The organism is Pseudomonas argentinensis, from assembly GCF_001839655.2.
Lineage (GTDB): Bacteria > Pseudomonadota > Gammaproteobacteria > Pseudomonadales > Pseudomonadaceae > Aquipseudomonas > Aquipseudomonas argentinensis_B.
On the sequence record NZ_CP056087.1, the window covers coordinates 4,015,298 to 4,070,457 of the forward strand.

Genomic DNA, 55,160 nt, shown 5'->3' on the forward strand with positions numbered 1-55,160 from the left:
CGACCCAGGCGGCGGCCATTCAGGAACAGCGGCGCTTCTCCCGGCAGAACGAGCAGGAGGCCGACCGTATCGGCCTGGTCAACCTGGAGAAAGCCGGCTACGACCCGCGCTCGATGCCGAGCATGTTCGAGCGCCTGATGCGCCAGTACCGCTACGACCGTATGCCGCCGGAATTCCTGCTCACCCACCCGGTGTCCGAATCGCGGATCGCCGATACCCGCAACCGCGCCGAGCAGTTTCCTGGCGGCGGCACCGAAGATAGCCTGCGTTACCAGCTGATGCGCGCTCGCGTGCAGCTGACCTACGAGGAAACGCCCGGCATCGCCGCCAAGCGCTTCCGTGCCCAGCTCGATGAAAACCCGAACATGGACACGGCGCGCTATGGTCTGGCCATCGCCCTGACCAAGGGCGGCCAGTTCGACGAGGCACGCGACGTGCTCGCGCCGCTGCTACAGAAGGCGCCCAACGACATCACCTACAACCTGGCGCAGATCAGCCTGGACTCGGCGGCCAATCGCCTGCCGGCCACCGAGCAACGCGTCACCCGCCTGCTCGAGCTGTACCCCAACAACTACCCGGTGAACCAGGCGCGCATCGACCTGCTGCTCAAGCAGCGCAAGATCCCCGCCGCCGAACAGGCACTCAACGACCTGCTCAAGCGGCGCATGAAGGATCCGGATGTCTGGTATCAGGTGGCGGAAGTGCGCGGGCTGAGCGGCAATACCATTGGCTTGCACCAGGCCCGTGCCGAATACTTCGCCCTGGTCGGCGACTTCAACCAGGCCATCGAGCAGCTCGATTTCGCCAAGCGTCGCGCGGCCAACAACTTCCAGATGGCCTCGCGCATCGACGCGCGGCAGAAGGAGTTGATCGAAGAAAAACGCATGACCGAGGAAATGCTGCGCGGCTGATGGCGCCGCAATGAGCGGCACGAGCGATAGCCCGTGCCGCTGATGATCAGGCGTTGCCGGCCAGCTTCAGGCGGGCGGCCTGGGTGAAGTCCAGCATGCGCTTGAGCGGCTTGATGGCCCGCGGAATCAGGGCCGGATCCACGAACACTTCGTTGCTGCCCTCGCGCAGGCACTGCAGGGTGCGTTGCAGGGTGTTCATGGCCATCCACGGGCAGTTGGCGCAACTGCGGCACGCCGCGCCGTTGCCGGCGGTCGGTGCGGCGACGAACGCCTTGTCCGGGCACAGCTGCTGCATCTTGTAGAAGATGCCGCGGTCGGTGGCGACGATAAAGGTCTTGTTGGGCATGCGCTGGGCGGCGGCGATCAACTGGCTGGTCGAGCCGACCGCGTCGGCCAGTTCGATCACCGCGGTTGGCGACTCGGGGTGCACCAGCACGGCGGCGTCGGGGTACAGCGCCTTCATCTGCTCGAGCTGGCGGGCCTTGAATTCCTCGTGAACGATGCAGGCACCGTCCCAGAGCAGCATGTCGGCGCCGGTCCTGTTCTGGATGTAGCGGCCCAGGTGCTGGTCCGGTGCCCAGATGATGCTTTCGCCGTTGTCCATCAGGTGCTCGACGATCTCCACCGCGCAGCTGGAGGTCACCACCCAGTCGGCGCGGGCCTTCACGGCAGCCGAGGTGTTTGCATAAACAACCACGGTGCGCTGCGGATGCTGGTCGCAGAAGGCGGCGAACTCGTCGACCGGGCAACCCAGATCCAGCGAACAGGTGGCCTCCAGCGTCGGCATCAGCACGCGTTTTTCCGGGTTGAGGATCTTCGCCGTCTCGCCCATGAACTTGACGCCGGCGACCAGCACGGTCTGCGCTCCATGCTGGTTGCCGAAACGCGCCATTTCCAGGGAGTCGGACACGCAGCCGCCGGTCTCTTCGGCCAACGCCTGAAGCACCGGGTCGCAGTAATAATGGGCGACCAGAACGGCATTCTGGCGCTTCAGCTCTTTGCCAATTTCATCACGGTAGAACGCTTCCTGCTCCGCCGTCAGCGTCTCTGGCTGCTTGGCATCGAGGTGAGCCTGGACAAGAAGTCGTTCGGCAATCTGCGTCATGTCGTCAGGGCCTATCGAGGTCTATCTGCACGGGGCGTGGAGTATACCGCCAGACGCGCTGCGCCGGTCGGCCCCCTGCACGGCCGAGGTACCCGACAATGGGCGACGCAGGCCTTGCGCGGGCGCGCATGGTAAGGGCATTGACCCGTTTTTTTCAATCTCGCCCCACCTGCTGGCGCGACACCGGTTGATCGCCGCGATAATCCGCCGCATCATCACCCCTACGGCCATCAATCCGTCAGGCAAGCCTGCATCAGGCCTGACCGACCATGCAGCCCACCCTTTTACCTGACCGCACAGGCCCGCGCCTGCGTGATCACCCTGGAAATCAACGGACATACGCACGCCGCAGTGGCCGTTCAGCGATTGAGGATGTCATGGCTTACGAAAACATCGAATGGGACAAGCTGGGTTTCGACTACATCAAGACCGACCAGCGCTACCTGTCGCACTGGCGCGACGGTGACTGGGATCAGGGCACGCTGACCGAAGACAACGTGCTGCACATCAGCGAGGGCTCGACCGCCCTGCACTATGGCCAGCAGTGCTTCGAGGGCCTCAAGGCCTACCGCTGCAAGGACGGTTCGATCAACCTGTTCCGCCCCGATCAGAACGCCCTGCGCATGCAGCGCAGCTGTGCGCGCCTGCTGATGCCGGCGCCGTCGACCGAGCAATTCATCGAAGCCTGCAAACAGGTGGTCAAGGCCAACGAGCGTTTCATCCCGCCCTATGGCTCGGGTGGCGCACTGTACCTGCGCCCCTTCGTGATCGGCGTGGGTGACAACATCGGCGTGCGCACCGCACCCGAGTTCATCTTCTCGGTGTTCTGCATCCCGGTCGGCCCGTACTTCAAGGGCGGCATGAAGCCGAACAATTTCGTGATCTCCAGCTACGACCGCGCCGCGCCCCAGGGCACCGGCGCCGCCAAGGTCGGCGGCAACTATGCCGCCAGCCTGATGCCGGGATCGCAGGCCAAGAAGAACAACTTCGCCGACTGCATCTACCTCGATCCGCAGACCCACACCAAGATCGAGGAAGTCGGTTCGGCCAACTTCTTCGCCATCACCCATAACGACGAATTCATCACCCCGAAATCGCCGTCGGTGCTGCCAGGCATCACTCGCCTGTCGCTGATCGAGCTGGCGCAGAGCCGCCTGGGCCTGAAGGTCATCGAGGGCGACGTGTTCATCGACAAGCTGGGTGACTTCAAGGAAGCCGGCGCCTGCGGCACCGCCGCGGTGATCACGCCGATCGGTGGCATCGAGTACAACGGCAAACTGCACGTGTTCTACAGCGAGAAGGAAGTGGGCCCGGTGGTCAGCCGCCTGTACGCCGAGCTCACTGGCGTGCAGTCCGGTGACGTCGAGGCGCCGCAAGGCTGGATCGTCAAGGTGTAAACCGCGCAGCTGGCAGCTCCCTGAGCTGCCAGCCCGACCCAGCGAAGCGGAAACTGAAAAGCCCGAACCTCTGTCGAGATTCGGGCTTTTCAGTGCGCCTCCGCTTGGAAGGCTTGAAATGGTGGGTCGTGTAGGATTCGAACCTACGACCAATTGGTTAAAAGCCAACTGCTCTACCAACTGAGCTAACGACCCGTGGTGCGAGCGGTATAATACTGATTTAATTCAGGAATTCAACACCCACCGAAAATTTTTTACTGATAGCGCGTGGGGTCGGGCATACCGGCCGCGGCAAAGCCTGCGGCGCGCAGTCTGCAGCTGTCGCACTTGCCGCAGGCGCGGCCGTCGGCATCCGCCAGGTAGCAGGAAACCGTCAGGCCGTAATCCACGCCCAGGCGCGAGCCGGCCTGCACGATCTCGGCCTTGCTGAGCATCTGCAACGGCGCCTGGATACGAATGCGCTGCCCTTCCACACCCATCTTGGTCGCCAGGTTGGCCATGTGCTCGAAGGCGTTGACGAATTCCGGCCGGCAGTCCGGGTAGCCCGAATAGTCCACCGCATTGACACCGATAAAGATGTCCTGGGCCTCCAGCACCTCGGCCCAACCCAGCGCCAGGGACAGAAACACGGTATTGCGAGCGGGCACGTAGGTGACCGGGATGCCGGTGGTCGGACTCTGCGGCACCTCGATGCTGGCATCGGTCAGCGCCGAGCCACCAATGCCGTCGAGGTTGATGCCAATGACCTTGTGCTCGATCACGCCGAGCTGACGCGCCACCCGCTCGGCTGCCTGCAGTTCGGAGCGATGACGCTGCCCATAGTCGAAACTCATGCTGTAGCAGCTATACCCCTGCTCTCTGGCCATCGCCACGACGGTGGCGGAATCAAGACCGCCCGATAGCAGGATGACCGCTTTCTTTGCGCTCATATCAGTGCCCCGGCTCGTCGTTCCAAAGAATCTTGTGCAGCTGCAGCTGCATGCGTACCGGCAGGTTGTCGGCAATCACCCACTCGGCCAGCTGACGCCCACTGACCTGCCCGTGGCTGGGCGAAAACAGCACTTCACCGACTCGCTCGGAAAGGTCGTACTGGATGACCTTGCTGACCGACCAGTCGTAATCCTCCCGCGAACAGATCACGAACTTGACCTGGTCGCGCGGCTGCAGGTGCACGATGTTCTCGTAGCGGTTGCGGCCCATCTCGGCCGAGCCGGGGGTTTTCAGGTCCACGACCTTGCTGACCCGCGAGTCGACGGCCGATACGTCCAGCGCGCCACTGGTCTCCAGGGACACGTCGTAGCCGGCGTCGCACAGCTTCTCGAGCAGGGGGATGCAGTTCGGTTGCGCCAGCGGTTCACCGCCGGTCACGCAGACGTAGCGGGGGCGATAGCTCGCCACCTGCTCGAGGATGGCATCCAGGGTAAGCAGCTCGCCGCCGCTGAACGCGTAGGCGGTGTCGCAGTATTGACAGCGCAGGGGGCAGCCGGTCAGGCGCACGAATACCGTCGGCAAGCCGGCGGTACGCGCTTCCCCCTGCAGCGAGAAAAAGATCTCGGTGATGCGCAGGGTATCTTTCATTGGGGCACCGGGCGTGACGGCGAAACAGGCCATCCGCCTCCGTTGCGAAAAAGGGCGGCAATTCTAAACGAAATAAACCGCGACAAGCCATTTTTCAGGTAACGCGCGACGCTGCGCTTTCAACGGGCAGAAAAAACCCGCGACAGGCGCGGGTTTTCATAAGGTTTCAGCTTAGCGGATTCGCTGCAGATCGCGCTGTGCCAACTGGGCGGCAGAGGTACCGGGGTACTGGGCGATGACCTGCTGGAGAATGCCCTTGGCCTTGTCGTTGTTGCCCAGGCGAATCTCCACATCGGCCAGCTTGTACAGGGAGTCCGGCACCTTGGAATGCTGCGGGTAGGCCTGGCTGACCTTGGCAAACGCCTGACCGGCACCTTGCAGGTCGCCCTTGGCCAGGTTCACTTCACCCAACCAGTACTGCGCATTGCCGGCGTACTGGCTGCTGGGATAGCGGCGCAGGAAAGCGGCGAAGGCCTGGCTGGCCTTGTCGAAATCCTTGGCTTTGATCAGGTCGAAAGCTGCATCGTAGAACAGCTTTTCCTTCGCTGGATCGGCCGGCTCGCCGGAGGCTTGCGCCCCTGCGTCACCGGCACCCGCGGAAGCACCACCGGCACCATTGCTGGCACCCGCGGCTGGAGAATTCTGGGTGGCGGCTGCACCAGCGGCGGCCCCACTGCTCAGTCGTTTGTCGAGGTCCTGATAACGCTCCAGGCCTTCCTGCTTCAAACGCTGAATATCGTTCTGCTGCTCTTCGAGCATGCCACGCAGTTGCGCAATTTCCTGCTGCATCTGCTGGAGCTGACTGAACAGCATGCCCTGCGCTGTAGATGGAGTTTGCACTCCACCTCCAGCGTAGGCGCCGGACGTGCCGCCACCGCCTGCCGGATAACCGCTACCGTTGCCGGTACCGCCATCCTGAACGGGAACCTGAGCCCAGGCCGCAAGCGGCAGGCTCAGAGCCAAAACGGTTACTACACGTCGGCACGTTCGCATATCGAATTACTTACGCAGTTCGACGCGACGGTTCTGAGCCCAGGATTGCTCGTCGTTGCCAGTGGCAACAGGACGCTCTTCACCGTAGGAAACAACTTCCAGCTGAGCTGGGGAAACGCCCTGCAGAACCAGGTAACGTTGAACGGCCTTGGCACGACGCTCGCCCAGAGCCATGTTGTACTCGCGGGTACCGCGCTCGTCAGCGTGGCCTTCCAGAACGACGCGAGCGCCGTTGCCTTTCAGGTCCTTGGCATGAACGTCCAGAGCGCGCATGGCTTCCGGCTTCAGGTCGGAGCTGTCGTATTCGAAGTAGAAAGTGGTGATAGCGCGCAGAGCGGCTTCTTCACTCAGGCTACCGTCAACGGCACCGGTGTTAGCACCGTAGCCAGCGTTAGGATCTACAGCGCCTTCGCCAGCGGTGTCACCGCCTTTGGAGGAACAACCAACAGCCACGGCGAGAGCCAGGCTCAGTGCAGCAAACTTGCCAAATTTCAGCATTTCCATGTGTAACTCCTAATGAACCCCAGTGTGTTAAGCATCAAACAGGTAAAGCACCGCGCATCAGTTCAGGAAGGGGGACCAGGATGGCTCTCGAACTTCGCCTTGAGCGGTAGGAAGAGGGAGCCTAACGCGACCATTGGTGGACGCTAACATCAGGACTCCCCGCCCCTGCTGGCGGGTAGCGTAGATTAGCATGGTGCCATTGGGCGCAACAGTAGGCGACTCATCCAAACTTGTGTCGGAAAGAATACGCAGATTGCCACGCTCGAGGTCCTGAGCCGCTACCTTGAACACGGTGTAACCATCCTGGCGATGAATCATCACCAGGGTCTTTTCGTCGGCAGACAATTTAGGGTTGGCATTGTAGTTGCCGACGAAGGTCACTCGTTCGACCGCACCAGAGTTGATGTTGGTCTTATAGATTTGTGGCTTACCGGAACGGTCGGAGGTGAAGTAGATGGTCTGGCCATCCTTGCCCCAGAACGGTTCGGTATCGATGGCCGAATGATTGGTGACGCGGCGCAGGTTACGCGAACCCATGTCCATCACGTAGATTTCCGGGTTGCCGTCGCGCGACAGGGTGAACGCCAGCCTGGTACCGTCCGGCGACCAGGCCGGTGCGCCATTGAGGCCTTCGAAGTTGGTGACCTGCTCGCGACGACCGGTGTCGATGTGCTGCACGAAGATACGTGGGCGCTTCTGCTCGAACGACACGTAGGCAATACGCTTGCCGTCGGAGGCGAACGAAGGCGACAGGATCGGCTCACGAGACTGCAGCAGGGTCACCGCACGGGCGCCGTCATAGTCGGAACGCTGCAGGGTGTAACGGGTGTTGTTGACACCGAAGCGTTCTGCGGTGACGTACAGCATGCGAGTAGAGAACGCACCTTTGACGCCGGTGAGCTTCTCGAACGACTGGTCGGCGATATGGTGAGCCATGTCGCGCAGCTGATCGACACCGCCGCCCACGGTACCGGTGAGCACCTGCTGCTCGGTCGCCACGTTGAACAAGGCGAACTGTACCTGCAGGCGCGCGCCATTGGGCACGATGTTACCGACCAGTACGTACTGGGCGCCGAGGGCTTTCCAGTCACGGTAGATGACTTCGCTGCCTTGGGTCGGCAGGCTGATCATGTTCTGCCGCGGAATCGGCTCGAACACGCCGGAGTTGCGCAGGTCGTTACCGACGATGGTGGCGATGTCTTCCGGCAGCACGTTGCCGCCCTGCCAGCCGAACGGCACCACGGCGATGGGAGTGGCTCGATCAGTACCGGTACTGATGACCAAAGGGTCAGCCGCTTGCACGCTACCGACCAGCATGGCCAGACCCAGTACAACGATTCGCATCAGGGTATTCACAGACCTAAATCCTCCGGTTTGAAGACGGCACGACGCTGCCGGTAAAGCCGATCGAACGTGGCACGATCAAGTTGCTGCATTTCCGCAATACGCCCCACGTTGCGTACTGCCTGTACCGCCGAACTGTCGAAAGGCGAGTCGCCACTGGAGCGACTGACGCTGGCATTGACGATGGTGCCGTCCGGCAGCATTTCGATCAGCACTTCAACGCTCATACCATTACGTGCCGATGGCGGGCGTCGCCACTGCTCGCTCACCAGCTTGACGATCAGATCGTCGAGGCTGCCAGCTACCTGGTCACCCTGGGTTTCGGCCAGCGCCTGCTGCCGCTCGGTATCCTCGGACAACAACTCGGCCAGCGCCGCTGCTTTCTTGTCCTCGACCGCCTTGCGCTCGGCAGCCTGCGCATTGGCCTTTTTCTTGGCGTCTTCAGCAGCTTTCTTCTTCGCTGCATCTGCCGCTGCTTTCTTCTTCGCCTCTTCGGCTGCCTTTTTCTTGGCATCCTCGGCAGCTTTCTTCTTCGCTTCGGCTTCAGCGGCCTTCTTCTTGTCGGCCTCCAACGCGGCCTTCGCCTTGGCGACGTCAGCCAGCTTTTTCTGCTCGGCGGCTTTCGCCGCGGCGGCATCGGCCTCTGCCTTTTTCGCCGCATCCGCCTTTCGAGCTTCCTCGACTTTCTTTTGTTCCGCTGCTTTCGCTGCCTGCTGCTTTTGCGCTTCGGCCTGCGCCTGCTTTTCCTGCTCGGCCTTTTTCTGCTCGAGTTGTTCAGTTTCGAATTGCGGCGCAGCGGTCTTCTTGGCCTCACCCGCAATCTTCTGGTTGGTCTGGGTGGTGGCCTGGCTCTGCGACTTCAATTGGTACAGGGTAGCCTGCACGATCGGTTTTGCAGGCGGCAGCTCGGGCGCGAAGGCAAAACTGACGAACAGCATGCCGAACATCAGCAGGTGCAGCCCTACGGCCCAGACCACCGGCCAGAACAGGCTTTCCGAAGGTGAGCGTTCACGCTGCTGCATCAGGGCGCCTCGGTGATCAGGCCGACGTTACCCACGCCCGCCTGCTGCAGGCCGCCCATGGCGGACATCACGGTACCGTAGTCGACGGCCTTGTCGCCGCGCACGAACACCTGCACCTGCTTACCCTGGCTGCGGGTCTGGTTGATGATGGCGGTCACCGCGCGGGTCATCTCGTCGAGGGTCAGTGCACGATCCTGAACGGTATCGGTGTCCACCTCGGTGCCCATGTTCCAGTAGTACGACTTGTCGGACTTGATGGAGATGGTCAGCACCTGGGAGTCGTTGTCCTGGGGCAGCACTTCGCTGCTGACCTGCGGCAGGTCGACCTTGACCCCCTGGTTGAGCATCGGCGCCGTGACCATGAAGATGACCAGCAGCACCAACATCACGTCGATGTAGGGCACCACGTTCATCTCGGCGACGGGCTTGCGTCTGTTGCGAATTCTGGCTCTGGCCATGGTCTTGAAACCTGTATTGAGTGCGCCGGAAGCTTATTCTTCGCTGCTGTGTACTTTGCGGTGCAGGATCGCCTGGAACTCGTCGGCGAAGGTGTAATAACGACCGATCAGCATCTCGCCGCGCGCGGCGAAGCGGTTGTAGGCGATAACCGCCGGGATGGCCGCGAACAGGCCGATGGCCGTGGCGATCAGCGCCTCGGCGATGCCCGGCGCAACGGTGGCCAGGGTGGCCTGCTGCACCTGCGCCAAGCCGCGGAAGGAGTTCATGATCCCCCACACGGTACCGAACAGACCGATATACGGGCTGGTGGAACCGACGGTGGCGAGGAACGGCAGGCTCTGCTCGAGCTTCTCTTCCTCACGGGAAATGGCGACGCGCATGGCACGCGCCACGCCATCCATCACCGCATCCGGGTCCATGCCAGGCTGCTGACGCAGGCGGGAGAACTCCTTGAAACCGGCACGGAAGATCTGTTCCAGGCCCGAGTCCGGATCCGGGTTGCTGCCGGCCTGGCGATAGAGCTTGGACAGGTCGATACCCGACCAGAAGCGCTCCTCGAAGCTGTCGAGCGAACGTTTGGCCGAGCGCAGGAAATTGCTGCGCTGGAAAATCATCACCCACGAGATGACCGATGCGGCCACCAGGGTCAGCATCACCAACTGCACCACCAGGCTGGCGTTGCTGATCAGACTCCACATCGACATGTGGTCAACGGCATTTGCGTTGGCTTCCACGCTTACTCTCCTGCAGTAGATGTACCGGCACCGCCACCCTGCTCAGCGAACGCCGTTCGCAGAGACGGGGGCATGGCCCGGGGTTTGAAATTATCGGCGCGCACACAGGCCACCAGAAACTGCCCTTCGCAAAGCAGCACGTCATCCGCGGCCCGCCTGACCTGTTGACGAAAGCGCAGGCTGGCGCGGTTCAACTCATACACTTCAGCACTGACCAGCAACTCGTCGTCCAGTCGGGCCGGCGCGTGGTAGCGCGCTTCGCTGGAGTGCACGACGAACAGCAGCCCCTCACCGGCCAACGTCGACTGGGAAAAACCCAGTTCACGCAGTCGCTCGGTACGGGCCCGCTCCATGAATTTGAGGTAGTTGACGTAATAGACGACTCCGCCCGCATCGGTGTCCTCGTAATAGACACGACAGCGATGGGCGAACGGCTGACCGGCATCTTGCGCGCGCATACTCTAGTGCCAGCCCCGTGTCTTGCCAATCGGGCGCGCAAGTATTTTTTTCATGGCGCGCCTCCATCACTGAACAGGTCGAGCGTCGGCCGCTCGTCCATGCGCTTGGGCGCATTGAGGCCGAAGTGCAGGTAAGCGTGACGGGTCACCACGCGCCCTCTCGGCGTACGCATGATGTAACCCTGCTGGATCAAGTACGGCTCGAGCACGTCCTCGATGGTGTGCCGCTCTTCGCTGATCGCCGCAGCCAGGCTGTCGACCCCTACCGGGCCGCCGTCGAACTTCTCGATCATGGTCAGCAGCAGGCGTCGGTCCTGGTGATCGAAACCGCGCTCATCGACGTCCAGCAGGTTCAGCGCCAGGTCGGCGACCTGCTGAGTGATCGCGCCCTGGCCACGCACCTCGGCAAAATCGCGCACGCGGCGCAACAGCCGGTTGGCGATCCGCGGCGTGCCGCGGGCGCGACGGGCGATCTCCACGGCGCCGCGCGCCTCGATGGGCAGGCCGAGGATGCCGGCGGCACGGCTGACGATGGTGGCCAGATCCTCGGTGTTGTAGAACTCAAGGCGCTGGACGATGCCGAAGCGGTCGCGCAGCGGATTGGTGAGCATGCCGGCCCGCGTGGTGGCGCCGACCAGGGTGAACGGCGGCAGGTCGAGCTTGATCGAGCGGGCTGCCGGCCCTTCGCCGATCATGATGTCGAGCTGGAAATCCTCCATCGCCGGGTACAGCACTTCCTCGACGATCGGCGAGAGGCGATGGATCTCGTCGATGAACAGCACATCGCCCGGCTCGAGATTGGTCAGCAGCGCCGCCAGGTCGCCCGGGCGTTCGAGTACCGGGCCCGAGGTGCTCTTGATGGAAACCTGCATTTCCTGGGCGATGATGTTGGCCAGGGTGGTCTTGCCGAGGCCGGGTGGGCCGAAGATCAGGGTGTGATCCAGGGACTCCTTGCGCCCGCGCGCCGCCTGGATGAACAGCTCCATCTGCTCGCGCACCACCGGCTGGCCGATGTACTCGGCCAGCTTGAGCGGGCGAATGGCGCGGTCGACCTGCTCGTCGCGGTCGCGAGTGCCCGCCGTCACCAACCTATCGGCGTCGAGCATCTAGAGCATTCCTTTCAGCGCGCGGCGGATCATGTCTTCACTACTCAAACCATCTTCTTTGACTGCCGAAACGGCACGACTGGCTTCCTGAGGCTTGTAGCCCAGGGAGATAAGCGCACTCACCGCATCATTCTCCGCGCTTGAGACTGCGCCCCCGGCACGAGGTTCAACCACCAGTGGCGCCATGCCAGGTACCGCTTCCCAGGCCTTGAAGCGATCCTTGAGCTCGACCAGCAGGCGCTCGGCGGTCTTCTTGCCGACCCCGGGAATTTTCACCAGCGCGGCGGTATCCTGGGCCTGCACGCAGCGCACCAGCTCGTCGATCTCCAACCCGGACATCAGCGCCAAGGCCAACTTGGGGCCGACGCCATTGAGGCGGATCAGCTCGCGGAACAGCTCACGCTCGCGCTTCTCGAAAAAGCCGTACAGCAGGTGAGCATCCTCGCGCACCACCAGATGGGTGTGCAGCGTCAGCGGCTCGCCTACCGGAGGCAAACGGTACAACGTGGTCATGGGGACTTCCAGCTCATAGCCCAGACCGTTCACATCCAGAATCAAATGTGGCGGCTGCTTCTCCGCCAGGGTGCCGCGTAAACGTCCGATCACCGACGCATTCCTCACATAGAAGATTCAATACCGCCCAGGGTCACGCGTGGCTGCAACAAGCTGCCACCGATCTGAACGCCTGCTTATAAACGAAGCCGGCCACCACGCCGCTTGGCGCTGGCCAGGCCATGGGGAATCAGGCTCTGCCGGTGGTGGGCGTGGCACAGGGCGATACCCAGGGCATCGGAGGCATCGATCTGCGGTTTCTGCACCAGCTTGAGCAGGTGCATGACCATCATCTGCACCTGTTCCTTGTCGGCCCCACCGGTGCCGACCACCGCCTGCTTGACCTGCGTGGCGGTGTATTCGCTGACCTCGAGGCCCGCCTCGACGGCGGCGACGATGGCAGCGCCCCGCGCCTGGCCGAGCTTGAGTGCGGAGTCGGCATTGCGCGCCATGAACACCTGCTCGATGCCCATGGTCACCGGCCCGAAGGTACGAATCACCTCACTGACGCCACGAAACACGATCTGCAAGCGCTCGGCCAGGGGCCCGGCGCCGGTGCGGATGCACCCGGAAGCCACGTACTCGCAGGTGCGCCCGGTATCGCGTATCACCCCATAGCCGGTAATGCGGGAACCGGGGTCGATTCCCAGAATCAGCGTCATGCCAGTCATCCACCCGTGGCTCTGGTCGCCACACTGTCTATTTATCCAGGCGCGAGTATAGGGGCGCCGAGCGCCAGCCGTCACTCAAAGGATTCGCCCAGACGACCCTCGATCAGCCAGCGCCAGCCAACGAAAGGCGCCCATAAAAAAGCCGGAAGCGCACAGCGGCAGACTTCCGGCCTGGATGCAGCGCTGGATCAGCCCAGCTGCTCCATGATCTCGTCGGAGACTTCGGCGTTGTGATAGACGTTCTGCACGTCATCCAGGTCTTCGAGCATATCGATCAGCTTGAAGACTTTCTGCGCGGTTTCCAGGTCGGTGATCGGCGCACTGATCGACGGGATCATGGCGATCTCCGCCTCATCGGCCTTGAAGCCCGCAGCCGCCAGGGCTTCGTTGACGGCATGAAATTCGGTGAAGCTGGTCGATACCAGGGCAGCGCCCTCTTCGCTCATCTCCACGTCATCGGCGCCCGCTTCCAGGGCCGCTTCCATCAGCGCATCTTCATCAACGGAGGCGAAGCTGATCTGCCCCTTGCGCTCGAACATATAGGCGACCGAGCCGTCGGTGCCGAGGTTGCCACCACACTTGGTGAAGGCATGGCGCACTTCGGCAGCCGTACGGTTACGGTTGTCGGTCATCACTTCGACGATGATCGCCACGCCACTCGGCGCGTAACCCTCGTAGCTGAATTCGACCACATTGTCGGCTTCGTTGTTACCAGCGCCACGGGCGATGGCGCGGTCGATCACGTCGCGCGACATGTTGTTGGTCAGCGCCTTGTCGACGGCCAGACGCAAACGCGGGTTATCCGCCGGGATCGGACCGCCGTGCTTGGCGGCGACCGTCAGCTCGCGAATCAGCTTGGTGAAGATCTTGCCGCGCTTGGCGTCCTGACGCCCCTTGCGGTGCTTGATGTTGGCCCATTTGGAATGACCAGCCATAACTCACTCCTATCAACTTCTGAGCTGCAAGCCGCAAGCTACAAGCCTCAAGCAAGGCTCTTGCAGCTTGAAGCTTGTAGCTTGCCGCTGCCTTTATTTATTCGGCTTTGGGTTGCTCGCGCAGGCGGATGTGTAGTTCACGCAGCGACTTGCCATCCACCACACCCGGCGCCTGGGTCATGACGCAGGCCGCGCTCTGGGTTTTCGGGAAGGCGATCACTTCGCGAATCGACGAAGCGCCGGTCATCAGCATCACCAGGCGGTCGAGACCAAAGGCCAGGCCACCATGGGGCGGCGCACCGTACTTGAGGGCGTCGAGCAGGAAGCCGAACTTCTCCTGCTGCTCGTCTTCGCTGATGCCCAGCACGCGGAACACGGTCTGCTGCATGGCCTTGTCGTGGATACGGATCGAACCACCACCCAGCTCGGTACCGTTGAGCACCAGGTCATAGGCACGCGACAGCGCGGCGGCCGGGTTGGCCTCCAGTTCTTCGGGCGAGCACTTGGGCGAGGTGAACGGGTGATGCATGGCGGTCAGGCTGCCATCGTCGTTCTCTTCGAACATCGGGAAGTCGACGACCCACAGCGGCGCCCACTCGGCGGTCAGCAGGTTCAGGTCGTGGCCAAGTTTGATGCGCAAAGCGCCCAGGGCATCGTTGACCACCTTGGCGCGGTCGGCACCGAAGAACACGATGTCGCCATCGACCGCACCCACGCGGTCGAGAATGGTGTTGAGGTTCGGCTCGGCGATGTTCTTGACGATCGGCGACTGCAGGCCCTCGACGCCCTTGGCGCGCTCGTTGACCTTGATGTAGGCCAGGCCCTTGGCGCCGTAGTTGCCGACGAACTTGGTGTAATCGTCGATCTGTTTGCGCGGCATGCTCGCCCCGCCCGGTACGCGCAGCGCGGCAACGCGGCCTTTCGGGTCGTTGGCCGGGCCGGAGAAGACCTTGAAGTCGACGTCCTTGAGCTGATCGGCCACGTCGACCAGTTCCATCGGGATCCGCAGGTCCGGCTTGTCGGAACCGAAACGGCGCATGGCCTCGGCCAGGGTCATGTGCGGCAGTTCGCCGAACTCGACGCCCAGCACGTCTTTGAACAGGTTGCGGATCATGGTCTCGGTGAGGTGCATGATCTCGGCTTCGTCGAGGAAGCTGGTCTCGATGTCGATCTGGGTGAATTCCGGCTGGCGGTCGGCACGCAGGTCTTCGTCGCGGAAGCACTTGGCGATCTGGTAGTAACGGTCGAAGCCGGCGACCATCAGCAGTTGCTTGAACAGCTGCGGCGATTGCGGCAGCGCGAAGAAGCTGCCGGCGTGGGTGCGGCTCGGTACCAGATAGTCGCGTGCGCCTTCCGGTGTGGCGCGGGTCAGGATCGGGGTTTCCACATCAAGGAAGCCGTTCTCGTCCAGGTAGCGACGGATGCTCGAGGTGATGCGCGAGCGCAGCTTGAGCTTCTCGGCCATTTCCGGGCGACGCAGGTCGATGAAGCGATAACGCAGGCGCGTCTCTTCACCCACATCGGTGTATTCGTTGAGCGGGAACGGTGGCGTTTCCGCCTCGTTCAGCACCTGCAGCTCGTAGCCCAGCACTTCGATGGCGCCGGATGCCATGTTGGCGTTGCGCGCGCCTTCAGGACGCAGGCGCACCTTGCCGGTGATCTTGACCACATATTCGCTGCGCACACGGTCAGCCTTGGCGAAGGTATCGGCGCGGTCCGGATCGAACACCACCTGAGCCAGGCCTTCGCGATCGCGGATGTCGAGGAAGATCACACCACCGTGGTCGCGACGACGGTGAACCCATCCACACAGGGTGATTTCCTGGCCATCCAGGCTTTCGTTCAACTGGCCGCAATAGTGGCTGCGCATCATGATCGGGTTCGCTTCTCTGATCGGTTCTGAATTCGTCGACATCGCCTGCCATTTGGGCAAGGCACCTGAGCCGCACGCGTGAAAAGGGCGGAATTATATAGCCTTTATCGACAGGGCGCAGCACGTGATATATCCCATCGCTGCAGCAAAAGAGGTGAACCCGATGCGTTGCGATTGATTCAAAGCATGATCGTCATTGAGACGAACCCGGAGCATGTGACGAACGGTCATGATAGGCTTTTTGCCATCGTCTCTTTACCCGTTGGCCCATTTAGGAGAGCAACCATGGAAATCAATATCGGTATCGCCGAACAGGATCGCGAAGCCATCGCCGAAGGCCTGTCGCGCCTGCTCGCGGACACCTACACCCTGTATCTGAAAACCCACAACTTCCACTGGAACGTTACCGGGCCGATGTTCAACACCCTGCACCTGATGTTCGAAGGTCAGTACACCGAACTGGCACTTGCCGTCGACGCCATCGCCGAACGCATCCGTGCCCTGGGCTTCCCTGCGCCAGGCACCTATGCGGCGTACGCCCGCCTCTCCTCGATCAAGGAAGAGGAAGGCGTGCCGAGCGCCGATGAGATGATCAAGCTGCTGGTGCAGGGCCAGGAAGCAGTGGTACGCACCGCGCGCGGCATCTTCCCGCTGCTCGACAAGGTCAGCGACGAGCCGACCGCCGATCTGCTGACCCAGCGCATGCAGGTTCACGAGAAAACCGCGTGGATGCTGCGCAGCCTGCTGGCTGCCTGACCGTTGCGCCAACAGGGCTGCCGCGGCAGCCCTGTTTCGTTTCACCTCGCCGCGACCGACAGCGCAGCGCCGTCCATTTGAGTAGCCCTTCTCTTTGCTGTTAAATACGCCCCGTGCCGCCATCCCAACTGCTGGGCCGGTGCATAGGCTGGCCCTCCCGAACCTTCATCGCCCTTACGTCACGGCAAATCGCGTGGAGCCAGCTGTTCCTGGTGATCCTTTATCGAGTGAGTGCGTTGAACATGTTGAAAATCGTCCACCTGCTGGTGGGGCTGTCGGCCCTGCTGTTATCCATCGCCCCCGGCCTCAATGACGGCCAGTCGTTCCTGCAACATCCCGATGCGCTGTGCCTGGCGCTGTTCGGCTTTCTCAACCTGCTGTTGGCTACGCAGTTTCCACTGTGGCACAGCAACGCCCGTCAACATCTGCAAAACCTGGCATGTGCCTTGCTGATCCTCGGCACGCTGCTGCAAGCCCTGATTCTGCTCGCCCCCCTGCCCCTGATCGCCGAGCAGCCTGCCCTGCTGTTCAGCCTGCTGATCATCGCCCTGGCCGTTGCCCTGCACCTTGGCACCAATCTGCGCTTCGACAGGAAGAAGGCGGCACCACAGCAAGACCTGGGTGATCGCGAAACCGGCACCGTGAAGTGGTTCAATACCTCGAAAGGGTTCGGTTTCATTTCTCGCGACGCTGGCGAAGATATCTTCGTGCACTTCCGTGCGATCCGCGGCGAAGGCCACCGTGTTCTGGTGGAAGGCCAGCGCGTGGAGTTCTCCGTGATGCAGCGCGACAAAGGCCTGCAGGCCGAAGACGTGATTGCCGCCCTGCCGACCCGGCGCTGATCCGCCTGCCAACAAAAAGCCCCGCCGATGCGGGGCTTTTTCATTCAAGCGGGCCGCTATCAATAATGAGGCGGCGGCGCTTCATCCTGCGAAGCGCTGAACGGATTCACTTCTTCCTGACGCTTGGCCAGCGCCTGCATCTGCACCTGCAGGCGCTCGATCAATTTCTGCTGCTCCACCAGGGCATCATTGAGCGCCTGGATGGTGTCGTCCTGAAAGGCCAGGCGGCTCTCCAACTCGACGATACGCTCTTCCAGCCCGCTCATTCAGACCTCCCCGGCCCGGTAGTGCCCCGGCATGACCGATCGCAGCTTGTCACGCAGCGCCGCTACCTGCTGCTGCTCATAGGGCGTGGCCGGATGGCGTCCCCACACCGGGGCAGGCCAGGCGTCGTCGCCGCGATAGCGCACGATCACGTGCATGTGCAGCTGACTGACCAGGTTACCCAGTGTGGCGATATTGATCTTGTCCGCCTTGAACGCATCCTTGAGCACCTCGCCCAGCAGGGCGGTCTCGGCCCATAGCGCCTGCTGATCCTTGGCACTCAACTGAAACACCTCGCTGACCTCCTCGCGTCGCGGCACCAGGATGAACCAGGGGTAACGGGCATCGTTACTGAGCAGTACGCGGCTCAGCGGCAGATCCCCCAGCACGAAGGTGTCCTGCTGCAGACGCGAATCCAGTACGAACATATGCTCACCTCATTCAAGTCATCCAACGGATCGGGGTGGCAACCCGACAAAGGCCGCAGCATACCTGGCAAGGTGTTGAAAATTAACCCCAAAACAGGCGCACCAAGAAGGCGCACGATCTCCGAAACTGGCTTTTCGGATGCACCATATTGTTTCCCAAAGTAAACAGTGACCCGCACAGTTAGACGCCAACTAAAACTCATTATCAACAACCTGAGCATATAGATAGCAAGCTACTAAGAAGCACACTAACAAGAGCGCGAAAAAACGGATATTTAGGTCGATAATCTGTACTTCCCGATAAAGACATGGGCACAAACCCCAGTAATTTAGGCCCCTTGGTAATTTTGAGCACGGCTTTTGCTTTAAAGCTCGCAACGCTCCCGAATAGGGCCTTGACGGTAACGCTTCCGGCCCTGTTATAGAGCTGTAAATCGTTGGATGGTACTCAGCCGGCAGGATTTGCCTGGTTGCGACGCACCTTTCGCGGTCAACGACAAGCGCAAGGGTGGCGACGAAATGGATAGATCGAAACTATCGCCAATACAAAGTGCCGTGCTATAAGTTCCATCCGACACAAAAAGAAATAGAGCTGCTCGCCATAACAACCTTACTGAGCAGCGGTAGTACTCTTCTAAACCAAAGGAGCAAATCACGATGCGAGTGATGAAGTGGAGCGTAATCGCCCTGGCTGTGGCCGCGGGTACCTCTCAAATGGCAGTGGCTTCGGACCAGTCCGAATCGAAGGGTTTCGTTGAAGACAGCACCCTGTCGCTCCTGGCGCGCAGCATGTACTACAACCGCGATGCCCGTAACGGCGCTTCCCGCGGCACCGAAGGCAAAGGTTATTCCGAAGAGTGGGGCGCCAGTGCCCGTGCACTGTTCGAATCCGGCTTCACCCAGGGCACCGTTGGTTTCGGCGTTAATGCTTATGCTGGCGCCCTGTGGCAGCTGGACACTGGTGGCGGCCGTCGTGGCGTGGGCATGTTCCCCGAGAACGAAGGTAAGGATCTGACCATCGCTAACGCGGCGGTCAAGGCCCGTGTTTCCAATACGGTGCTGACCTATGGCTCGCAGCTGCCAGCGCTGCCGGTTCTGGCCTACGATGATGGCCGCCTGCTGCCGGAAACCTTCGAAGGCACCATGATCACCAGCACCGAGATCGAAGGCCTCGAACTGAACGCTGGTCGTTTCACCGCCTACAACACCATGCGTCAGTCCGGTCGCGACAGTGGTGGCCTCAAGTCCATTGATGTATTCGGTGGTTCCTACGCGTTCAACAAGGATTTCAGCGCGGCGCTGTATTACAGCGACCTGGAAGAGCAATACAAGCGCAAGTACGCCAACCTGAACTACAACCTGCCGCTGACTGAAGAACAAGCATTGGGCTTCGACTTCAATGTCTACAAGAGCGACTATGACCGCCGGGTCGGCGGTGGCGACAACACCATCTGGAGCCTGGCAGCCAAGTACAGCGTTGGCGCCCACGCCTTCATTCTGGCCCACCAGCGCAACACCGGTAGCCAAGGCTTCAACTACGGTAACGGCGACGGCGGTGGCGCGATCTTCGTTGCCAACAGCTTCCTGTCCGACTTCAACTTGGAAGACGAGCGCTCCTGGCAGGCAAGCTACGAGCTGGATTTCGCTACTTACGGTGTCCCAGGCCTGAGCTTCAAGACCGCCTATATCTGGGCTGACAACATCACCTCTCGCGAAGACGGCGTGATTACCAACACCGATGGCAAAGAACACGAGTTCTTTAACCAGGTGAAGTACACCGTCCAGAGCGGTGCGGCCAAGGACCTGTCCTTCCGCCTGCGCGCTTCGGTGCTGCGTGCCAACTCTGAGGTTAGTGATGTCAATATCGACGACACCAACGAAGTTCGCTTCTACGTGAACTACCCGCTCAGCGTTCTGTAATCTCGCATAAGCCTGATAGCAGTTCAGAAACCCGGCTTCGGCCGGGTTTTTTATTGCCCATCAGGTACTCGGCACGAAGATGCACAGGCCCCTCGATAATCTGCCTGCCCACGATGCCGCGGGGCACTCGACCGCGCTCCTGCTCAGCGTGCCAACTTAATCCCCCCGCAACACTTCGCATCCTGTACGCCACCAGCCACGCGCCGTACAATGCCGAGCCATAAAACTCCCTTTGCAATCGACAGAACGGCCCATCATGCGCACCAGTCAGTTCCTGCTTTCGACCCTCAAAGAAACGCCCTCCGACGCTGTGGTGATCAGCCACCAGTTGCTGCTGCGCGCCGGCATGATCCGCAAGCTGGCATCCGGCCTGTACACCTGGCTGCCGATGGGCCTGCGCACCCTGCGCAAGGTGGAGAGAATCGTACGCGAAGAGATGGACGCTGCCGGCGCTCTGGAAGTGTTGATGCCCGCCATCCAGCCCGCCGAACTGTGGCAGGAGTCCGGCCGCTGGGTGCAGTATGGCCCGGAGCTGCTGCGCGTGAAGGACCGCCACGACCGTGAGTTCTGCGTGGGCCCGACCCACGAGGAAGTGATCACCGATCTGGCCCGCAACGAGCTGAACAGCTACAAGCAGCTGCCCCTGAACCTCTACCAGATCCAGACCAAGTTCCGCGACGAGATCCGCCCGCGCTTCGGGCTGATGCGTGGCCGCGAGTTCATCATGAAGGACGCCTACTCCTTCCATGCCGACCAGGCTTCCCTGCAGCAGACCTACGACCGCATGCACCAGGCCTACTGCAACATCTTCACCCGCCTGGGCCTGAACTTCCGCCCGGTGGAAGCGGACAACGGCTCCATCGGCGGCGCCGGCTCCCATGAATTCCACGTGCTGGCCGAGTCGGGCGAAGACGATATCGTGTTCAGCAACGCTTCCGACTACGCGGCCAATATCGAGAAGGCCGAGGCCATTCCTCGCGAGTCCGCGCGCCCGGCACCGAGCGAGGAGCTGCGCCTGGTCGACACCCCGAACGCCAAGACCATCCAGCAACTGGTGGACGGCTACGGCCTGCCCATCGAGCGCACCATCAAGACGCTGATCGTGCATGCCGAGGAAGAAGGCAAGCTCATCGCCCTGATCGTTCGCGGCGATCACGAGCTGAACGAGATCAAGGCCGCCAACCAGCCAGGCGTGGCCAGCCCGTTGGTGATGGCCTCGGATGCCGAGCTGCGCGACGCCATCGGCGCCGGTGCGGGCTCCCTGGGCCCGCTGAACCTGCCGCTGCCGATCATCATCGACCGCTCGGTCGAGCTGATGAGCGATTTCGCCATTGGTGCCAACATCGACGACAAGCACTACTTCGGCGTCAACTGGGAGCGCGACCTGCCGGTACCGACCGTCGCCGACCTGCGTAACGTGGTAGCAGGCGACCCGAGTCCGGATGGCAAAGGCACCCTGGAGATCAAGCGCGGCATCGAAGTCGGGCATATCTTCCAACTCGGCACCAAGTACAGCGAAGCGATGAACTGCCAGGTGCTGGGCGAGAACGGCAAGCCGGTGGTGCTGAGCATGGGCTGCTACGGCATCGGCGTGTCCCGCGTGGTAGCCGCTGCCATCGAGCAGAACAGCGACGAGCGCGGCATCATCTGGAACGATGCCCTGGCGCCCTTCCAGATCGCCTTGGTACCGCTGCGCTATGAAACCGACGCGGTGCGCGAGGCGACCGACAAGCTGTACGGCGAACTGACTGCCGCCGGCTTCGAAGTTCTGCTCGACGACCGTGACAAAAAGACCAGTCCGGGCATCAAATTCGCAGACATGGAACTGATCGGCATTCCGCATCGCATCGTGGTCAGCGATCGCGGCCTGGCCGAAGGTAACCTGGAGTACAAGAGCCGCCTGGAAACCGAGGCTCAGCCAGTCGCCGTCGGCGAGATCCTGTCGTTCATCCAGAACCGTATCCGCCGCTGACCCGCCAAAGAGCCGTCATGTTCAAGCGAAGCACCCTACGCCTTCTCGGCGCCACCACCTGTGGCGCCTTCTTTCTCGCTGGCTGCGCCAACCATCTGCCGCAGCGCAGCGAGCACGAAGAACGTGTCGAACGCAAACTGCTGAGCCACAGCCTGCAGATCGACGTGGGGCAGCCCGAGGTACTGGAGCTGCCGCAGCGGCGGGTGCGCGTGCATGAACAGAAGGCCTTCGAGGTGACCTCTTTCGAGGTCACCCGTCACTACGACCGCTATACGCCTTACCAGCCCTGGCGGGAGATTTATGAAATCCCCCTCGGCGCGGTGGCCATCGTCGGCGGTATCGGCGCCAACGTGCTCAACGTGGTGGCGCTCGGGCGCATTCCGGATACCGCCACCAAGGACTGGATCAGCTACGGCGTGGCGGGCGTCAACCCGTTCATGAACGTCGAGTCCAATGGCCGCTCGCAGCAGAACCTGGCCGGCATCGACGAAAAGCGCCAGGAAACCCGCACGGACTATTCCAGCCTGCCCTGGGCCGAACGACCGGTGATGATCAAGGCCGGCGAGCAGACCCATGAGCTGCTCACCGACCGCAATGGCGTGCTGCGCCTCAACCTGCTCGACGGCCCGTTCGCCGACCAGGACATCGCCCGGGTCGGTACTCTGGTGCTGACCGTCACCGACGAGCAGGACGCCACCAGTGCCGAGGCGACCCTGCTGGTCAGCCGCACCCTGCGTGGCAAGCTGCGCGAGGCCCATGACCTGATCTACGACGACCTCGAGGGAGCGGACATCGAACAATGGGTGCATCGCGTCAAGCGCCTGTCCGACCTGGGCCTCGAGGAAGAGGCCAGCGAGCTGGAGCAGAGCCTGATCGAACTGACCCGCAACGACCCGGAACTGCAGGCCGAATTCCTGCGCTCGCTGACCCAGAACGCCGGCCGGCTGGCCGCCGATCCGGGCGAGGACTAAGCCCTAAGGCTTTACGACAAAGCCCTGTTCACCCTGGACAGGGTGCTCCTGTAGCGTCAATGCCAATACGCGAGCAGCAGATGGCCCGCGCTCCAGCCATTTCGCCAGGGAGCTGACCGCCTCGTCTTCGCCCTCGAACAAGACCTCTACGCGCCCATCAGGCAGATTGCGCACCCAGCCTGACAGCTGCAAACGTCTGGCCTCCATGGCCGTGCTCTGGCGAAAACCGACACCCTGCACACGCCCTTCGACATACCCGTGCCGACAAACGATGACCATCGCCTCAGCGCTCCTGGCGCAGCGCTGCCAGCCGCGCCTTGAGCCCTTCGGCGGTCTGCTCACCAAGCAGACGCTCGCGGACCTTGCCCTGGTCATCGACGATATAAGTGACCGGCAATGCATCGCTGGGCGGTAGCCCGTAGCGCTCTGCCGGATCCTTGGCCAGCACCGTGAACTCGATGCCCAGCGCCTTGGCTGCCTGGCTGAGCTCATCGCCCTGCAGGCCGTCGAAATTGACACCGAACACACCGACAGACTGCTTTTCGAGCTCAGGCGCCAGGGCGTTCAGCTCAGGAATCTCGGAGCGGCAGGGACCGCACCACTCCGCCCAATAATTGATAACCAGCCACTGGCCTTCAAGGCGCTCAACCGCTACCTTCTGCCCATGCTGATCGACACCGACGTCATCCGTGCAACCTGCCAATACCACAGCGGCGATGAGCACCATCATGAGCCGAATGACTGACTGGACTCGCTTGATCATGGAAATGCTCCTCGTACCGATAAGGTTGCTATGACACTGGATGCACTGCAGCTCGATGTACCCGACGCGCTTCAGGCCGACCCGATCGACCAGGCAACCCTGGGCAACAACCTGAGCGCGGCTCGCCAGCTGCCGATGGAAGCCGGCCTGCAGGAGGTGACGGCCCTGCTCGCGCGCCTGAATCGCAGCGCCATGACCTTACTCGAAAGACAGCGGGCGCTGCAAAACTTCAGCGATGAGTATCGCCATTACAGTGCCCAGGGATGCCTTGCCGCAGCCGCGGAGCAAACGCAGCTGTGTGCCGAACTCGCCATCGGTTACAAGCGCCTGCTGCTGCAGATATTGCAGGGCCACAAGCCCTCCCAGCCGCACCTGGCCTGGTGCCTGTACATGGCCCAGCACTTCATCGCCCAGAGCCTGCTGCGGCATTTCCAGCAATACCGTGAGCCGGATGCCGACCTGTGGCGCGACAGCCACCTGCTGTACTGGCTGGGCGAACGCCATGGCTGCCTTGACGAGCCCGTGGCGGCGGCATTCACACCCACGCCTGCCGATACCTTGCGTGGCCTCTACCAACAGACGCTGCTGTTGGCACTGAGCAATCCCCCGCACCTGCACCCGGACGAATGCCTGCGGCTGTTCGCCGCTCTGGCGCCCCTGGCCGCTCTCGCCCGTCTGCTGCCCTGGGACGCGGAGGATAATTCCGAAGGTCCGCTGATCGATCTGCAACACGCACAGGCGTACCTGAGCTACCAGCAGCGTCCGCAGGCAGGCAGCGAAACGCTACGCCGCCTGGAGCTGGGCGCGTTGCTGGTCGCGCTTGGCGAACCCGCGCCGCTGCGCAGTGCTGGCGAACGGGAGCTGCTCGAGCGCGTGCATCATCACTGGCTGGGAACCGACCAGCGTCGCCATTCCCGCACCCCGCAACAAAGCGACTGCCGCCTGGCCATCGGCATCCCGGCCATCCACGCCCAGCTCCTGGAGCAGCGCCCACGATGCACCCCGGGGCAGATTCTCGACATCGGGCCGGGCGGCGCGCGCCTGCTGTGCCCGGCACAGGCCGCCGAGGGCCTGCCGATCGGACAACTGGTGCTGCTGATCGCCGACAGCGACGTGCTGGCCCTGGTGTGCTGGCGTCACCTCAACGGCGAGGGGCTTCATCTGGGTTTGCGCTACCTGAAGGGCCTGGCACAACCGACCTGGCTCAGGCGCGCGCCCAGCAGCCAGCCACACCTGGGTATCCTGCAGAGCACGCCAAAACCACGCGAGGGCTGGCATCATGGCCTGTGGGTGCCCCACAACCAGTTCAGCGACGGCGAAAACCTGTGGTTGCAACTGCCCAATGCGGTCAACCAGAACCGCCTGCAGCTGCCCGCCTGCAATCTGGCCAGCGCCTCGGTAAGCCGCCACCCCCTGGAACTGCCCTGAATGAGAACCCGGTCACGCGCAAGGGCGGCCTGGCGCACAGTTTGATCGTGAGCATCCTTCTTATACTTCCCCGCTGACGTCCTTCGCCAGCCAGGGAACTCGCATGCCCAACGCCCACGACACACTCCTCGGCCAAGTACCGGCACACCTTATCCAGAGCGCGCACCTGCAGTTGACCGACTACGACGGGCGGGTCGCCGAATTCAACGTGGCCGCCTGGCTGCACCTGCCCGGCCAGGCAGGCAGCCTGGTATCCCTGCAGGTTCGCTACCGCGATGGTGAGCAAATACGTTCGATCAATCTGGATCACGCCAAGGTAGGCGCTCAGGACAGGATCCTGCTTTCCGGTATCGCGCGCCTGCCGGTGACCCAACGAATCGAGGAGATGCAGATACGTCTGCGCTCGGCGCAGGCGCTGGGGGGCGAGGTGAAAATCGAAGAGCTTTTCGTGCAGGCCGTCGAGCCGACGATCGCGCAGGCGCGTGCGAATCAGGCCAACGCCTGACTGGCCCTGGCAGGCACCTCGCAGGTCTCGTGCGGCGGCTTGTCATCAGCTGCCGATGAGTGGTCTGCGGTGGTGACCAGCGACTCGGGCCACCTGCTGAAACGCAGCCCGGTAATCCGGTTGAGGTTCTCCAGCGCACGGTCGCTATCACGGGCGTGAAGCATCATGACCTTGGGGGAAGGCTTTGGCATTGCAGGTACCTTTGATGACGCGACATCGACTGAAGACAGCGTAGCCAGAAACATGCCATCTTACTGACGCCAACGAAACGGCATTGCGCACTGGCATCGAGCCATCAAACACGCTTGCCTTGGTGCCGATAAACGTCACTTCCTGTCACTGCCCTGCCCCTCCAGCCAATGTGCCAGGCTGTCGCCGAACAGCAGGGTCTGCTCGTCATGCAGGCGTTTTAACGCCTCCCGCAGCGCCGGATACCAGGGTTCGTCCAGTTCGTCGGGCAACTGGCTCAAATGGGGCAACGGCCAGGGGCTGCGTTCGAACAGCTGCTGCAAGGTGAAATGGGACAGGTCGCGACTGAGCATCCAGCTATCGCCCCCGGTGCTGGCGACCAGGCGCTGGCCTTCCAGAAAACTCAGCACTTCCTCCCATTCATGCTCGGGCAGCAACCAGCCCTGGCGCTGAATATCGCGGTGGCGCACCTTGAGCCCGGTGCGCTGGCGTGCGTGGAATACCCGCAGGATGCCCAGCAGCACCAGTGCCCTGGGCATCGCGCGCTTGCGCCACTGATGGGAAACCCCCAGGTTGCACACCAGCTCGGCCCCCAGCAGGACGATCAGCCAGGACAGAAAGATCCACAGCAGAAACAGCGGCACCGTGGCAAAGGCACCGTAGATCAGCTGGTAGCCGGGGAAGAAGCGCACGTAGAAGCCGAAAGTTGCCTTGGCCAGCTCCAGCAGCACCGCCGTGAACAGCCCGCCCCACAGGGCATGACGCAATGGAACCCGGGCATTGGGCACGGCCGCATAGAGCAGGGTGAACGCCGCCACGCTGAACAACAGCGGCGTGAAGCGCAGCAGCGTCTGGGCGCCAACCACGGCATCCGGCCCGCTGAGCAGGGACAGCGAGGCGACATAGGTGCTGATGGCGAAACCGGCGCCCAGCAGCATCGGGCCAAGGCTGAGAATGGCCCAGTACAGCAGGAAGGTGGCGATACCCCGGCGCGGTTGCCGCACGCGCCAGATGGTGTTGAAGGTGCGCTCGATGGTCACCAGCATCCAGAACGCGGTGATCGCCAGCACCGCCACGCCGATCCAGGTCAGCTGCCGCGCCTGGGTGGTGAAATTGCGCAGATACTCCTGCAACGCCTCACCCGCAGACGGCACGAAGTTGTGAAAGATGAATGCCTGGATCTGCTCGCCAGTCCCCTGAAAAGCCGGCACGGCGGAGAGCACGGCAAAGCTGACCGTCATCATCGGCACCACGGCGAACAGCGTGGTGTAGGTCAGCGCAGCCGCGTTATCGGCACCGCGATTGTCGAAGAAGCGCTGCCAGAGGAATCGCCAGAACTCGAGCCAATCGTGCAAACGCTGCTGCATACCCACCTCACAAGGGCAGTCGGAAACCTGCGCATCATCGTCAGGCCGGCGCCATTGGCGGCGCAGGCAATGCAGACGAGCGGGAAAAAGCTGGCCACAAGCCATTGTGACCGCGGATTACAGACGCTGGCTCCGCACTTAGGTTCGCCTCGATTGCCGCACCCCGTTCAGCGCAAGGCGCCGACGCGGTTAGAATAGCTGCCATCTGCCGCCAGAAGCGACGACTGCCATGACCGATCTGACCCTTTATCACAATCCCCGCTGCTCGAAATCCCGCGCAGCTCTGCAACTGCTCGTACAACGCGGCCTGCAGCCGGTCGTGGTGCACTACCTCGACAATCCACCCAGCGCTGCAGAATTGCGTGAGGTGCTGGGCAAACTCGGTCTGCCCCCTCGCCAGTTGCTGCGCAGTGGTGAAGACGAATACCGTGAACTCGACCTGGCCGACCAGGCGCTGGGTGACGACGAACTGATCGCGGCCATGGTCGCCCACCCACGCCTGATCGAGCGCCCGATCCTGATCGCCGGGGATCGCGCCGCCATCGGTCGGCCGCCGGAAAACATCCTGGAGCTGCTGCCATGACCACGCCTTACATTCTGGTGCTGTATTACAGCCGTCACGGTGCCACTGCCGAGATGGCCCGCCATATCGCCCGCGGCGTCGAGCTGCAGGGCTTCGAGGCGCGTCTGCGCACCGTACCGGCGGTTTCCGCGGAATGCGAGGCGGTCAGCGAAAGCATTCCGGCACAGGGCGCACCCTACGCCAGCCTCGACGACCTGAAGAACTGCGCCGGCCTGGCGCTGGGCAGCCCGACGCGCTTTGGCAACATGGCGGCGCCCATGAAGTACTTTCTCGACGGCACCAGCAACCTGTGGCTGACCGGCAGCCTGGTCGGCAAGCCCGCGGGCGTGTTCACCTCTACCGCCAGCCTGCATGGCGGCCAGGAGAGCACGCTGCTGTCGATGCTGCTGCCCCTGCTGCACCACGGCATGCTGATCGCCGGCTTGCCCTACAGCGAGTCCGCCCTGGTCGAGACCCGCGGTGGCGGCACGCCCTACGGCGCCAGCCACCATGCAGGCGCTGACGGCAAGCGTGCCCTGGATGAGCATGAGATCACCCTGTGCCGCGCCCTGGGTCAGCGCCTGGCGAGCATCGCCCTCAAGCTGGGCGACGGCCGTGGCTAGAACAGCCAGAGCGCTGCCCAGCGCGGACTGGCTGCTGCCACGCTTGCGTATCTGTCGCTACCTGAGCCTGGCCAGCTTCGTGGCGCTGGCGGCGCTGCTGCTGATCTGGAACCTGGGCTACGCCGCCGTTCCCAGGTCGCTGCTGTGGGCGGTACTGGCCGTACAGGTGCTGCCGTTACTGCTGCTCGCGCCGGGGATCATCGGCGGCCACCCGCGCACCCATTCTTGGGCCTGCTTCGTGGTCAACCTGTATTTCATCCAGGGCGTACTGGCCGCCTTCGATCCGTCCAGACGGCTGTTCGGTTGGTTGGAAATCCTGCTCAGCCTGACGCTGTTCACCACCGCCCTGCTCTATACGCGCTGGTGCGCGCAGTACCAGCGGATCGGCAGCGCTGGCGAGAGCCGCGAGGAATAGAAGGTATCCGGGACGGTAGCTGGGCTACCAGTCCAGGGTTTCCTTGAGGAAGGGGATGGTCAGCTTGCGCTTTTCCTGCAGCGAGGCCTGATCCAGGCGCTCGAGCAGTTCGAACAGCGCGTTCATGCTGCGCTCGCCGCGGGTGAGGATGAAGCGCCCCACGTCATCGCTCATGTGCAGGCCGCGGCGCGAGGCACGCAGCTGCAGGGCACGCAGCTTGTCCTCGTCCGACAGCGACTGCAGTTGGAACACCAGGGCCAGGGTCAGGCGCGACTTGAGGTCGGGCAGCTTGATCGACAACTCGCGAGGCGAGGCATTGGCAGCCAGGAGCAGACGTCGACCGCTGTCGCGCAGGCGATTGAACAGGTGAAACAGCGCTTCTTCCCAGGCGCGCTGCCCGGCAGCGGCTTCCAGGTCATCCAGGCAAACCAGCTCGAACTGCTCCAGGTTGTCCAGAATCGCCGGGCCGTACTGCACCACTTCGCCCAGTGGCAGGTAGACGGCACGCTCGCCGAGCTGCTCGAAGCGCAGGCAGGCCGCCTGCAGCAGGTGGCTGCGGCCGACGCCCTCACCACCCCACAGGTAGATCAGGCTCTCCGTCCAGCCCGCCTCGGCCTCGCACAGACGCTCCACGTACCCGAGGGCAGCAGCATTGGCGCCCGGGTAGTAATTGGCGAAGGTGGCGTCATCGCGCAGACGCACACCCAGGGGCAGTTGAATCGGCTTCATGCTGGAGAGAACGGCTCGTCGGAGCCCGATGGGCGCTCTGAATAAAGGTGGGGCAGTTTATACCCTTGGCGGCCGCCTGTCATTGCCGCACTTTTCCAAGGCAATACAAGGGCTTAGCAGGCCTCAGCGTGATCGGCGGCCAGGCGCTGGCTGAATCGGGGCCTGCCCCCCATAGGCGTCGGACTGCTTGTACAGTTCGTGCACGTGGCGCAGCAGCACCATGATCACCGCGGCCACCGGCAGCGCCAGCAGAATACCGGTGAAACCGAACAACTGGCCGCCGGCCATGATCGCGAAGATCACCGCCACCGGATGCAAGCCGATGCGATCACCGACCAGCAATGGCGTCAGCAGCATGCCTTCGAGCAACTGGCCGACCACGAACACCCCGGCAATCGCCAGCAAGGGATAGGGGTCGCCGCCGAACTGGAACACGCCGGCGAGCAGCGCACTGCCGATTCCCACCACCACACCCAGGTACGGCACGATGCTCGCGAGGCCGGCCAGCACACCGATCAACAGGCCCAGTTCCAGGCCGATGGCCATCAGCCCGACCGCGTACATCGCGCCCAGCGCCAGCATCACCAGCAACTGGCCACGCAGAAAGGCACCGAGCACCTCATGGCATTCGCCGAACAGCTTCACCACCACGCCTTCGTTGTCGCGCGGCACCAGGCTGCGCAGCTTGCCGACCAGCAGATCCCAGTCGCGCATCAGGTAGAAGCTGACCACCGGGATCAGCAGCAGGTTGGCCACCCAGGCCATCAGTGCCAGGCTCGACGCCGTGACCTGGGAGAGCACCAGCCCGGCGATGTCGGTGGTCTGGCCCAGGTGCCCGGAAAGGGACTGCTTGAGCTGATCGAACCGCCAGAAGCCCTCGTTCAGCCCGAGTTTGACCTGGATCCAGGGCAGCGCCTGGTTCTGTGCCCAGTCGAGCATCTGCGGCATCAGTTCGTAGAGCCGCACCAACTGCTTGCCCAGCATCGGGATCAGCACCAGCAGGGCCAGGGCCATCAACAGGGTGAACAGGCCGAACACCACGATCACCCCCCAGGTGCGCGACAACTTCAGGCGCTCCAGGCGGTCGACCAGCGGATCACCGAGGTAGGCGATCAGAATGCCGACCAGAAACGGCGAAAGAATCGGATGCAGCAGGTACAGCAGACCGCCCAGTACCAGCACGACAGTGATCCACAGCCAGCGAAACGAAACGGGCATGCTCGATCCTCAGAAGCAAATGACAGCTCGGTGCGCACTCGCAAAACGACCTCGACCATGGCCGAGGCCGCAAGCGAAGCGGTTCAGATGAGCGGCAGTCTACCAGCGAAAGTACAGGACATCGCCACGGGCTTTGGAATCGGCTGCCGGCGGCGCCGGCGGTGGCTCCACGGGAGCCTGGCTGGCATCCACGGGAGCCTGGCTGGCATCCACGGGTGCCTGGGGCTCGGCGGGCGCCGGCGCCTCTGCGGCCAGTTCGGCAGCCGACACCTCGTGCAGCTGCAACAGGCCCAACTGGGTACGCAGCTGCTCGGCGCTGGCATTGACCTGGTAAATCAGCCGGTCAGCCTCCACCGATTGCAACTGAGCGGCAAAGGGTTCGAGCACCCGCTGCAGCTCCGCGTAGCGGGACAGATCGGCGCCGATGATTTCCACCGTCTGGGTCGAGCTGGCGCCCGGCGCGACGACGAAACGCGGCGCCAGGCGCTCGCTCACCGCCAGCAACACGGCATCGGCCAACGCCGCCTGATCGGCGCCCTCGGCCTTGCCCTGCTCGCGCTCGTCACCCAGCCAAAGCTGCCAGCTGGCCTGCCACTTGCCGTCCGCTTCGCTGGCGCGCACCGCCAGCAAGGCGTCGGCCCCGTAGCGCTCGGATGCCGAACGCAGCTCACCGAGGTCCTTGGCACCCAGCGCTTCCTTGGTCGCCACCAATTGCTCGCTGAGATCGGCCAGCGGCAGGCGCAGTGGCAGGCCGCGGTGCTGGGCCGCCTCGCGCAGCGGCTCGGCGGCGGCCTGGCCGTCACCGACCATGTTCGCCCCGTCGACCGTCTCGTTCAGCCACCAGGCGAGAATGGCCGGCCGGTTGACACCCCACAGCGGCAGGCCGGCCTGACGCAGGGAGCGGTCGGTGGACACCGCATCGAAGTCGACCACCAGGTGATCGCCCTCGTAACCGTACTGGCTGATGATCTGCTGCGGATCCTTGCGCAATTCGGCCAATGCCGAGCCCTTGGCCGCATCGGGCTTGCCGGTCAGGCGCAGCACCAGCGTCTCGACGGCGCGCTGCAGGGCGGCATCGCGCTCCTCGGGCTGCTGGCTGGCAACCGTCTCGCGCACCTGATAGAGGTCACTCACGGTCGCTGCCAGGGTCGGCAGGCTCAGCAATGACAGGCAGAGAAGCAGGGGGCGGAAGGTCGGGCGCATGAACGGGGAACTCTCGGCTGAAGAAGGCGGCGCGCGTTAACAGGCCGTGGCGCTATACCTTAGGGGCTGTTGCCCCGGCATCGCAAGCCACGCGGCGATTAACGCGTCTGCCGGCTTGCCTGCGACTCGCCCGGCCCGGCCAGGGTTTCACCGCCTGCCGGCCGCCCAGGGCGACCGCACTCGGCACGGTGGCTGGCCGCTGCCGGGCAAGCCTGATAAAATCGCGCGCCTTCGCAGAACGGCCCCGAGGGGCCGACGCTATTCCGACTTTCCCCTTCCAAAGGCCTGGATCTATGAGCAAGCAACCCTCCATCAGCTACAAGGACGCAGGTGTGGACATCGACGCGGGCGAAGCCCTGGTCGAACGCATCAAGGGCGTAGCCAAGCGCACCGCCCGTCCTGAAGTCATGGGTGGCCTGGGTGGCTTCGGCGCCCTGTGCGAGATCCCGGCCGGCTACAAGCAACCGGTACTGGTCTCCGGCACCGACGGCGTGGGCACCAAGCTGCGCCTGGCACTGAACCTCAACAAGCACGACAGCATCGGCCAGGACCTGGTCGCCATGTGCGTCAACGACCTGGTGGTCTGCGGCGCCGAGCCGCTGTTCTTCCTCGACTACTACGCCACCGGCAAGCTCAACGTCGACGTTGCCGCCACCGTGGTCACCGGCATCGGCGCCGGTTGCGAGCTGGCCGGCTGCTCGCTGGTCGGTGGGGAAACCGCCGAGATGCCGGGCATGTACGAAGGCGAAGACTACGACCTGGCCGGCTTCTGCGTGGGCGTGGTCGAGAAGGCCGAGATCATCGACGGCTCCAGGGTCGCCACCGGCGACGCGCTGATCGCCCTGCCCTCCTCCGGCCCGCATTCCAATGGCTACTCGCTGATCCGCAAGATCCTCGAAGTGTCCGGCACCGATATCGAGAACACCCAGCTCGACGGCAAACCCCTGGCCGACCTGCTGATGGCGCCGACGCGCATCTACGTCAAACCGCTGCTGGAGCTGATCAAGAAGACCGGCGCGGTCAAGGCCATGGCCCACATTACCGGCGGCGGCCTGCTCGACAACATCCCGCGCGTACTGCCGGACAACGCTCAGGCGGTGATCGACGTGGCCAGCTGGCAGCGCCCGGCGGTGTTCGACTTCCTGCAGGACAAAGGCAACGTCGACGAGCATGAAATGCACCGCGTGCTGAACTGCGGCGTGGGCATGGTCATCTGCGTCGCCCAGGATCAGGTCGACACCGCCCTGCAGGCCCTGCGCAGCGCCGGCGAGCAGCCCTGGGTCATCGGCCAGATCGCCGCGGCTGCCGAAGGCGCCGAGCGCGTCGTGCTGAACAATCTGAAAAGCCACTGATGGGCACCTAATGCCGCGACTCTGCAATGTAGTGGTGCTGCTGTCGGGCACCGGCAGCAATCTTCAGGCGCTGATCGACAGCACCGCTGATGGCGAGAACCCGGTGCGCATCGCCGCGGTGATCGCCAACCGCAGCGATGCCTACGGCCTGCAACGCGCGCAGGCCGCAGGCATCGCCACCCGCGTGCTCGAACACGGCGACTATCAGGGCCGCGAGGCCTTCGATGCCGCGCTGATGCAGGCCATCGACGGCTTCGACCCACAGCTGGTGGTGCTCGCCGGCTTCATGCGCATTCTCACCCCCGCCTTCGTGCGCCATTACCATGGCCGCCTGCTGAACATCCATCCCTCGCTGCTGCCACGCCACAAGGGCCTGCATACCCATCAGCGTGCGCTGGAGGCAGGTGACACCGAGCACGGCTGCAGCGTGCACTTCGTGACCGAGGAACTTGATGGTGGCCCTCTGGTCGTACAGGCAGTAATCCCGGTACATTCGCAGGACACGGCCGCCAGCCTGGCGCAACGGGTTCACGCCCAGGAGCACCGGATCTATCCGCTGGCCGTACGCTGGTTCGCCGAGGGGCGTCTGCACCTCACGGCTGCCGGCCCCCAGCTCGACGGTGTTGCACTGCCGGCCACCGGTTACCCCATCAACAGCAAGGAGACTCCATGCGCCGCGCCTTAATGCTTGTCCTGGCGTTGTTCAGCCTGCCTGCCCTCGCCGCAGAGCCGAAGCCCTTCTCCGCCAGCTACACCGCCGACTGGAAGCAGGTTCCGGTCAGCGGCTCCGCCGAACGCAGCCTGCAGAAGCTCGATGACGGCCGTTGGCAGCTGGTATTCAAGGCCTCCATGCTGGTCGCTGGCCTGACCGAACAAAGCACCTTCACGGTCGAGAACGATGCCTTCCTGCCGCAGAGCTACAAGTTCGAGCGCAGCGGCCTGGGCAAGAGCAAGGACATCGAGTTCGATTTCGACTGGTCGCAGAAACAGGTGATCGGCAGCGACCGCGGCAACCCGGTGCGCTTCCCGCTCAACCGCGGCATGCAGGACAAGTCGACCTATCAGCTGGCCCTGCAGCACGACGTGGCCGCCGGCGAGAAAAGCATGAGCTACCAGGTGGTCGATGGTGACGAGATCGAAACCTACGACTTCCGTGTGCTCGGTGACGAAGTGGTACGCACCGCTGCCGGCCTGATCGACGCCATCAAGGTCGAGCGTGTACGTGACCCGACGCAAAGCAGCCGCAAGACCATCCTGTGGTTCGCCAAGGACTGGGACTACCTGCTGGTGCGTTTGCACCAGGTGGAAAAGGACGGCAAGGAATACCAGATCATGCTCAAGTCGGGCACGGTCGACGGCAAGAATGTCGAGGGTCGACGAGACTGATAGCGGTCGCTGCAACGAAAAGCCGGGCATGTCCCGGCTTTTTTGTGCCTGTCGTTTGCAGATGGAGGCACGACACAAGCGAAGCGCCCGGGGGAACTTGTAACTAATTGATACAGTCGTAATCCTGTCGTTGCTTAGCAGGCTAAGCGAACGTAAAGGCTTTGCGCCGCATCTATCCGGCAAAACTGGAGAAACAACAGTGAGCGTAGTAGTAGTGACCGAGCGTGACGAACACCACATGTCTCATGAAGCCCAGGCCGAAGGCAAACGCATCTGGGACGTCTACCAGAACGACCAGTTGGTCGGCATCTTTCCCTCCGAAGAAGAGGCCGTTGCCTACCGAGCGGAATTGGAATCCTCCGAAGCAGCCAATACCCACTGACCAAACAGCATGAAAAAGCCCGCTGATCGCGGGCTTTTTCATGCCTCAATGGTTTACCACATCAGGTCGTCAGGCACCTGATAGGCCGCGTAGGGATCGTCCTCGTCGGGCGCTTCGGTCGGCGTGTTGAGCAGCAGCACGCGCTGGGGGTCACGCTCCTGAATGCGTAGCGCCGCCTCGCGCGGAATCACCTCGTAGCCGCCGCCATGACGCACGATGGCCAGCGAACCGCGGCTGAGCTTGTCACGCATCAGGGCATTGACCGGCAGGCGCTTGACCTTCTTGTCGTCGACGAAGTTGTAGTAATCCTCGGTGGTCAGCTTGGGCAAGCGCGAAGCCTCGATCAACTGCTTGATCTGCGCCGCACGGGCCTTCTGCTCGGCCTTTTCCTGCTGCTGGCGATTGAGCTCCTGGTCGCGCGCGGCCTTCTCGGCCTTGGCCTGCTGGGCCGCAAGCTGGCTGCTGTTGTCTTCCTCGGCCTGGCCCTTCTTCACCATGCGCTGCTGTTTGTGCTGTTGCTTGCTGGCCTGCTTGACCTGCTTCTCGTTGACCAGCCCTGCCTTGAGCAACTGGTCACGTAGTGAAATCGCCATAACCTACCTATCCGCAGACAATTAATGAGATGGGCATGCCCATCGATATCCGTCGAAGCCGCTGCGCCTGTACGGCTCAGCAACCCCGTTGCTTCTCGATTTTCTTGGCCTCGCCCCACAGGGCGTCGAGCTCATCCAGGGTGCAATTCTCGATGGGCCGGCCCGCTTCGCGCAATGCCTGCTCGATAAAGCGAAAGCGCCGCTCGAACTTGCCGTTGGCCGCACGCAAGGCTGCCTCGGGATCGACCTTCAGGTGCCGGGCCAGATTGGTGGCGCTGAACAGCAGATCGCCGATCTCCTCGGCGATGGCCTCGGGGTCGTTCTCGCTGATCGCTTCGAGCACTTCGTCCAGTTCCTCGCGCACCTTGTCGAGCACCGGCAAGGCATCCGGCCAGTCGAAGCCGACCCGGGCAGCGCGGCCCTGCAGTTTCCTGGCGCGGCTCAGGGCCGGCAGCACGTTCGGCACGTCGTCGAGCAACGACAACTGCTGCGGCGCCGCCGAACGCTCGGCCCGCTCCTCGGCCTTGATCGCCTCCCAGCGCTGCTTGACCTCGGCTTCACTCAGGCGCGGCTGATCGAGCGGGCCATACAGGTCGCCATCGGGAAATACGTGGGGGTGGCGCCGCACCAGCTTGCGGGTGATGCCATCGACCACTGCGGCGAAATCGAAGCGCCCCTCCTCCTTGGCCAATTGGCTGTAATAGACCACCTGGAACAGCAGGTCGCCGAGCTCGCCGGGCAGCTCGTCGAAGGCCTCGCGCTCGATGGCATCGGCCACCTCGTAGGCTTCCTCCAGGGTATGCGGCACGATGCTCGCGTAGGACTGTTTCACGTCCCACGGGCAGCCGTGCTGCGGGTCACGCAGGCGAGCCATCAGGTTGAGCAGGTCGGTGAGTTGATACATAGAGCTGTCCATTGAATGCGGGCGCGAGGCTTGGCGCCTCGTGCCCGTTTACGACTCAGGGCGCGCGGTGACGACGCGCCTCGATGATATTGGGCAGCTGCGACAGGCGGCCCAGCAAACGGCCCAGTGCGTCGAGCCCCGGAATCTCCACGGTCAGCGACATCGACGCCGTGTTGTCTTCCTTGTTCGAGCGGGTATTGACCGCCAGCACGTTGAGCTTCTCGTTGAGCAGCGTCTGGGTCACGTCACGCAGCAGGCCGGAACGGTCGTAGGCGCGAATGATGATGTCCACCGGGTAGGTCTGCACCGGTACCGGCCCCCAGCTGACCTGGATGATCCGCTCCGGCTCGCGGCTACCGAGCTGCAGCACCGCCGCACAATCCTGGCGGTGAATGCTGACGCCACGGCCCAGGGTGATGTAGCCGACGATGGGATCGCCCGGCAGTGGCTGACAGCAGCCGGCCATCTGGGTCATCAGGTTGCCCACGCCCTGGATCTGGATGTCGCCGCGCTTGCCCGGCTTGAAGCCCTGGGCCTTGCGCGGGATCAACTCGAGCTGCTCGTTGCCGCGCTCCGGCTCGACCAGCTGCTGGGCCAGGTTGACCAGTTGTGCCAGGCGCAGGTCGCCGGCGCCCAGGGAGGCGAACAGGTCCTCGGCGGTGCGCAGGTTGGCCTTCTCGGCGAGCTTCTCGAAGTCCACCGGCGGCAGGGCGACGCGGGCCAGTTCGCGCTCGAGCATGGTCTTGCCGGCGGCGACGTTCTGGTCGCGGTCCTGCAGCTTGAACCAGTGGACGATCTTCGCCCGCGCCCGCGAGGTGGTCACGTAGCCGAGGTTGGAGTTCAGCCAGTCACGGCTCGGCGTGCCCTGCTTGCTGGTGATGATCTCCACCTGCTCACCGGTCTGCAGGCTGTAGTTGAGCGGCACGATGCGCCCGTTGATCTTGGCGCCGCGGCAGTTGTGGCCGATCTCGGTGTGCACGCGGTAGGCGAAGTCCAGGGGCGTGGCGCCCTTGGGCAGGTCGATGGCGTGGCCGTCCGGGGTGAACACATAGACCCGGTCGGGCTCGATATCGACGCGCAGCTGCTCGGCCAGGCCGCCGATATCGCCCAGCTCCTCGTGCCATTCGAGCACCTGGCGCAGCCAGGAAATCTTCTCTTCATAATGGTTCGAGCCCGACTTGACGTCGGTGCCCTTGTAGCGCCAGTGGGCGCAGACGCCCAGCTCGGCTTCCTCGTGCATGTTGGAGGTGCGGATCTGCACCTCCAGCACCTTGCCTTCCGGGCCGAGCACCGCGGTGTGCAGCGAGCGGTAGCCATTCTCCTTGGGGTTGGCGATGTAGTCGTCGAATTCCTTGGGAATGTGCCGCCACAGGGTGTGCACGATGCCCAGGGCGGTGTAGCAGTCGCGCACCGCCGGTACCAGCACGCGCACCGCGCGCACGTCGTAGATCTGGCTGAACTGCAGGCCCTTGCGCTGCATCTTGCGCCAGATCGAATAGATATGTTTCGCCCGGCCACTGATATCGGCGTTGATGCCGGTGGCTTCGAGTTCCTCGCGCAGCTGCTCCATCACCTCGTTGATGTAGTGCTCGCGATCCAGGCGGCGCTCGTGCAGCAGGTTGGCGATCTGCTTGTACTGCTCCGGCTCCAGGTAGCGGAAGGACAGGTCTTCCAGCTCCCACTTGATATGGCCGATGCCCAGACGGTGGGCCAGCGGTGCGTAGATGTCGAAGACCTCGCGGGCCACGCGCTGGCGGCGTTCCTCGTCGGTGTCCTTGACGGCGCGGATCGCGCAGGTGCGCTCGGCCAGCTTGATCAGCGCGACGCGTACGTCGTCGACCATGGCCACCAGCATCTTGCGCAGGTTGTCGACCTGGGCCTGGGAGCCCAGCACCGTGGATTCGCCGCGCGGGTTGAGGCTGGCGCTGATGGCCGCCATGCGCAGCACGCCTTCGATCAGCTTGGCCACCACCGGGCCGAAACGCTGACGCACGTCTGCCAGGGGAATCTTGCCTTCACGCACGCCGCGGTAGATGACGGCGGCGACCAGGGAATCCTGGTCGAGCTTGAGGTCGGCGAGAATTTCGGCGATTTCCAGACCGGCACTGAAACTGGAGGCTCCTTCGGTCCACAGGTTCTGCGCCGCATTGGCCTGTTGCTCGGCCACCCGGGCGAATTCACAGGCGGCGCGCAGCGCATCACGGTCGAGGGCCGGGTCGACACTCGTGACGTGCTCCAGCCAGGCCTCGAGATTGATACTGCCATCGTCGTTGATGGGCTGGTGCACTCTAACCTGAACCATCTAATACCTTCCCTATCACGGGGCACGCCCCGTTGAATGTCGCCGGGCTTCTGCGAGCCGGTCGGTTTGACCAATCGGCGCAATCCCTGTGCGCCACTGCATTATCTGACAGCTTAGAGCTCGAACAGCGCCATCGCTTCGACATGCGCGGTTTGCGGAAACATGTCCAGAATACCGGCTTTCTTCAAGCGATAACCCTGTTGCAACAATTCGCCACTGTCCCGTGCCAGCGTCGTCGGGTTGCATGACACGTAAACCAGACGCTTGGCACCCAGGCTGCCGACCTGCCGGACCACCTGCAGCGCGCCGTCGCGCGGCGGGTCGAGCAAGATGGCGTCGAAGCCGCCAGCCGCCCAGCCGGCCGCGGCCAGCGGGTTGGACAGGTCGGCCTGGTAAAAGTGCGCATTGGCCAGGCCGTTGCTGCGGGCATTGTCCGCCGCCCGCTCGACCATCGCCTGCACGCCTTCCACGGCAATCACTTCACGGGCGCGCTGGGCCAGCGGCAGGGCGAAGTTGCCCAGCCCGCAGAACAGATCCAGCACCCGCTCGTCTTCTCGCGGCGCCAGCCACTGCAAGGCCTGGGCCACCATGGCGGCATTCACCGCCGCGTTGACCTGCACGAAATCGCCCGGCCGATAGGCCAGTTGCAGGTTCCACGCCTCCAGGCGGTAGCCCAGCGGCTGGGAGGCATCCACCGGTTGCGGCGCCCCCTCGCCCTGCAGCCACAGCTGGGCCTCGTGCACCGAACAGAACGCCTGCAGGCGGGCCCTGTCCACTTCGCTCAGGGGCTCGGTGTGGCGCACCAGAATGGCACTGGCCGTGCCCCGGAACAGTTCCACATGACCAATGGCACGCGGCGCCTGCAAACCGCCCAGCAGCGCCGGCAATGCACGCAGGATCGGCTGCAGCGGCTCGACCAGCACCGGGCACTCACTGATGGCGACGATGTCCTGGCTGGCCGCGGCGCGAAAGCCCACGTCCAGGCGCTTGTCGCGGGCATCCCAGCGCACCGCGATACGGGCGCGGCGACGGTAGGCGAATTCCGGGCTGGTCAGCGGCTCGGCCCAGGCCTCGGGCTGCAGGCCGCCGAGGCGCTCGAGCTGTTCGCCGAGCAGGCGCTGCTTGAGCGCCAGCTGCTCGGCATGGGGGATATGCTGAACGCTGCAACCGCCGCAGATGCGCGCATGCACACAGGGTTCGGCGCGCCGCCCGGGGCTCGCCTGGAACACCCGTTCGGTACGCGCGTCGACTACCTTGCTGCGCGCATCCAGTACCCGCGCTTCGATCTCCTCGCCCGGCAGCGCGCCGCTGACGAACCAGGTGCGCCCGTCGATAAAGGCGATGCCACGGCCATCGTTGGCCAGGCGCTCGATCTTCAGGCGCTGCTTCTTGCCCACCGGCACCTGGGCGGCACGGGTGCCACCACTGGGTTGAAAGCGCAGGCCGCCGCTCTTGCGGGCCATCAGCGCGCCACGGCGTCGTACACGCCGGTGGACAGGTAACGGTCGCCGCGATCGCAGATGATGGCGACCAGCACGGCGTTCTCCAGCTCCCGGGAAAGACGCAGCATGGCCGCCACCGAGCCACCTGAGGACACGCCGCAGAAGATGCCCTCTTCGCGGGCCATGCGGCGCATCACGTCCTCGGCTTCGGCCTGGGCCATGTCGACGATGCGATCGACCCGCTCGGATTCGAAGATCTTCGGCAGGTATTCCTGGGGCCAGCGACGGATGCCCGGGATCGCCGAACCTTCCATCGGCTGCAGGCCGACGATCTGCACGGCCGGGTTCTGCTCCTTGAGGTAGCGCGACACGCCCATGATGGTGCCGGTGGTGCCCATGGAGCTGATGAAATGGGTGATCTGCCCGCCGGTCTGGCGCCAGATTTCCGGGCCGGTGCCGGTGTAGTGGGCGACCGGGTTGTCGCCGTTGGCGAACTGGTCGAGCACCTTGCCGCGGCCCTCGGCCTGCATGGTCAGCGCCAGGTCGCGGGCACCTTCCATGCCCTGCTCCTTGCTGACCAGAATCAGCTCGGCGCCGTAGGCGGTCATCGCTGCCTTGCGCTCGGCGCTGGAGTTGTCCGGCATGATCAGGATCATCTGGTAACCCTTGATCGCCGCGGCCATGGCCAGGGCGATGCCGGTATTGCCCGAGGTAGCCTCGATCAGCGTATCACCGGGCCGGATATCACCGCGCAGCTCGGCGCGGGCGATCATCGACAGCGCCGGGCGGTCCTTGACCGAGCCGGCCGGGTTGTTGCCTTCGAGCTTGACCAGCAGGGTGTTGCTGGTGGCGCCGGGCAGGCGTTGCAGGCGAACCAGTGGGGTGTTGCCGACGCATTCGGCGATCGTGGGGTATTGCTGGGTCATGGCGTCGATCAGGTCCAGACGGCTGCAGGGGGCGGCCATGATACCGGCAAATCGTTGCAACCCCTACTCCCCGCTGCAGGCCTCGATCGGGCGCCGCGGTAGCTGCCTGACCGGCCAGAGCCCGCGAATACCGGCATTGTCAGGCAGCAACCGCGAGCATGCGAACCAGCGAATCTAAGCTGATAACCGATTCATCTAACACCGGGTGATGCCGGCGATGATCGGCGTACCGCTGACCGGGTCGTGCATCAGGGTGCACTGCACTTCATACAGCTGCGCGACCAGCTCGGGCGTGACGATGGCGCTCGGCGCACCCTCGGCCACGATCTGCCCGGCCTTCATCGCCACCAGATGGTCGGCGTAGCGGCAGGCGCTGGACAGGTCATGCACCACCATGACCACGGTCTTGCCTGCCGAGGCGAGGTCGCGAATCAACTCGAAGACTTCTATCTGGTGACCGAGATCCAGCGCCGAGGTGGGCTCGTCGAGCAGCAGCAAGGGCGTCTGCTGGGCCACCGCCATGGCGATCCAGGCGCGCTGGCGCTGGCCGCCGGACATCGACTCCAGGGGGCGCTCGGCCAGGGCCTGCAGGTCAGCGACGCGCAGCGCTTCCTCGACGATTGCCTGATCCTCGGCCGACCACTGGCGCAGCAGGCTCTGGTGCGGCTGGCGGCCGAAGCGGATCAGCTCGGAGACGGTCAGGCCGTCCGGCGCCGTGGCGTCCTGGGGCAACAGCGCCAGCTGCCGGGCGACCTGCCTGGACGGCAGGCTGCCGATGGCCCGGCCATTGAGCAGCACCGCACCGGCGGCCGGCTTGTGCAGGCGCGACAACCCGGCCAGCAGGGTGGACTTGCCGCAGCCGTTGGGGCCGACGATCGCCGTGACCCGCCCCGGTGGAATGCGCAGGGACAAATCCTCGATGATCGCCGCCTGGGGGTAACCCAGGCTCAGGCGCTCGGCCTGCAGGGTGACCTCGGCCGCGGGCTTGGTGACGAACAGGTTGGAGGTGGTCATGGGTTCAGCTCCACAGCAGCCGCCCGCCTGGGGCGGCCTTTCATGTCAGTTTGCGCGACGGCTGGCGCAACAGGATCCACAGCAGGTAGGGCCCGCCGACCACGGCAGTGATCACCCCCACGGGAATCTCGATGGGCGCCAGCCAGGTGCGCCCGACCCAATCGGCCAGGGTCATCAGCAGTGCACCGGCAAGCGCCGAACAGAATACCGGCACACCACGGTGGCCACTCAGGTAGCGGGCCATCTCCGGTGCGGCGAGTGCCACCAGCCCCACCGGGCCGGCCACGGCCACCGCCAGTGCGGTGAGCAGCACCGTGGTGACCAGGGTCAGCAGGCGCATGGCCTTCAGGCGCACGCCCAGGCCCACCGCCACGCTGTCGGAAAAGCGCATCAGCTCCAGGCGCTGGGCCAGGTACTTGACCGGCGGCAGGCACAGCAGCAGGCCGCAGCCCAACAGCCACACCGCCTGGACGGGCCGCGCGTTGAGGCTACCGACCGTCCAGGGATAGGCGACGTTGGCGGCGTCGATGTCGGCACGCGCCAGCATCAGGTTGGTCAGCGCGCCGAACACCGCGCCCACGGCGATGCCCACCACGATGAAGCGATAACCCCGCGCCCCGGCGCCGGCACTCAGGCCGAAGGCCAGTACCGCGGCCGTGGTGGCGCCGGTCAATGCCAGGGCGGAAGGCGCCAGGGTGGTCGGCACGGCGACGATGGACGCCACCGCGAAGGCCGTGGCGCCGTCATCGATGCCGATCACCCCGGGTGTGGCCAGGCGATTGCGCGCCAGGGTCTGCAGCAGGCAGCCGCCAATGCCGAATGCCGCGCCGGTGAGCAGGCCGGCGATCAGACGCTGCAGGCGCAGCTCCTGAACCAGAAACACGTGCATCGGCTCGCCCTGGCCAAAGGCAGCGGCCAGGGCCGTCCATGGCGACAGGCCAGCGGCGCCGGATGCCAGGCTGATGCCGGTGATGGCCACCATGGCCAGGGAAAGGCCCAGCGCGGCATACACGCCACGGCGGTTGAACAGCAGGCGCAGCGAGCCGACCGCCAGCAACCAGAAGCCACTGGGCGCCTTGGCTGAAGTCGTTGCATTCATAGGGTCGGCAACCTGTGGCTGCGTACCACCGCGATCAGCACGGGCGCGCCGATCAACGCGGTGACCACGCCGATCGGCAGCTCGTAGGGGCTGACCAGCAGGCGCGAGAGGATATCGGCGAACAACACGATGATCGGCCCGAGCAGCAGCGACAGGCCGATGGTGCGACGGATATCCGGCCCCACCAGGCGGCGCGCCACGAAGGGCACCACCAGGCCGACGAAGGCCATGGGCCCGGCCGCTGCGGTGGCGGTGCCGACCAGCACGGCGACGCCCAGCAAGGCGCCCAGACGGGTCAGACCGGGGTGATGGCCGAGCCCGGTGGCCATCTTCTCGCCCAGGGCCAGGGCCGCCAGCGGACGAATCAGCGGCGCCAGCAGCAGCAAGCCGAGCAGCAGGCCCGGCGCGCTCCAGGTCAGCACGTCCTGGGGGCGGCCGGCCAGGGCACCGATGATCCAGAAGCGGATTTCGTCGGAACTGCGCTGGTCGTGCAGCAGAATCAGCGTGCTGATCGCGGTGAGGATGCCGGAGAACGCGGCGCCGGCCAGCACCAGGCGCACGGGGTCGTCGCTGACGCCGCGCACCTGGGTGACCAGCAATACCAGCAGGCACCCAACCAGGGCGCCGCCGATGGCCACGCCCAGGTTAAGGGTCGCCGCGCTGGCGCCCAGGCTGATCGCCAGCACCACGGCAAACGACGCCCCGGCACTGACGCCAAGCAAGCCGGGCTCGGCCAAGGGATTGCGGGTGGCCGCTTGCAGCACCACCCCCGCGGTCCCCAGCGCCACGCCGACCAGCACACCCAGCAGGGTGCGGGGCAGGCGCAGTTCGAGGAGCACGAAGCGCGCCTCGTCATCCACGCCGCCAATCAGCGCCGACAGGCTGCGCAGAATGCCCACCTCCCCCGCGCCGATCAGCAGGCTGGCGATGCACAGCAATGCCAGCACAGCGCTCACCGGCGCCAGCGCACCGGCCAGCGTCAGGCGAGCGGGTTTTGCCGCGCTGCTCATTGCGAGGTGACGGCCTTCTCCACGTCATCGAGGATCACCTTGGCGGCCAGCGGGCCGGCGCCGCTGCTCCAGATCTGCCCGTCGACGCTCTGCACATGGCCGCTGCTGACCGCTTTGAGGCGCGCGAAGGCTGGCTGCTGGCGCGCCTGTTCCAGGGCCTTGTCGCCATCGGCATTGAGGGTGGCGAGGAACAGCCAATCGCCGTCGATGCGCGACAGGTTCTCCAGGCTCAGGGCATCGCTATGGGGTTTCTGGGTCAGCTCGGCGGCCATCGCCGTGCCCTTGAAGCCCAGCTGGCCCAGCAACTGGCCCACGAACAAATGCTGCGACATCACGCCCGGGCCCTGGGGGCTCCAGCGCACCACGGAGGCGACCTGGCCTGGCTCGATCTTGCCCTTGAGGCCTTCGATACGTGCCTCGACCGCCGCGATGGCGGCCTGGGCTTGCTGCTGCTTGCCGAGCGCCTGACCATAGAACGCAACGTTGTTACGCCAGTCGGCAAAGGAATCGCCCTTGGGTACCAGAGTCGGCGCGATCAGGCTGAGTTTCTGATACTGGTCCTTGGTCAGCTCCGGCGCGGCCAGGATCAGATCCGGTTGCAGGGCGAACACCGACTCCAGGTTGGTCTCCCGCGCGGTGCCGACGATCCTGATATCGCCTGCCTTGTCTTTCAGGTAGTCCGATACGTCGCTGCCGCCGCGGGTGGCGACGCCGCCCAGCGGCTTGACACCGACGGCCAGGGCCACGTCCAGGGCGTTCTCGCTCAGGGTCACCACGCGCTGCGGCGTGCCCTCCAGCCTGACCTCACCATAGGCGGTATCCAGGCTGCGCGACTCGGCCAGGGCGCCGCCGAACGGCAGCAAGGCAACCAGGCCGGACAGCGCCAGCAGGCGGGAGCAGCGAGATAGGCGAGCGATCATCAACATATCCTTTCTTCAACGGTAAAAATCGTGTCGCCGCGTCATAGGCTGTAGCGCGGCAGCGGCAATACTGCATCACAAATGCGCAGGATTTTCATTTACATATGTAAATCCTGAGCGACTCATTGCGCCCCCCAGTGGGGAATGACGCCGTCATCCCCGGCACCCAGGCGCAGCGCCGGACCAAGGGAGGCCGGCAGCATGGGCCCGTGGCTGAGGTCGGGATATCGCTTGTAACGAACCGGGCCGTGGCCAGCTGCCGCCAACTGCTCCGCAAGCTGTTCGTCGGCATTGGCCGGTAGCGCTGCGACGGCTTCACGCCGGGCACGCACCTGCGGGTCGTTATCGTTGCCGGCTGGCCGGCGTTCGTGCAGCGCGCCACCGGTCAGCAGCGTCAGGTCCAACGGCTGCGGGCGGGCGACGAAGGCCTGGGCCTCCTGGAGGATGAAGCCACCCTGCCACCACAACGACGGATCGGCGGCGATATAGCGCTGGAAGCTCGCCGGCCGGGTGAACAGCGCATGCAACGTGAGCAGCCCACCGTAGGAATGCCCCCAGAGGCTCTGACGTTGCCGGTCGATAGGCGCTTGCGCCTGCACCAGGGGCTTGATGCGCTGCTCGATCAGATCGAGAAACACATCCGCCCCGCCACCACGCCGTTGCCGGGCGATATCGTCGATCACCGGCTCGCCGCCGGGCAGCGGCGGCGTGTAGTCATAGGCACGCGCCGCCGCATCGAAGCGCAGGTCGGTGGCATAGCCGATGAACACCAGCACCGGCGGCCCGCGCCTGGCCAGGTCGGCCAGCTGCGCCTCCTGCAGGGCGCCCAGGGCGGCGTTGCCATCGAGCAGGTACAGCACCGGATAACCCGCACGGGGCGCGGCCTGCTCGGGAATGGCGATCCAGATGCGGTAGTGGCGCTGGCCATCGGCCGAAGCGAGCTCCTGCCGGGTGAAGCGGTAATGGGCCGAACCCTTATCGGCCAGGGTCGGGCCCAGCGGCTGGGACAGATCAGGCTTGGCCATGGCATCCCCGCTGATCGCCAGCAGCACGACTAGAATGCGCAACCATCCGTTCATGAGCCCACGGCTGCCTGCACGAAGACGTATGACCATTACGCTCCCCGCTTGCGCATTACAGCAGTCCCGCACTCGGGAAGCGGGCTCAGCGCCACGGCCTTCGAGCTGAGCCACTCGCCGAATGCGCTTGCCTGCTGGGCAGTGGCGCCATCGGCGCGCAGGGGATGCGCATGCCCGGCCCACATCAGCATCTGCAGGGCCTGCAGCAGCACCCCCGGCTCGCCGGAAAAAACACTCAGGCCACGCAATTCGGCAAATGACCTGGGCCCTGCCTGCAAGGCTTTCAGCACCGGCTCGAATATCGCCTCCGGCCCCGATATCGCCCCGATCGGCGTGGAGAAGTTCAGCGCCCCCGCAGGCGGCATGGTTGCCATCGCCATGAAACGGACAGCATCCAACTGCAGCAGATGTTGCTCGCTGCTCAAGGTCTCGGGTTGCCGCTGGAACATGTCCAGGCGCTGGTGTTGATTGCGGGCGGTGTCCTTGATCGTCTCGCGCAAAGCGCTCTGAGCCACGCCGGACAGTATCGGCTGGATATCGCCCGGGATGGAAAGGCTGTCCATGTTCTCGAAGCAGTTTGCACTGCCGATATAGGTCAGCTCGGCCTGAGCGACGATCCGGTGCACGTCGGCAGAATGCTGTGGCCGCCAGTAATCGGTCAGAAATTCATGGGCTAGATAGGTCAGGTGTTCTTTCTCCAGAGCAGCCAGTTCGTCCTTCAGCCCGGGATCGTCTTCGAATGCCCCCGCCCCGCTATCCGCCAGGCGACGCAGCAACTCCACGCCATGGCGAGCGGCTTCAGCCGAGTCACCCGGCATGGCGAGGGACACCTCATGGAGAATTTTCTGAATGGCGGTCAAGCGTGTCGCACCGGGATGACACATATAGTGCAGATAGAACAGACCGCCGGGTTTCAGGTAGCGGTGAAGGATCTGCAAGATACTGGCCTGGGCCTGGGGAGGCAGCCAGGACCACGTACCGTGGCATGCGATGAAGTCGAACGGTTGCAGATCCCGGCTGGCGAAATCCCCGAAGCTGGCCTCGACGAACTGGATGTTCTTCAACCCGATATCGTGTGCGGCCTGCTGAGCGAGCGCTATATGCCCCGCGTTGAAATCGACACCGACGAACTCTCCGAGTGGATTGCTCGCAGCCGCCACGAGCAGGTTGATACCCGCACCGCATCCGAGCTCGCAGTAGCGGTAGGAGCGACGGATATCCGGTGCTGCGCAGCCCAGGCTGGTGGCTATGTAGCTCATCCAAACCGGCTGCATTTCCTTATGGAAATGCAGCGGATAGGGTACATCGATCACATAGCCCTCACGGCGGCTCATCTGCGAACTCCAGGTCAAACAAAGCACAGGCATCAACACGCAGAAATCCAGCCTCCATAACGCCAGGCGTCTGGGCTGGATAGCAGCGGCACGCGGTGTGGTCAGAAGCGGCTGGTAAAACCTACATAGAAGGTACGCGGATCCCCGTCGCCATAATCGTCATCGGTTTTCACAGCATCATTGAAAACATTCTGTACGCCGGCGCGCAGCGTCAGATTCCTGTTCACCGCATAGTTGCCACCTAGATCGACAGTGGTATTGGCCTCGGCGAAGCTGTCCGCGCCGGTCGCGGAAGGTCGGTACAACTGCTTGCCGAGGTATTGCGCGGACAGGTAAGTGGAAAGTTGATTGTCCACCTGCCATTCGAGCAACGCATTGGCGGTCCACTCCGGCGTCATCAGCAGCGCTTCGCCTGTCGTGGTGTTTTCCGACTCGATCATATAGGTCGCGTTACCGCTGAACGACACTGCAGCGGTGACCGGCATGCCGAACGACAACTCGACGCCGCTGGTCTTGGCTTCCTCGATGTTGTACTGCTGGGTGTACCAGATGCCATTGACCTGACCCAGAAAGCCATTCTGCATCATGTCTTTGATCTTGCTGGCGAAGTACGTGGCCTCGAAGCGGTACTCGTTCTCGTCGAACGTCACACCCAGCTCATAGTTGGTGCTGATCTCCGGCTCGAGATCCGGGTTGCCGACCATGAAGCACTGGCCGCCCATGTAGCCAAGCGGCGCCAGCGATGTGCAGCCCATGCCCATCGATGAAGTGCCCGAGCTCAGGGAACGCTCCTTCAGGTTCGGCGCACGGAAGCCCTTGGAGACACCGCCCTTGATCGTCCAGGCGTCGGCAGGGTGATAGACCAGGTAGGCGCGAGGACTGGTGTGGGCGCTGAACCCGTCGGTACGATCGGTACGCAGGCCCAGGGTCAGCGTCAGGTCGTCACGCAGGAATACCTGATTCTCGGCGAAGACCGCCCAAGCCCAGCCTTCAGGCTTCTTCTCCGCCGTCAGCGCCTCTGCCTGGCCTGGCGGAATGAAGGCCGCGATGTTGCCGATATTGCCTGGGTTCTCGACCTCTTCCTCCTTGTACTGCAGGCCTGCGGTCAGCCACTGGCTGACACCCAGCTCGAAGGGCATGTCGAATTTGAAATCCGCCACCGCCTCCTTGGATTTCGCCCCCCCATTGGCGCTGTCCGCCTGATCGGCCTTGTTCTCGAACGTGTTGACGTACAGGTCGAGCTTGGTTCCCACCTCACCGAAACGTCCTTCATGACCAATGCCAAACCCTCGACTGACCATTTTCGAGGAACCGAATGTTTCATTGGTCTCACCAGCGGCCGCTCGGGCCTCCACGTCATCGAACGAACGGGCACGCTCCTCGCCTGCCGAGGCATCGATGCTGAAGCTATGGTTTTCCGAGGCCTGCCAGTTGAGCTTGCCGTTGACGTTCTTCGACAGCGCGCCGGTCGAGCCCGTGGCGCCGGAGTCGGACTCACGGTCACTGAAGCTGCCGCCCAGGCGTAAACCAAGGCTGTCGGTCAGGGGGCCGCTGACATTCACGCCGATTTGCGAAGTGTCGCCAGAATCGCTGGGTTGTGGACGGCTGTAGTTGGACGTAATCGAGCCACCCCATTCGGGAGAGACCTTGCGGGTGATGATGTTGATCACCCCGCCCATGGCTTCCGAGCCGTACAGCGAAGACATGGCGCCACGTACCACCTCGATTCGCTCGATGGACTCGGGCGACAGCCAGTCGAGATCCTGGGGGATGGTGTCAGGCCGATGCCCCAAGAGCTGCGAACTGCCGATACGTTTGCCGTCGACCAGAATCAGGGTGTATCGGTCCGGCATACCCCGGAAAGAGATTTTGGAACCCGCCCCGGTTGCCGAATACCCGCCGGTAACGCCGGGTAGCGTGCCGAGAACCTCTGCGATGCTAGCCATCGGCTTGCGCTCGATGTCCTCACGGGTGACAACGCTGATGCTGGCTGGAGCATCACGTAAATCCACTTCCGTGCCTGCTGCCGTCACCACCGTGGAGCCGAGCTCCAGCAGCGAACTCTGACTCTCATCCAGATGCAGAGCTGATGACGCGTCCCTGGCCTCGTTATCGACCTCTTGTGCATAGGCAGTCGGCACACTGAACGCCACCATGATGGCCGTGGCCAGCAGACTCGGGTTGTACTTCGGATTCATCGACATCATCCCCATACCGCATGAGTGTCAGGCCCAGACGGGCGAAAACGGCGGTAGTGGATCTCCTGAAAGCTCGCCCTAGAGCGCTCCCGCCGCGATAACGGCGCAAATGATAGTTAATATCATATGAGAGTAAACGTCATTTACAGTCTATACACTTTGCGCCTGCCCCTCGGCCGCCGGTAGCAACAGATGCATCTGCAGCCCGCTGCCAGGCGGACTCTGTGCCCACAGGCGACCGCCCTGCAGGGCGATGGCGCTGCGGGCGATGCTCAGGCCGAGGCCGAAGCCACCGTCGCCAGGGCGCGCGCTGTCGAGCCGGGCGAAGGGTTCGAAAATGGTTTCCAGGTAGCGCTCCTCGATACCGGGGCCCTCGTCGATCAGGCACAGGTGCCAGCAATCGTCTTCCCGCACGCCCGTCAGGCGCACCTGTCCTGCGGGCGGTGAGTGGCGAATGGCGTTGCGCAGCAGGTTTTCCAGGGCCTGGGCCAGGCTGGTCAGGTTGGCGTACACCGTGCAATCTTCATCAACCTCGAACAGCAGGCGCTCGCCGGACCAGGCGGCCTCGAAACAGGCGTCCTCGACCAGCATGTCCCAGAGCTGCTGCAGGCGAATCGGCTCGCGGGCGAATTGCGGGCGCTCGGAATCCAGCCATGCCAGCTCCAGGGAATGCTCCACCAGGGTCTGCATGATGGTGATTTCCCGATCGAGGCGCTGGCGCAGCACCTGCGGGTCGCTCTCGCCTTCGCTGGCCACGCGCAGGCGGCTCAGCGGCGTGCGCAGTTCGTGGGACAGGTCACGCAGCAGGCGTCGCTGATACACCACGGTGCCCTGCAGGCGCTCGGCCATATGGTCGAAGGCGCGCCCCAGCTCGCCCAGCTCGTCCTTGCGGGCCGCCACCGGTGGGCCGACCCGTGCGCTCAGGTCGCCGGCACTGAGGCCATTGGCCTGGCGGCGCAGGATCACCAGGGGCGCGATAAGCCAGCGATACAACAGGGTGCCCAGGAGAATGGCCAGGCAGGCGGGCAATACGCTGTGCAGCAGGAAATCCCATATGGGCCGGGCGTTGCGCGGGTCCAGGCGCTGCGGCAACTCCAGCACCAGGCGTGCCTGCCCGTCGCTGAACGGGATGTAGAACACCGGCTGCCCACCGGGCCGGCCGACCTTTTGATCGAGCCGGCGCACGAAGCTCAGGCGCAGCGCCTCCTCGTCACTCAGCGCGCAGGAAGACAACGACCGCTGATGCTGGTCCACCACCACGGCCCAGACCTGCTCACGCTGGTAGAAGTCGTGCAGAAACTCGTCCAGCCCTTCGCGACCGCGCTCACGCCAAGCCGCTTCCGCCTCGCCGGCGATAGCGCTCAGCTCCTGCTGGCTGCGCGGAGACAGCGTGGACATCGAGTCGTACACCCGCTGCTCCAGGTCCAGGTGCATGCTGACGGTCAGCAGGCAGAACAGCGCCAGACCGACGATCAGCTTCCAGAACAGCGAATGCCACCCCGGCACCTCAGGCATCCCGGGCCGTCAGCACATAACCCTTGCCCCACACCGACTCCAGGCGCTTGCCGTTGTAGGCGACGCCCTTGAGCTTGCGGCGCACGTTGCTGACGTGCATGTCCAGGCTGCGGTCATGCTGGGAATAACCGCGGTGCAGCACGTGCTGATAGAGGAAGGCCTTGCTGAGCACTTCCTCGGCATGCCGGGAAAAGGTTTCCAGCAGGCGGTACTCGGTGGAGGTGAGCATGGCCCACTGCCCTTCATGGCAGACGTCGCAGCGGTCTTCATGAAAGGTCAACGCATCGGCCTGCAGCGGCGGTTGGCCGCGGCGCTCGTAGGCGACCCGGCGCAGGATGGCCTCGATACGCACGCTGAGCTCGCCCAGGCTGAACGGCTTGGGCAGGTAGTCGTCGGCGCCCTTGCTGAAGCCGGCGATACGATCCTGCTCGGCGCCCAGGGCGGACATCAGGATGACCGGCACATGGCGCTGCTCGCGCAGGCGTTGCAGCACGTCCAGGCCGTTGCTGCCAGGCAGCAGGATGTCCATGAGGATCAGATCGAAGTGCTGCTCCCGGGCCAGGCGCAGGCCTTCGCTGCCATCGTGGCTGAGGGTCACTTCGAAGCCGCTGCCATGCAGGTGGGCTTGCAGGTGGGAGGCCAGGGCCGGGTCGTCTTCGACCGCGAGAATTCGGATGGCGGGGGTAGCTGAGGACATCATGGCAATGTGGCTCTGAAAAGCGAATGCGAGCGATTCTACCTATTGCTCGTGCGCCCGTAACCCGCCTTGCAACGGGCAAGCGTCGCCCGGCCGGAATCGCTACACTGCCTGGCATCGTCGAAAGGGGGCATTGCGTGTTCAAGGATATCGGCATCAAGGGTCGGGTACTGATGCTTACCCTGCTGCCCACCAGCCTGCTGGCATTGGTACTGGGCGGCTACTTCATCTGGATGCAGCTCTCCGGGCTGCAGGCGCAACTGCTGCAGCGCGGCCACATGATCGCCGAACAACTGGCGCCCCTGGCCGCCCCCGCCTTGCTGCATGGTGACCAGGCGCTGCTGCAGCGCATCGCCACCGAAGCCCTGGAGCAGCCGGACGTGCGTGCGGTGACCTTCCTGACCACGCAAAGCGAGCGCCTGGCCCACGCCGGCCCGAGCATGCTCAACAGGCGCCCGGTGATCGACAGCAGCACCGTGGACATCGCCGAACAGAGCAGCCAGGACGCCACCCGCTTTCTGCTGCCGGTGATGGCCCAGCACCTGACCCTCAGCGGCGAGGAACGTGCCAGCGCCGAGGCCGAACCGATCGGCTGGGTGGAGTTGGAACTGTCGCACCACAATACCCTGCTCAGCGGCTACCGCAGCCTGCTCACCAGCCTCTTGCTGGTGGTTACCGGGCTGATCATCACCGGCCTGCTGGCGCTGCGCATGAGCCGCAGCATCAACGACCCCCTGCTGCGCATCAAGCACGGCGTCGCCCTGCTCAAGGACGGCCACCTGGAAACCCGTCTGCCGCCGTTGGGCAGCCACGAACTGGACGAACTGGCCTCGGGGATCAACCGCATGGCCGAGTCCCTGCAGGCCGCCCAGGAGGAAATGCAGCACAGCATCGACCAGGTCACCGAGGACCTGCGTCAGAACATGGAAAACATCGAGATCCAGAACATCGAGCTGGATTTCGCCCGCAAGGAAGCCCTGGAAGCGAGCCGCATCAAGTCCGAATTCCTGGCCAACATGAGCCACGAGATCCGCACGCCCCTCAACGGCATCCTCGGCTTCACCAACCTGCTGCAGAAAAGCGAGCTCAGCCCGCGCCAGCAGGATTACCTGAGCACCATCGAGAAATCCGCCGACAGCCTGCTGAGCATCATCAACGAGGTGCTCGACTTCTCGAAGATCGAAGCCGGCAAGCTGGTGTTGGAGAACATCCCCTTCAACCTGCGCGACCTGCTGCAGGATACCCTGACCATCCTCGCCCCGACCGCCCACGAGAAGAAGCTCGAACTGCTCTCCCTGGTCTATCGCGACACCCCGGTGTGGCTGTCGGGCGACCCGCTGCGCCTCAAGCAGGTGCTGACCAACCTGGTCAGCAACGCCATCAAGTTCACCCGTGAAGGCAGCATCGTCATCCGCGCCATGGTCGAGGAAGAGACCGCCGACCGCGCGCAGCTGCGCATCAGCGTGCGCGACACCGGCATCGGCCTGGGCGAAGAAGACCTGCGCGCCCTGTTCCAGGCCTTCAGCCAGGCCGACAACTCCATGTCGCGCCAGGCCGGCGGCACCGGCCTGGGTCTGGTGATCTCCAAGCGCCTGATCGAACAGATGGGCGGCGAAATCGGCGTGGACAGCACACCGGGCGAAGGCTCCGAATTCTGGGTCAGCCTCAACCTGCCCAAGGCGCGCAGCGAGGCCGACGAGCAGCCTCGCGCTCTGGCCGGACGCCGCGTGGCGATCCTCGAAGCCCATGAACTGGCCCGCCAGGCGCTTCAGCACCAGCTGGAGGATTGCGGCCTGCAGGTCAACGCATTCGCCGATCTCGGCAGCCTGTGCGAAGCGGTCAACTCGGCCGCCGGCAGCGCACAAGCCTTCAGCTGCGCCGTGCTGGGCGTCACCAGCGACGACCTGTCGCCGGCCGCGCTGGGCAAGCAGGTCTGGGCGCTCGAGCAGCAGGGCTGCAAGAGCGTGGTGCTCTGCCCCACTACCGAACAGACGCTCTATCAGGACAACGTGCCGGACTGGCACAGCCAGCTGCAGGCCAAGCCGGCCTGTACCCGGCGCCTGCAACGTGCGCTGATCGAACTGGTGGCGCCACGCCAGTCCCGCCAGGCGCGCCACAACCTGCTGCGTTCGCCGGCCATTCTCTGTGTGGACGACAACGCCGCCAACCTGCTCCTGGTGCAGACCCTGCTCGACGGCATGGGCGCCAAGGTCACGGTCGCCAGCAGCGGCTTCGATGCCCTGGTGGTCACCCAGGAGCAGGACTTCGACCTGGTATTCATGGATGTGCAGATGCCCGGCATGGATGGTCGCCAGACCACCGAGGCGATCCGCCAGTGGGAGCACGACAACGCCCGTACGCCGATGCCCATCGTCGCCCTGACCGCCCACGCCCTGGCCAACGAGAAGCGCACGCTGCTGCAGAGCGGCATGGACGACTACCTGACCAAGCCGATCAGCGAGCGTCAGCTGGCCCAGGTGGTGCTCAAGTGGACCGGCCTGACCCTGGCGGGCAATCCGCAGGAGCCGCAGCCCGATACCGCCGCCGCGCCTGCCACCGCCGTACTCGACAGGGAAGAAGGCCTGCGCCTGGCCGCCGGCAAGGCCGACCTGGCCGCCGATATGCTCAACATGCTGCTGGCCGGGTTGCCGGGCGACCTGCAGGCCATCCGCCAGGCACGCGCCGACGGCGACCGCAATGCCCTGATCGAACGCATCCACCGCCTGCACGGCGCAACCCGTTACTGCGGCGTGCCGCAACTGCGCGCCGCCTGTCAGCACAGCGAAACCCAGCTCAAGCAGGACCAGCCGATCCGCAGCAGCGGCCTGGACGAACTGGAGCAGGCGATCGAGCGCCTGCAAGAGGAAGCGCACGATGCGCCCGTTTGATCTGGAGACATCAGCAGCCCGTGGAGCGACGATGCAGGTGCCGCCGCCCGCGCAACTGCCCCTGAGCAAACAGCTGAAAGCCGGCACCCGCCGTGAGCACGACAGTGTCGACGCACTGGTGATGCGGTCGCGGCCCTTCGAGAGCCTTGAGCGTTACGGTTACTTCCTGCGCCTGCAGCACCGTTTTCATGGTTCGATCAATGGGCTGTACGACGATATGGAGCTCAATCGCCTGCTGCCCGGCCTGAGCGAGCTGCCACGGTTCGAGGCGGTGTGCACCGACCTCACGGACCTGGGCCTGGCTTGCCCGCCCGCTCCGGTC

At 64.0% G+C, this 55,160-nt stretch carries 56 protein-coding genes, 1 tRNA gene and 1 pseudogene (2 of these 58 running past the window's edge); 19 read left to right on the top strand and 39 right to left on the bottom strand.

Annotated features, from left to right (window positions below; genetic code table 11):
- A protein-coding gene (locus tag SA190iCDA_RS18040) for a M48 family metalloprotease (protein ID WP_070885430.1) crosses the window boundary here: on the top strand, window positions 1–911 show its 3' portion. The gene continues 526 nt to the left of window position 1, outside the view; 911 of the gene's 1,437 nt are visible here — the last part of the coding sequence; the start codon falls outside the window, past its left edge; its stop codon occupies window positions 909–911.
- Window positions 912–957: 46 nt separating this feature from the next.
- On the opposite strand, the gene nadA is transcribed toward SA190iCDA_RS18040, so the two are convergent.
- Window positions 958–2,016, bottom strand: a complete 1,059-nt coding sequence (gene nadA, locus SA190iCDA_RS18045; RefSeq protein ID WP_070885431.1) for a quinolinate synthase NadA — start codon at window positions 2,014–2,016, stop codon at window positions 958–960.
- Between the two features lie 377 nt (window positions 2,017–2,393).
- Between nadA and SA190iCDA_RS18050 the strand changes: the two genes are divergently transcribed.
- Complete coding sequence (locus tag SA190iCDA_RS18050) at window positions 2,394–3,413, top strand: branched-chain amino acid aminotransferase (RefSeq protein ID WP_070885432.1); 1,020 nt, start codon at window positions 2,394–2,396, stop codon at window positions 3,411–3,413.
- A 119-nt stretch (window positions 3,414–3,532) separates the two neighbouring features.
- On the opposite strand, the gene SA190iCDA_RS18055 is transcribed toward SA190iCDA_RS18050, so the two are convergent.
- The 15 genes from SA190iCDA_RS18055 to aspS all read right to left on the bottom strand — a co-directional run bounded on the left by SA190iCDA_RS18055 (window position 3,533) and on the right by aspS (window position 15,642).
- A tRNA-Lys gene (locus tag SA190iCDA_RS18055) sits at window positions 3,533–3,608 on the bottom strand.
- A 59-nt stretch (window positions 3,609–3,667) separates the two neighbouring features.
- The gene (queC, locus tag SA190iCDA_RS18060) at window positions 3,668–4,342 is read right to left on the bottom strand and encodes a 7-cyano-7-deazaguanine synthase QueC (RefSeq protein ID WP_070885433.1); all 675 of its coding nucleotides are present in this window, start codon (window positions 4,340–4,342) and stop codon (window positions 3,668–3,670) included.
- A 1-nt stretch (window position 4,343) separates the two neighbouring features.
- Entirely contained in the window at window positions 4,344–4,991 is a 648-nt protein-coding gene (queE, locus tag SA190iCDA_RS18065) for a 7-carboxy-7-deazaguanine synthase QueE (RefSeq protein WP_070885759.1), read from the bottom strand.
- Window positions 4,992–5,162: 171 nt separating this feature from the next.
- A complete protein-coding gene (gene ybgF / locus SA190iCDA_RS18070) occupies window positions 5,163–5,984 on the bottom strand; it encodes a tol-pal system protein YbgF (RefSeq protein WP_070885434.1) in 822 nt (273 codons plus the stop codon).
- Between the two features lie 6 nt (window positions 5,985–5,990).
- Entirely contained in the window at window positions 5,991–6,488 is a 498-nt protein-coding gene (gene pal, locus SA190iCDA_RS18075; RefSeq protein WP_070885435.1) for a peptidoglycan-associated lipoprotein Pal, read from the bottom strand.
- 57 nt (window positions 6,489–6,545) lie between these two features.
- Window positions 6,546–7,844 carry a Tol-Pal system beta propeller repeat protein TolB gene (gene tolB / locus SA190iCDA_RS18080; protein ID WP_070885436.1) on the bottom strand — a complete coding sequence of 433 codons (1,299 nt, stop codon included), beginning with the start codon at window positions 7,842–7,844 and terminating at the stop codon, window positions 6,546–6,548.
- On the bottom strand, window positions 7,841–8,857 hold the full coding sequence (gene tolA, locus SA190iCDA_RS18085; RefSeq protein WP_139159468.1) for a cell envelope integrity protein TolA: 1,017 nt from the start codon (window positions 8,855–8,857) through the stop codon (window positions 7,841–7,843). The genes tolB and tolA overlap by 4 nt, the downstream gene beginning before the upstream one ends.
- Entirely contained in the window at window positions 8,854–9,312 is a 459-nt protein-coding gene (gene tolR, locus SA190iCDA_RS18090) for a protein TolR (protein WP_070881690.1), read from the bottom strand. Before tolR ends, tolA begins: the two co-directional genes overlap by 4 nt.
- Window positions 9,313–9,345: 33 nt before the next feature.
- Window positions 9,346–10,017: a protein TolQ gene (tolQ, locus tag SA190iCDA_RS18095; RefSeq protein ID WP_070885760.1), complete on the bottom strand. Its 672-nt coding sequence runs from the start codon at window positions 10,015–10,017 to the stop codon at window positions 9,346–9,348.
- A gap of 32 nt (window positions 10,018–10,049) precedes the next feature.
- Complete coding sequence (gene ybgC, locus SA190iCDA_RS18100) at window positions 10,050–10,505, bottom strand: tol-pal system-associated acyl-CoA thioesterase (RefSeq protein WP_070885438.1); 456 nt, start codon at window positions 10,503–10,505, stop codon at window positions 10,050–10,052.
- A 50-nt stretch (window positions 10,506–10,555) separates the two neighbouring features.
- A complete protein-coding gene (gene ruvB, locus SA190iCDA_RS18105; protein WP_070885439.1) occupies window positions 10,556–11,611 on the bottom strand; it encodes a Holliday junction branch migration DNA helicase RuvB in 1,056 nt (351 codons plus the stop codon).
- Entirely contained in the window at window positions 11,612–12,217 is a 606-nt protein-coding gene (gene ruvA, locus SA190iCDA_RS18110) for a Holliday junction branch migration protein RuvA (RefSeq protein WP_013790635.1), read from the bottom strand.
- Window positions 12,218–12,300: 83 nt separating this feature from the next.
- Window positions 12,301–12,825 carry a crossover junction endodeoxyribonuclease RuvC gene (gene ruvC / locus SA190iCDA_RS18115; RefSeq protein ID WP_027904829.1) on the bottom strand — a complete coding sequence of 175 codons (525 nt, stop codon included), beginning with the start codon at window positions 12,823–12,825 and terminating at the stop codon, window positions 12,301–12,303.
- A 197-nt stretch (window positions 12,826–13,022) separates the two neighbouring features.
- Complete coding sequence (locus SA190iCDA_RS18120) at window positions 13,023–13,769, bottom strand: YebC/PmpR family DNA-binding transcriptional regulator (RefSeq protein ID WP_070885440.1); 747 nt, start codon at window positions 13,767–13,769, stop codon at window positions 13,023–13,025.
- A 97-nt stretch (window positions 13,770–13,866) separates the two neighbouring features.
- Window positions 13,867–15,642, bottom strand: a complete 1,776-nt coding sequence (gene aspS / locus SA190iCDA_RS18125) for an aspartate--tRNA ligase (protein WP_070885441.1) — start codon at window positions 15,640–15,642, stop codon at window positions 13,867–13,869.
- 285 nt (window positions 15,643–15,927) lie between these two features.
- Between aspS and SA190iCDA_RS18130 the strand changes: the two genes are divergently transcribed.
- The 3 genes and pseudogenes from SA190iCDA_RS18130 (at window position 15,928) to SA190iCDA_RS18135 (ending at window position 17,240) form a co-directional block, all read left to right on the top strand.
- Window positions 15,928–16,398 (top strand): Dps family protein, encoded by a 471-nt coding sequence (locus SA190iCDA_RS18130; protein ID WP_070885442.1) that lies wholly within the window; start codon window positions 15,928–15,930, stop codon window positions 16,396–16,398.
- A gap of 242 nt (window positions 16,399–16,640) precedes the next feature.
- Window positions 16,641–16,910 (top strand): annotated as a pseudogene (locus tag SA190iCDA_RS23265) (cold shock domain-containing protein membrane protein); the annotation flags it as partial.
- A 105-nt stretch (window positions 16,911–17,015) separates the two neighbouring features.
- The gene (locus SA190iCDA_RS18135; protein WP_167359775.1) at window positions 17,016–17,240 is read left to right on the top strand and encodes a cold-shock protein; all 225 of its coding nucleotides are present in this window, start codon (window positions 17,016–17,018) and stop codon (window positions 17,238–17,240) included.
- Window positions 17,241–17,299: 59 nt separating this feature from the next.
- Here the strand turns inward: SA190iCDA_RS18135 and SA190iCDA_RS18140 are convergent, their stop codons facing one another.
- Window positions 17,300–17,506, bottom strand: coding sequence for a SlyX family protein (locus SA190iCDA_RS18140; RefSeq protein ID WP_070885443.1), 207 nt, complete (start codon window positions 17,504–17,506; stop codon window positions 17,300–17,302).
- Window positions 17,507–17,932 carry an HIT family protein gene (locus SA190iCDA_RS18145; RefSeq protein ID WP_070885444.1) on the bottom strand — a complete coding sequence of 142 codons (426 nt, stop codon included), beginning with the start codon at window positions 17,930–17,932 and terminating at the stop codon, window positions 17,507–17,509. It abuts the gene before it with no gap.
- A gap of 657 nt (window positions 17,933–18,589) precedes the next feature.
- On the opposite strand from SA190iCDA_RS18145, the gene SA190iCDA_RS18150 reads away from it, so the two are divergent.
- The 3 genes from SA190iCDA_RS18150 (at window position 18,590) to SA190iCDA_RS18160 (ending at window position 22,795) form a co-directional block, all read left to right on the top strand.
- Window positions 18,590–19,852, top strand: coding sequence for an OprD family porin (locus SA190iCDA_RS18150; protein WP_070885445.1), 1,263 nt, complete (start codon window positions 18,590–18,592; stop codon window positions 19,850–19,852).
- Between the two features lie 256 nt (window positions 19,853–20,108).
- Window positions 20,109–21,824: a proline--tRNA ligase gene (locus SA190iCDA_RS18155; protein WP_070885446.1), complete on the top strand. Its 1,716-nt coding sequence runs from the start codon at window positions 20,109–20,111 to the stop codon at window positions 21,822–21,824.
- Window positions 21,825–21,841: 17 nt separating this feature from the next.
- Window positions 21,842–22,795, top strand: coding sequence for a hypothetical protein (locus tag SA190iCDA_RS18160; RefSeq protein WP_070885447.1), 954 nt, complete (start codon window positions 21,842–21,844; stop codon window positions 22,793–22,795).
- Window positions 22,796–22,798: 3 nt separating this feature from the next.
- Here the strand turns inward: SA190iCDA_RS18160 and SA190iCDA_RS18165 are convergent, their stop codons facing one another.
- On the bottom strand, window positions 22,799–23,074 hold the full coding sequence (locus SA190iCDA_RS18165; RefSeq protein ID WP_070885448.1) for an acylphosphatase: 276 nt from the start codon (window positions 23,072–23,074) through the stop codon (window positions 22,799–22,801).
- A gap of 4 nt (window positions 23,075–23,078) precedes the next feature.
- Complete coding sequence (locus tag SA190iCDA_RS18170) at window positions 23,079–23,558, bottom strand: TlpA disulfide reductase family protein (RefSeq protein WP_070885449.1); 480 nt, start codon at window positions 23,556–23,558, stop codon at window positions 23,079–23,081.
- Between the two features lie 30 nt (window positions 23,559–23,588).
- Between SA190iCDA_RS18170 and SA190iCDA_RS18175 the strand changes: the two genes are divergently transcribed.
- Window positions 23,589–24,986 carry a PilZ domain-containing protein gene (locus SA190iCDA_RS18175; RefSeq protein ID WP_070885450.1) on the top strand — a complete coding sequence of 466 codons (1,398 nt, stop codon included), beginning with the start codon at window positions 23,589–23,591 and terminating at the stop codon, window positions 24,984–24,986.
- A 103-nt stretch (window positions 24,987–25,089) separates the two neighbouring features.
- Entirely contained in the window at window positions 25,090–25,491 is a 402-nt protein-coding gene (locus SA190iCDA_RS18180; RefSeq protein ID WP_070885451.1) for a hypothetical protein, read from the top strand.
- Here the strand turns inward: SA190iCDA_RS18180 and SA190iCDA_RS18185 are convergent.
- Both SA190iCDA_RS18185 and SA190iCDA_RS18190 read right to left on the bottom strand, forming a co-directional pair.
- A complete protein-coding gene (locus tag SA190iCDA_RS18185) occupies window positions 25,476–25,682 on the bottom strand; it encodes a hypothetical protein (RefSeq protein WP_070885452.1) in 207 nt (68 codons plus the stop codon). The two genes, SA190iCDA_RS18180 and SA190iCDA_RS18185, sit on opposite strands and share 16 nt — an antisense overlap.
- Window positions 25,683–25,817: 135 nt before the next feature.
- Entirely contained in the window at window positions 25,818–27,047 is a 1,230-nt protein-coding gene (locus SA190iCDA_RS18190) for a YihY family inner membrane protein (RefSeq protein ID WP_070885453.1), read from the bottom strand.
- A 229-nt stretch (window positions 27,048–27,276) separates the two neighbouring features.
- Here SA190iCDA_RS18190 and arsC point away from each other — a divergent pair, with 229 nt between their 5' ends.
- From arsC to SA190iCDA_RS18205, 3 genes are read left to right on the top strand one after another with little or no spacing between them, the layout of a single operon-like run.
- On the top strand, window positions 27,277–27,630 hold the full coding sequence (gene arsC, locus SA190iCDA_RS18195; RefSeq protein ID WP_070885454.1) for an arsenate reductase (glutaredoxin): 354 nt from the start codon (window positions 27,277–27,279) through the stop codon (window positions 27,628–27,630).
- Window positions 27,627–28,232: an NAD(P)H:quinone oxidoreductase gene (gene wrbA / locus SA190iCDA_RS18200; protein WP_070885455.1), complete on the top strand. Its 606-nt coding sequence runs from the start codon at window positions 27,627–27,629 to the stop codon at window positions 28,230–28,232. Before arsC ends, wrbA begins: the two co-directional genes overlap by 4 nt.
- Window positions 28,225–28,647, top strand: a complete 423-nt coding sequence (locus SA190iCDA_RS18205; RefSeq protein ID WP_070885456.1) for a DUF2069 domain-containing protein — start codon at window positions 28,225–28,227, stop codon at window positions 28,645–28,647. The genes wrbA and SA190iCDA_RS18205 overlap by 8 nt, the downstream gene beginning before the upstream one ends.
- A gap of 24 nt (window positions 28,648–28,671) precedes the next feature.
- Here the strand turns inward: SA190iCDA_RS18205 and hda are convergent, their stop codons facing one another.
- The 3 genes from hda to SA190iCDA_RS18220 all read right to left on the bottom strand — a co-directional run bounded on the left by hda (window position 28,672) and on the right by SA190iCDA_RS18220 (window position 31,797).
- The gene (gene hda / locus SA190iCDA_RS18210) at window positions 28,672–29,376 is read right to left on the bottom strand and encodes a DnaA regulatory inactivator Hda (RefSeq protein WP_070885457.1); all 705 of its coding nucleotides are present in this window, start codon (window positions 29,374–29,376) and stop codon (window positions 28,672–28,674) included.
- 123 nt (window positions 29,377–29,499) lie between these two features.
- Window positions 29,500–30,594, bottom strand: a complete 1,095-nt coding sequence (locus SA190iCDA_RS18215; RefSeq protein WP_070885458.1) for an AI-2E family transporter — start codon at window positions 30,592–30,594, stop codon at window positions 29,500–29,502.
- Window positions 30,595–30,693: 99 nt separating this feature from the next.
- A complete protein-coding gene (locus tag SA190iCDA_RS18220; protein ID WP_070885459.1) occupies window positions 30,694–31,797 on the bottom strand; it encodes a DUF2066 domain-containing protein in 1,104 nt (367 codons plus the stop codon).
- A 293-nt stretch (window positions 31,798–32,090) separates the two neighbouring features.
- Between SA190iCDA_RS18220 and purM the strand changes: the two genes are divergently transcribed.
- The 4 genes from purM to SA190iCDA_RS18240 all read left to right on the top strand — a co-directional run bounded on the left by purM (window position 32,091) and on the right by SA190iCDA_RS18240 (window position 34,917).
- Window positions 32,091–33,149 carry a phosphoribosylformylglycinamidine cyclo-ligase gene (gene purM / locus SA190iCDA_RS18225; protein WP_070885460.1) on the top strand — a complete coding sequence of 353 codons (1,059 nt, stop codon included), beginning with the start codon at window positions 32,091–32,093 and terminating at the stop codon, window positions 33,147–33,149.
- 10 nt (window positions 33,150–33,159) lie between these two features.
- Window positions 33,160–33,834: a phosphoribosylglycinamide formyltransferase gene (gene purN / locus SA190iCDA_RS18230; protein WP_070885461.1), complete on the top strand. Its 675-nt coding sequence runs from the start codon at window positions 33,160–33,162 to the stop codon at window positions 33,832–33,834.
- Window positions 33,819–34,535 carry a DUF3108 domain-containing protein gene (locus tag SA190iCDA_RS18235; RefSeq protein WP_070885462.1) on the top strand — a complete coding sequence of 239 codons (717 nt, stop codon included), beginning with the start codon at window positions 33,819–33,821 and terminating at the stop codon, window positions 34,533–34,535. Before purN ends, SA190iCDA_RS18235 begins: the two co-directional genes overlap by 16 nt.
- A 199-nt stretch (window positions 34,536–34,734) precedes the next feature.
- Window positions 34,735–34,917, top strand: coding sequence for a hypothetical protein (locus tag SA190iCDA_RS18240; RefSeq protein WP_139159469.1), 183 nt, complete (start codon window positions 34,735–34,737; stop codon window positions 34,915–34,917).
- 53 nt (window positions 34,918–34,970) lie between these two features.
- On the opposite strand, the gene SA190iCDA_RS18245 is transcribed toward SA190iCDA_RS18240, so the two are convergent.
- The 14 genes from SA190iCDA_RS18245 to SA190iCDA_RS18310 all read right to left on the bottom strand — a co-directional run bounded on the left by SA190iCDA_RS18245 (window position 34,971) and on the right by SA190iCDA_RS18310 (window position 51,953).
- The gene (locus SA190iCDA_RS18245) at window positions 34,971–35,510 is read right to left on the bottom strand and encodes a DUF2058 domain-containing protein (protein ID WP_070885463.1); all 540 of its coding nucleotides are present in this window, start codon (window positions 35,508–35,510) and stop codon (window positions 34,971–34,973) included.
- Window positions 35,511–35,586: 76 nt separating this feature from the next.
- On the bottom strand, window positions 35,587–36,414 hold the full coding sequence (gene mazG, locus SA190iCDA_RS18250; protein WP_070885464.1) for a nucleoside triphosphate pyrophosphohydrolase: 828 nt from the start codon (window positions 36,412–36,414) through the stop codon (window positions 35,587–35,589).
- Between the two features lie 55 nt (window positions 36,415–36,469).
- Window positions 36,470–38,716 carry a GTP diphosphokinase gene (gene relA, locus SA190iCDA_RS18255; RefSeq protein WP_070885465.1) on the bottom strand — a complete coding sequence of 749 codons (2,247 nt, stop codon included), beginning with the start codon at window positions 38,714–38,716 and terminating at the stop codon, window positions 36,470–36,472.
- A gap of 113 nt (window positions 38,717–38,829) precedes the next feature.
- On the bottom strand, window positions 38,830–40,179 hold the full coding sequence (gene rlmD / locus SA190iCDA_RS18260; protein WP_070885466.1) for a 23S rRNA (uracil(1939)-C(5))-methyltransferase RlmD: 1,350 nt from the start codon (window positions 40,177–40,179) through the stop codon (window positions 38,830–38,832).
- A complete protein-coding gene (cysM, locus tag SA190iCDA_RS18265) occupies window positions 40,179–41,084 on the bottom strand; it encodes a cysteine synthase CysM (protein WP_083329791.1) in 906 nt (301 codons plus the stop codon). The genes rlmD and cysM overlap by 1 nt, the downstream gene beginning before the upstream one ends.
- A 195-nt stretch (window positions 41,085–41,279) precedes the next feature.
- A complete protein-coding gene (locus SA190iCDA_RS18270) occupies window positions 41,280–42,098 on the bottom strand; it encodes an ABC transporter ATP-binding protein (protein ID WP_070885467.1) in 819 nt (272 codons plus the stop codon).
- 40 nt (window positions 42,099–42,138) lie between these two features.
- Window positions 42,139–43,197 carry a FecCD family ABC transporter permease gene (locus SA190iCDA_RS18275; protein WP_070885468.1) on the bottom strand — a complete coding sequence of 353 codons (1,059 nt, stop codon included), beginning with the start codon at window positions 43,195–43,197 and terminating at the stop codon, window positions 42,139–42,141.
- Complete coding sequence (locus tag SA190iCDA_RS18280; protein ID WP_070885469.1) at window positions 43,194–44,207, bottom strand: FecCD family ABC transporter permease; 1,014 nt, start codon at window positions 44,205–44,207, stop codon at window positions 43,194–43,196. Before SA190iCDA_RS18280 ends, SA190iCDA_RS18275 begins: the two co-directional genes overlap by 4 nt.
- The gene (locus SA190iCDA_RS18285; RefSeq protein WP_083329771.1) at window positions 44,204–45,127 is read right to left on the bottom strand and encodes an ABC transporter substrate-binding protein; all 924 of its coding nucleotides are present in this window, start codon (window positions 45,125–45,127) and stop codon (window positions 44,204–44,206) included. Before SA190iCDA_RS18285 ends, SA190iCDA_RS18280 begins: the two co-directional genes overlap by 4 nt.
- 122 nt (window positions 45,128–45,249) lie before the next feature.
- Window positions 45,250–46,194 (bottom strand): alpha/beta hydrolase, encoded by a 945-nt coding sequence (locus SA190iCDA_RS18290; RefSeq protein WP_236100903.1) that lies wholly within the window; start codon window positions 46,192–46,194, stop codon window positions 45,250–45,252.
- A 47-nt stretch (window positions 46,195–46,241) separates the two neighbouring features.
- Window positions 46,242–47,540: a class I SAM-dependent methyltransferase gene (locus SA190iCDA_RS18295; protein ID WP_070885472.1), complete on the bottom strand. Its 1,299-nt coding sequence runs from the start codon at window positions 47,538–47,540 to the stop codon at window positions 46,242–46,244.
- A gap of 101 nt (window positions 47,541–47,641) precedes the next feature.
- The gene (locus tag SA190iCDA_RS18300; RefSeq protein WP_083329792.1) at window positions 47,642–49,738 is read right to left on the bottom strand and encodes a TonB-dependent receptor domain-containing protein; all 2,097 of its coding nucleotides are present in this window, start codon (window positions 49,736–49,738) and stop codon (window positions 47,642–47,644) included.
- Window positions 49,739–49,888: 150 nt separating this feature from the next.
- Window positions 49,889–51,253 carry a histidine kinase sensor domain-containing protein gene (locus tag SA190iCDA_RS18305; protein ID WP_070885473.1) on the bottom strand — a complete coding sequence of 455 codons (1,365 nt, stop codon included), beginning with the start codon at window positions 51,251–51,253 and terminating at the stop codon, window positions 49,889–49,891.
- The gene (locus tag SA190iCDA_RS18310) at window positions 51,246–51,953 is read right to left on the bottom strand and encodes a response regulator transcription factor (RefSeq protein ID WP_070885474.1); all 708 of its coding nucleotides are present in this window, start codon (window positions 51,951–51,953) and stop codon (window positions 51,246–51,248) included. Before SA190iCDA_RS18310 ends, SA190iCDA_RS18305 begins: the two co-directional genes overlap by 8 nt.
- A gap of 134 nt (window positions 51,954–52,087) precedes the next feature.
- On the opposite strand from SA190iCDA_RS18310, the gene SA190iCDA_RS18315 reads away from it, so the two are divergent.
- Window positions 52,088–54,838 (top strand): ATP-binding protein, encoded by a 2,751-nt coding sequence (locus tag SA190iCDA_RS18315; protein ID WP_070885475.1) that lies wholly within the window; start codon window positions 52,088–52,090, stop codon window positions 54,836–54,838.
- A 31-nt stretch (window positions 54,839–54,869) separates the two neighbouring features.
- A protein-coding gene (locus tag SA190iCDA_RS18320) for a biliverdin-producing heme oxygenase (RefSeq protein ID WP_070885476.1) crosses the window boundary here: on the top strand, window positions 54,870–55,160 show its 5' portion. The gene runs 297 nt beyond the window's last position; 291 of the gene's 588 nt are visible here — the first part of the coding sequence; it begins with the start codon at window positions 54,870–54,872; its stop codon lies off the right edge, out of view.

Bases quoted from the DNA above. Each gene is read 5' to 3' on its own strand.
- nadA (WP_070885431.1), bottom strand. From the start codon at position 2,016: ATGACGCAGATTGCCGAACGACTTCTTGTCCAGGCTCACCTCGATGCC.
- SA190iCDA_RS18050 (WP_070885432.1), top strand. From the start codon at position 2,394: ATGGCTTACGAAAACATCGAATGGGACAAGCTGGGTTTCGACTACATC.
- queC (WP_070885433.1), bottom strand. From the start codon at position 4,342: ATGAGCGCAAAGAAAGCGGTCATCCTGCTATCGGGCGGTCTTGATTCC.
- queE (WP_070885759.1), bottom strand. From the start codon at position 4,991: ATGAAAGATACCCTGCGCATCACCGAGATCTTTTTCTCGCTGCAGGGG.
- ybgF (WP_070885434.1), bottom strand. From the start codon at position 5,984: ATGCGAACGTGCCGACGTGTAGTAACCGTTTTGGCTCTGAGCCTGCCG.
- pal (WP_070885435.1), bottom strand. From the start codon at position 6,488: ATGGAAATGCTGAAATTTGGCAAGTTTGCTGCACTGAGCCTGGCTCTC.
- tolR (WP_070881690.1), bottom strand. From the start codon at position 9,312: ATGGCCAGAGCCAGAATTCGCAACAGACGCAAGCCCGTCGCCGAGATG.
- tolQ (WP_070885760.1), bottom strand. From the start codon at position 10,017: ATGTCGATGTGGAGTCTGATCAGCAACGCCAGCCTGGTGGTGCAGTTG.
- ybgC (WP_070885438.1), bottom strand. From the start codon at position 10,505: ATGCGCGCGCAAGATGCCGGTCAGCCGTTCGCCCATCGCTGTCGTGTC.
- ruvB (WP_070885439.1), bottom strand. From the start codon at position 11,611: ATGCTCGACGCCGATAGGTTGGTGACGGCGGGCACTCGCGACCGCGAC.
- ruvC (WP_027904829.1), bottom strand. From the start codon at position 12,825: ATGACGCTGATTCTGGGAATCGACCCCGGTTCCCGCATTACCGGCTAT.
- SA190iCDA_RS18120 (WP_070885440.1), bottom strand. From the start codon at position 13,769: ATGGCTGGTCATTCCAAATGGGCCAACATCAAGCACCGCAAGGGGCGT.
- aspS (WP_070885441.1), bottom strand. From the start codon at position 15,642: ATGATGCGCAGCCACTATTGCGGCCAGTTGAACGAAAGCCTGGATGGC.
- SA190iCDA_RS18130 (WP_070885442.1), top strand. From the start codon at position 15,928: ATGGAAATCAATATCGGTATCGCCGAACAGGATCGCGAAGCCATCGCC.
- SA190iCDA_RS18140 (WP_070885443.1), bottom strand. From the start codon at position 17,506: ATGAGCGGGCTGGAAGAGCGTATCGTCGAGTTGGAGAGCCGCCTGGCC.
- SA190iCDA_RS18145 (WP_070885444.1), bottom strand. From the start codon at position 17,932: ATGTTCGTACTGGATTCGCGTCTGCAGCAGGACACCTTCGTGCTGGGG.
- SA190iCDA_RS18150 (WP_070885445.1), top strand. From the start codon at position 18,590: ATGCGAGTGATGAAGTGGAGCGTAATCGCCCTGGCTGTGGCCGCGGGT.
- SA190iCDA_RS18155 (WP_070885446.1), top strand. From the start codon at position 20,109: ATGCGCACCAGTCAGTTCCTGCTTTCGACCCTCAAAGAAACGCCCTCC.
- SA190iCDA_RS18160 (WP_070885447.1), top strand. From the start codon at position 21,842: ATGTTCAAGCGAAGCACCCTACGCCTTCTCGGCGCCACCACCTGTGGC.
- SA190iCDA_RS18165 (WP_070885448.1), bottom strand. From the start codon at position 23,074: ATGGTCATCGTTTGTCGGCACGGGTATGTCGAAGGGCGTGTGCAGGGT.
- SA190iCDA_RS18170 (WP_070885449.1), bottom strand. From the start codon at position 23,558: ATGATCAAGCGAGTCCAGTCAGTCATTCGGCTCATGATGGTGCTCATC.
- SA190iCDA_RS18175 (WP_070885450.1), top strand. From the start codon at position 23,589: ATGACACTGGATGCACTGCAGCTCGATGTACCCGACGCGCTTCAGGCC.
- SA190iCDA_RS18180 (WP_070885451.1), top strand. From the start codon at position 25,090: ATGCCCAACGCCCACGACACACTCCTCGGCCAAGTACCGGCACACCTT.
- SA190iCDA_RS18185 (WP_070885452.1), bottom strand. From the start codon at position 25,682: ATGCCAAAGCCTTCCCCCAAGGTCATGATGCTTCACGCCCGTGATAGC.
- SA190iCDA_RS18190 (WP_070885453.1), bottom strand. From the start codon at position 27,047: ATGCAGCAGCGTTTGCACGATTGGCTCGAGTTCTGGCGATTCCTCTGG.
- arsC (WP_070885454.1), top strand. From the start codon at position 27,277: ATGACCGATCTGACCCTTTATCACAATCCCCGCTGCTCGAAATCCCGC.
- wrbA (WP_070885455.1), top strand. From the start codon at position 27,627: ATGACCACGCCTTACATTCTGGTGCTGTATTACAGCCGTCACGGTGCC.
- hda (WP_070885457.1), bottom strand. From the start codon at position 29,376: ATGAAGCCGATTCAACTGCCCCTGGGTGTGCGTCTGCGCGATGACGCC.
- SA190iCDA_RS18215 (WP_070885458.1), bottom strand. From the start codon at position 30,594: ATGCCCGTTTCGTTTCGCTGGCTGTGGATCACTGTCGTGCTGGTACTG.
- SA190iCDA_RS18220 (WP_070885459.1), bottom strand. From the start codon at position 31,797: ATGCGCCCGACCTTCCGCCCCCTGCTTCTCTGCCTGTCATTGCTGAGC.
- purM (WP_070885460.1), top strand. From the start codon at position 32,091: ATGAGCAAGCAACCCTCCATCAGCTACAAGGACGCAGGTGTGGACATC.
- purN (WP_070885461.1), top strand. From the start codon at position 33,160: ATGCCGCGACTCTGCAATGTAGTGGTGCTGCTGTCGGGCACCGGCAGC.
- SA190iCDA_RS18235 (WP_070885462.1), top strand. From the start codon at position 33,819: ATGCGCCGCGCCTTAATGCTTGTCCTGGCGTTGTTCAGCCTGCCTGCC.
- SA190iCDA_RS18245 (WP_070885463.1), bottom strand. From the start codon at position 35,510: ATGGCGATTTCACTACGTGACCAGTTGCTCAAGGCAGGGCTGGTCAAC.
- mazG (WP_070885464.1), bottom strand. From the start codon at position 36,414: ATGTATCAACTCACCGACCTGCTCAACCTGATGGCTCGCCTGCGTGAC.
- relA (WP_070885465.1), bottom strand. From the start codon at position 38,716: ATGGTTCAGGTTAGAGTGCACCAGCCCATCAACGACGATGGCAGTATC.
- rlmD (WP_070885466.1), bottom strand. From the start codon at position 40,179: ATGGCCCGCAAGAGCGGCGGCCTGCGCTTTCAACCCAGTGGTGGCACC.
- cysM (WP_083329791.1), bottom strand. From the start codon at position 41,084: ATGACCCAGCAATACCCCACGATCGCCGAATGCGTCGGCAACACCCCA.
- SA190iCDA_RS18270 (WP_070885467.1), bottom strand. From the start codon at position 42,098: ATGACCACCTCCAACCTGTTCGTCACCAAGCCCGCGGCCGAGGTCACC.
- SA190iCDA_RS18275 (WP_070885468.1), bottom strand. From the start codon at position 43,197: ATGAATGCAACGACTTCAGCCAAGGCGCCCAGTGGCTTCTGGTTGCTG.
- SA190iCDA_RS18280 (WP_070885469.1), bottom strand. From the start codon at position 44,207: ATGAGCAGCGCGGCAAAACCCGCTCGCCTGACGCTGGCCGGTGCGCTG.
- SA190iCDA_RS18285 (WP_083329771.1), bottom strand. From the start codon at position 45,127: ATGATCGCTCGCCTATCTCGCTGCTCCCGCCTGCTGGCGCTGTCCGGC.
- SA190iCDA_RS18295 (WP_070885472.1), bottom strand. From the start codon at position 47,540: ATGAGCCGCCGTGAGGGCTATGTGATCGATGTACCCTATCCGCTGCAT.
- SA190iCDA_RS18300 (WP_083329792.1), bottom strand. From the start codon at position 49,738: ATGAATCCGAAGTACAACCCGAGTCTGCTGGCCACGGCCATCATGGTG.
- SA190iCDA_RS18305 (WP_070885473.1), bottom strand. From the start codon at position 51,253: ATGCCTGAGGTGCCGGGGTGGCATTCGCTGTTCTGGAAGCTGATCGTC.
- SA190iCDA_RS18310 (WP_070885474.1), bottom strand. From the start codon at position 51,953: ATGATGTCCTCAGCTACCCCCGCCATCCGAATTCTCGCGGTCGAAGAC.